This is a genomic window from Lysobacter sp. yr284 (assembly GCF_900107375.1).
Lineage (GTDB): Bacteria > Pseudomonadota > Gammaproteobacteria > Xanthomonadales > Xanthomonadaceae > Lysobacter.
The window spans coordinates 170821-228491 of sequence record NZ_FNPT01000006.1; the positions used below are offsets into that span (position 1 = coordinate 170821).

Annotated in this window: 43 protein-coding genes and 1 riboswitch (2 of these 44 only partly in view); of the genes, 22 read left to right on the top strand and 21 right to left on the bottom strand. The window is 71.2% G+C overall.

All coding sequences use genetic code 11. From position 1 onward, the window contains the following. Together BLV01_RS12270 and BLV01_RS12275 are read right to left on the bottom strand one after the other, a co-directional pair. A protein-coding gene (locus BLV01_RS12270; RefSeq protein ID WP_139178647.1) for a GNAT family N-acetyltransferase crosses the window boundary here: on the bottom strand, positions 1-725 show its 5' portion. The gene continues 355 nt to the left of window position 1, outside the view; only the first 725 of its 1080 coding nucleotides appear in the window; the start codon lies at positions 723-725; its stop codon lies beyond the left edge, outside the window. Positions 726-787: 62 nt separating this feature from the next. Next, positions 788-1534: a class I SAM-dependent methyltransferase gene (locus BLV01_RS12275; RefSeq protein ID WP_091799584.1), complete on the bottom strand. Its 747-nt coding sequence runs from the start codon at positions 1532-1534 to the stop codon at positions 788-790. 458 nt (positions 1535-1992) lie between these two features. Here BLV01_RS12275 and BLV01_RS12280 point away from each other — a divergent pair, with 458 nt between their 5' ends. Continuing rightward, positions 1993-2589 (top strand): hypothetical protein, encoded by a 597-nt coding sequence (locus tag BLV01_RS12280; RefSeq protein WP_091799587.1) that lies wholly within the window; start codon positions 1993-1995, stop codon positions 2587-2589. 62 nt (positions 2590-2651) lie between these two features. On the opposite strand, the gene BLV01_RS12285 is transcribed toward BLV01_RS12280, so the two are convergent. Further along, positions 2652-3392 (bottom strand): hypothetical protein, encoded by a 741-nt coding sequence (locus BLV01_RS12285; RefSeq protein ID WP_091799593.1) that lies wholly within the window; start codon positions 3390-3392, stop codon positions 2652-2654. Between the two features lie 365 nt (positions 3393-3757). Here BLV01_RS12285 and fabV point away from each other — a divergent pair, with 365 nt between their 5' ends. Further along, positions 3758-4966 carry an enoyl-ACP reductase FabV gene (fabV, locus tag BLV01_RS12290; RefSeq protein ID WP_091799596.1) on the top strand — a complete coding sequence of 403 codons (1209 nt, stop codon included), beginning with the start codon at positions 3758-3760 and terminating at the stop codon, positions 4964-4966. A gap of 267 nt (positions 4967-5233) precedes the next feature. Here the strand turns inward: fabV and BLV01_RS12295 are convergent, their stop codons facing one another. Beyond that, the gene (locus BLV01_RS12295) at positions 5234-6517 is read right to left on the bottom strand and encodes an acyltransferase family protein (RefSeq protein WP_091799599.1); all 1284 of its coding nucleotides are present in this window, start codon (positions 6515-6517) and stop codon (positions 5234-5236) included. A gap of 211 nt (positions 6518-6728) precedes the next feature. On the opposite strand from BLV01_RS12295, the gene BLV01_RS12300 reads away from it, so the two are divergent. Then, positions 6729-6998, top strand: a complete 270-nt coding sequence (locus BLV01_RS12300; RefSeq protein ID WP_091799602.1) for a hypothetical protein — start codon at positions 6729-6731, stop codon at positions 6996-6998. Positions 6999-7064: 66 nt separating this feature from the next. On the opposite strand, the gene BLV01_RS12305 is transcribed toward BLV01_RS12300, so the two are convergent. From BLV01_RS12305 to BLV01_RS26285, 9 genes are all read right to left on the bottom strand, one after another. Then, the gene (locus tag BLV01_RS12305) at positions 7065-9287 is read right to left on the bottom strand and encodes a carbohydrate binding family 9 domain-containing protein (RefSeq protein WP_139178648.1); all 2223 of its coding nucleotides are present in this window, start codon (positions 9285-9287) and stop codon (positions 7065-7067) included. After that, positions 9277-10890: a glycosyltransferase family 87 protein gene (locus BLV01_RS12310; protein WP_091799607.1), complete on the bottom strand. Its 1614-nt coding sequence runs from the start codon at positions 10888-10890 to the stop codon at positions 9277-9279. Before BLV01_RS12310 ends, BLV01_RS12305 begins: the two co-directional genes overlap by 11 nt. 85 nt (positions 10891-10975) lie before the next feature. Then, positions 10976-11752, bottom strand: a complete 777-nt coding sequence (locus BLV01_RS12315; RefSeq protein WP_091799610.1) for an HAD family hydrolase — start codon at positions 11750-11752, stop codon at positions 10976-10978. Next, entirely contained in the window at positions 11749-13827 is a 2079-nt protein-coding gene (locus BLV01_RS12320; protein WP_175485896.1) for a phosphoribulokinase/uridine kinase, read from the bottom strand. The genes BLV01_RS12315 and BLV01_RS12320 overlap by 4 nt, the downstream gene beginning before the upstream one ends. Then, positions 13824-14411, bottom strand: a complete 588-nt coding sequence (locus tag BLV01_RS12325) for a phosphatidylinositol-specific phospholipase C/glycerophosphodiester phosphodiesterase family protein (RefSeq protein WP_091799616.1) — start codon at positions 14409-14411, stop codon at positions 13824-13826. The genes BLV01_RS12320 and BLV01_RS12325 overlap by 4 nt, the downstream gene beginning before the upstream one ends. Then, positions 14408-15598, bottom strand: coding sequence for a glycosyltransferase (locus tag BLV01_RS12330; protein ID WP_217633498.1), 1191 nt, complete (start codon positions 15596-15598; stop codon positions 14408-14410). The genes BLV01_RS12325 and BLV01_RS12330 overlap by 4 nt, the downstream gene beginning before the upstream one ends. After that, a complete protein-coding gene (locus tag BLV01_RS12335) occupies positions 15595-17253 on the bottom strand; it encodes an NTP transferase domain-containing protein (RefSeq protein WP_091799619.1) in 1659 nt (552 codons plus the stop codon). Before BLV01_RS12335 ends, BLV01_RS12330 begins: the two co-directional genes overlap by 4 nt. 48 nt (positions 17254-17301) lie before the next feature. Next, positions 17302-18402, bottom strand: coding sequence for a class II aldolase/adducin family protein (locus BLV01_RS12340; protein WP_091799622.1), 1101 nt, complete (start codon positions 18400-18402; stop codon positions 17302-17304). Between the two features lie 267 nt (positions 18403-18669). Continuing rightward, complete coding sequence (locus BLV01_RS26285) at positions 18670-18855, bottom strand: hypothetical protein (protein ID WP_175485898.1); 186 nt, start codon at positions 18853-18855, stop codon at positions 18670-18672. Between BLV01_RS26285 and BLV01_RS12345 the strand changes: the two genes are divergently transcribed. The 10 genes from BLV01_RS12345 to BLV01_RS12390 all read left to right on the top strand — a co-directional run bounded on the left by BLV01_RS12345 (position 18808) and on the right by BLV01_RS12390 (position 37819). Next, positions 18808-22110, top strand: a complete 3303-nt coding sequence (locus tag BLV01_RS12345; RefSeq protein WP_305791398.1) for a non-ribosomal peptide synthetase — start codon at positions 18808-18810, stop codon at positions 22108-22110. The two genes, BLV01_RS26285 and BLV01_RS12345, sit on opposite strands and share 48 nt — an antisense overlap. Then, the gene (locus BLV01_RS12350; RefSeq protein WP_091799629.1) at positions 22107-25448 is read left to right on the top strand and encodes a non-ribosomal peptide synthetase; all 3342 of its coding nucleotides are present in this window, start codon (positions 22107-22109) and stop codon (positions 25446-25448) included. Before BLV01_RS12345 ends, BLV01_RS12350 begins: the two co-directional genes overlap by 4 nt. Before the next feature lie 207 nt (positions 25449-25655). After that, complete coding sequence (locus BLV01_RS12355; protein ID WP_175485902.1) at positions 25656-30188, top strand: non-ribosomal peptide synthetase; 4533 nt, start codon at positions 25656-25658, stop codon at positions 30186-30188. Continuing rightward, positions 30185-31552 (top strand): MFS transporter, encoded by a 1368-nt coding sequence (locus BLV01_RS12360; protein WP_091799635.1) that lies wholly within the window; start codon positions 30185-30187, stop codon positions 31550-31552. The genes BLV01_RS12355 and BLV01_RS12360 overlap by 4 nt, the downstream gene beginning before the upstream one ends. Positions 31553-31838: 286 nt before the next feature. Continuing rightward, positions 31839-32627, top strand: a complete 789-nt coding sequence (locus BLV01_RS12365; protein ID WP_091799638.1) for a DUF6875 domain-containing protein — start codon at positions 31839-31841, stop codon at positions 32625-32627. 9 nt (positions 32628-32636) lie between these two features. After that, entirely contained in the window at positions 32637-33986 is a 1350-nt protein-coding gene (locus BLV01_RS12370) for an FAD-dependent oxidoreductase (RefSeq protein WP_217633500.1), read from the top strand. A 77-nt stretch (positions 33987-34063) separates the two neighbouring features. Beyond that, complete coding sequence (locus BLV01_RS12375; protein WP_139178650.1) at positions 34064-34315, top strand: hypothetical protein; 252 nt, start codon at positions 34064-34066, stop codon at positions 34313-34315. A 130-nt stretch (positions 34316-34445) separates the two neighbouring features. After that, positions 34446-35339 (top strand): alpha/beta hydrolase, encoded by an 894-nt coding sequence (locus BLV01_RS12380; RefSeq protein ID WP_254782629.1) that lies wholly within the window; start codon positions 34446-34448, stop codon positions 35337-35339. An 88-nt stretch (positions 35340-35427) separates the two neighbouring features. Then, positions 35428-36204 (top strand): helix-turn-helix transcriptional regulator, encoded by a 777-nt coding sequence (locus tag BLV01_RS12385; protein WP_217633501.1) that lies wholly within the window; start codon positions 35428-35430, stop codon positions 36202-36204. A 106-nt stretch (positions 36205-36310) separates the two neighbouring features. Further along, positions 36311-37819 carry a S41 family peptidase gene (locus BLV01_RS12390; RefSeq protein WP_139178651.1) on the top strand — a complete coding sequence of 503 codons (1509 nt, stop codon included), beginning with the start codon at positions 36311-36313 and terminating at the stop codon, positions 37817-37819. A gap of 7 nt (positions 37820-37826) precedes the next feature. On the opposite strand, the gene BLV01_RS12395 is transcribed toward BLV01_RS12390, so the two are convergent. Then, on the bottom strand, positions 37827-39449 hold the full coding sequence (locus BLV01_RS12395; RefSeq protein ID WP_091800020.1) for an ABC-F family ATP-binding cassette domain-containing protein: 1623 nt from the start codon (positions 39447-39449) through the stop codon (positions 37827-37829). A gap of 282 nt (positions 39450-39731) precedes the next feature. On the opposite strand from BLV01_RS12395, the gene BLV01_RS12400 reads away from it, so the two are divergent. After that, a complete protein-coding gene (locus BLV01_RS12400) occupies positions 39732-40070 on the top strand; it encodes a hypothetical protein (protein WP_139178652.1) in 339 nt (112 codons plus the stop codon). 681 nt (positions 40071-40751) lie between these two features. On the opposite strand, the gene BLV01_RS12405 is transcribed toward BLV01_RS12400, so the two are convergent. After that, complete coding sequence (locus BLV01_RS12405) at positions 40752-43616, bottom strand: type 2 lanthipeptide synthetase LanM family protein (RefSeq protein ID WP_091799654.1); 2865 nt, start codon at positions 43614-43616, stop codon at positions 40752-40754. A gap of 154 nt (positions 43617-43770) precedes the next feature. After that, a complete protein-coding gene (locus BLV01_RS12410; protein WP_091799657.1) occupies positions 43771-43995 on the bottom strand; it encodes a DUF6229 family protein in 225 nt (74 codons plus the stop codon). A gap of 353 nt (positions 43996-44348) precedes the next feature. On the opposite strand from BLV01_RS12410, the gene BLV01_RS12415 reads away from it, so the two are divergent. The 4 genes from BLV01_RS12415 to BLV01_RS12430 all read left to right on the top strand — a co-directional run bounded on the left by BLV01_RS12415 (position 44349) and on the right by BLV01_RS12430 (position 48841). Beyond that, positions 44349-44762, top strand: coding sequence for a hypothetical protein (locus tag BLV01_RS12415; protein WP_091799659.1), 414 nt, complete (start codon positions 44349-44351; stop codon positions 44760-44762). A 178-nt stretch (positions 44763-44940) separates the two neighbouring features. Next, positions 44941-46611: an AMP-binding protein gene (locus BLV01_RS12420; protein ID WP_091799662.1), complete on the top strand. Its 1671-nt coding sequence runs from the start codon at positions 44941-44943 to the stop codon at positions 46609-46611. A 59-nt stretch (positions 46612-46670) separates the two neighbouring features. After that, positions 46671-47393, top strand: coding sequence for a GNAT family N-acetyltransferase (locus tag BLV01_RS12425; protein ID WP_139178653.1), 723 nt, complete (start codon positions 46671-46673; stop codon positions 47391-47393). Between the two features lie 53 nt (positions 47394-47446). After that, positions 47447-48841: an aspartate aminotransferase family protein gene (locus BLV01_RS12430; RefSeq protein ID WP_091799665.1), complete on the top strand. Its 1395-nt coding sequence runs from the start codon at positions 47447-47449 to the stop codon at positions 48839-48841. Positions 48842-48927: 86 nt separating this feature from the next. On the opposite strand, the gene BLV01_RS12435 is transcribed toward BLV01_RS12430, so the two are convergent. From BLV01_RS12435 to BLV01_RS12445, 3 genes are all read right to left on the bottom strand, one after another. Beyond that, entirely contained in the window at positions 48928-50214 is a 1287-nt protein-coding gene (locus tag BLV01_RS12435) for an iron-containing redox enzyme family protein (RefSeq protein ID WP_091799668.1), read from the bottom strand. Between the two features lie 367 nt (positions 50215-50581). Continuing rightward, positions 50582-51412, bottom strand: a complete 831-nt coding sequence (locus tag BLV01_RS12440; protein WP_091799671.1) for an alpha/beta fold hydrolase — start codon at positions 51410-51412, stop codon at positions 50582-50584. A gap of 103 nt (positions 51413-51515) precedes the next feature. Beyond that, on the bottom strand, positions 51516-52217 hold the full coding sequence (locus BLV01_RS12445; RefSeq protein WP_091799674.1) for a pirin family protein: 702 nt from the start codon (positions 52215-52217) through the stop codon (positions 51516-51518). 111 nt (positions 52218-52328) lie between these two features. On the opposite strand from BLV01_RS12445, the gene BLV01_RS12450 reads away from it, so the two are divergent. Together BLV01_RS12450 and BLV01_RS12455 are read left to right on the top strand one after the other, a co-directional pair. Then, the gene (locus tag BLV01_RS12450; RefSeq protein ID WP_091799678.1) at positions 52329-53249 is read left to right on the top strand and encodes a LysR family transcriptional regulator; all 921 of its coding nucleotides are present in this window, start codon (positions 52329-52331) and stop codon (positions 53247-53249) included. Between the two features lie 114 nt (positions 53250-53363). Next, positions 53364-53936, top strand: coding sequence for a hypothetical protein (locus BLV01_RS12455; protein WP_139178654.1), 573 nt, complete (start codon positions 53364-53366; stop codon positions 53934-53936). Positions 53937-54053: 117 nt separating this feature from the next. On the opposite strand, the gene BLV01_RS12460 is transcribed toward BLV01_RS12455, so the two are convergent. Beyond that, entirely contained in the window at positions 54054-54668 is a 615-nt protein-coding gene (locus BLV01_RS12460; RefSeq protein WP_175485906.1) for a response regulator, read from the bottom strand. 250 nt (positions 54669-54918) lie between these two features. On the opposite strand from BLV01_RS12460, the gene BLV01_RS12465 reads away from it, so the two are divergent. Further along, entirely contained in the window at positions 54919-55182 is a 264-nt protein-coding gene (locus BLV01_RS12465; RefSeq protein ID WP_091799683.1) for a hypothetical protein, read from the top strand. Positions 55183-55332: 150 nt separating this feature from the next. On the opposite strand, the gene BLV01_RS12470 is transcribed toward BLV01_RS12465, so the two are convergent. Then, positions 55333-56550 carry a M23 family metallopeptidase gene (locus BLV01_RS12470; protein WP_175485908.1) on the bottom strand — a complete coding sequence of 406 codons (1218 nt, stop codon included), beginning with the start codon at positions 56548-56550 and terminating at the stop codon, positions 55333-55335. Between the two features lie 378 nt (positions 56551-56928). Further along, a riboswitch (cobalamin riboswitch) is annotated at positions 56929-57149 on the top strand. Positions 57150-57320: 171 nt separating this feature from the next. Here BLV01_RS12470 and BLV01_RS12475 point away from each other — a divergent pair. Continuing rightward, on the top strand, positions 57321-57671 hold the 5' portion of the coding sequence (locus BLV01_RS12475; protein ID WP_091800026.1) for a CoA-acylating methylmalonate-semialdehyde dehydrogenase. Its footprint extends 1164 nt past the window's final position; only the first 351 of its 1515 coding nucleotides appear in the window; its start codon is at positions 57321-57323; the stop codon falls past the right edge of the window.

A 57671-nucleotide genomic window follows, 5' to 3' on the forward strand; every position in this document is an offset into this window, starting at 1 on the left:
ACGAAGCGCGCCAGCGGCGCGGCCGGGAAATAGTGCGGCGTGCCGCGGCGGGCGGTGGTGCGGAAGCACAGCTCGCAGACCTGCTCCAGCATTTCGTCGAACGGCGGCGCCAGCACCCGCGCGCTGGCGCCGCTGGCGGCGAACTTGCGCAGTTGGCGGCGCATCTCCGCGCGTCCGTCGCTCGGCAGCGCGCGCACGAAATGGTCGAAGTCGTCGAACCCGCCCAGTTGCGCGTCGTAGCGTTCGACCAGCGCATGCGTCTGCAAGCGGCCGGCGCGCGGCCGCGCCGCCTCGCCGAGGTTGAGCAGGCCGGCGTAGGCCGCGCCTTCGCGCGCGGCGGTGCGCAGCAGTGCGTCGATCAACGCTTCGCGCACGCCGCCGGCGGCTTCCAGGCACGGCACGGTGCTGTCCCAGCAATGCATCATGTGGCTGAACAAGCCCAACTCGCCGCCGCGGTCGCGGACCCCCGCCGCGCGCGCCAGCAGGCCCAGCGGGTCCACTGCGGCCAGGCGCTGCAAGTAGGCCGGCAGGCATCCGGCCAGCTCGTCGCCGGCGTATGCGCACAGGTACAGGGTCTTGTGCGTCGGCAGCAGCGGCGAGCGTTCGGCCGCGAGCAGGAAACGCCAGTCGTAGAACAGCGGCGCGCGGCTGGCGGCGTGCAGGGCTTCGTAGCTGCGTCGGTCGATCCGTTCCAGCGCATCGAACACTTCGATCCTCGGCTTCACGGCGGTCTCCTCGGATGCGTGCGGGCTTGCGCCGCCGGCGGCGCCTGGCGGCGATGCCGCGCTCAGCGGCGGCGGCACTCGACGATGGCGGCGTGCGGCCGGCGCACGTAGGCCTCCAGCTCCGGCGGCGCGTCCGCCGCCGCCTGCAGTTGCGGCGCATGCCAGCGCACCGAGTCGGCGCCGGCGCGGCGCAGCGCCGACTCGATCGCGCTGCGGCTCCAGTACCACGCGTGCACGCTGGCGTCGTAGCGTTGTTGGTAGAACAGGTCCAGGCGCAGGCGCGCGCCGTCGCGGTGCGGCTCGCGCGCATCGTCGGGGGTCATGCGGAAGCCGAAGGGCTCGTAATACGACGGCGCCGGGTCGTAGTCGGGATGGATCGGCAACGCGATCAGCCGCCCGCCCGGGCGCAGCGGCGCGAGCATCTGGAAACACATGCGCTCCAGGTCCGGCAGCGCCTGCGCATACGGCAGCACGTACACCGCCAGCACCAGGTCGAAGCCGCCGGCCTGTTCCGGCCCCAGCGCCGATACGAACTCCACCTCCAGGCGCTCGGCCGCGGCGCGGCGGCGGGCGCTGGCGAGCATGCCTTCGGCGAGGTCGTAGCCGACCACCCGGCGCGCCCCGGCGCGCTTGAGCATCCGCGCATAGGTGCCGGCGCCGCAGCCGAAGTCGAGCACGTCGGCGCCGGCGATGTCGCCGATGCGCGCGAGCACGCTCGGCGTCTCGATGTACTTGCGGAACGGCCAATCGCCGATGTCTTCGTACAGATCGGCCAGGGCTTCGAACTGGGCGGCGTTGTGCTGGGTCATCGGGCGGGTCCTCGGCGAAGGCGGGCGATGCGCGGGCGCGGCGGCGCCGAGCGCGGCGCGGCGATGCGCGCAGACGCGTTCGCCCCGGAAGTCGGTTGCGCGCGTGTCCCCTGCGCGCGGCGGTACTAGTACGTCCGAAGCCGCCCGCGCGAACGTGATGTCGAATGCACAAATGCGGCCGTTAACGCACGCTCACGCGTTCGCGCCGATCGCGTCACATCGGCGCGATGAGCCGCGGTGATGGGCGGTGAGGCGGGCGCGCGGATCGCCTGCACCGCGCGCAAAGCCAAGCGGCCGATGGGTAGGGCGAACGCATGAGCCGTTTGCGCCGCGGCTTGCGAGTCCCGGTACGAGCCGCTGCGCGCGCAGCGGCCGACCGGCCCGTGCGCGCACCGCGCGCCGTCCGCGGCCTCGGTGCCCGCGCCGGGAACCATCTACGTTTCGAAGGGATATCGATCATGAAGCTGAAACCATCCGCGACTCCCCTGCTGGCGACGCTGGCGTTGCTGGCCGCCTGGCTCCCCGCCGCGGCCGGCACGGTGACGGTGTCGCCGTCCGGCCCGACCTCGCTGTCGGGCGAAGCCACCGTGACCGTGCTGGGCCTGGACGGGCGGCTGGAACGGCAGGTGCGCTGCGCCCTGGACCTGCGCATCGCGCTCGCCGCGAGCGGCACATTCACGGTCGCCGCGATGCTGTTCTCGCCGCAGTGCTACGACCAGACCGGCACGCCGTTCGCGGTGGCCGCCGAGAACCTGTCGCAGTGGCGCGGCACCACTTCGGCCTACGACGCCCGTTCGGCGCAGTCGGGCGTAACCAATCCGCAGATCACCCTGATCGAGGACAGCGGCCTGGGGCCGCCGTACTACGCCGACTGCCGCGGCCCTTCGCTCAAGGGCCTGTACTGGGTCGGCGTGGCCGACGGCCCGCCGACGCCGGCCACGCGCCTGTACACGCCGGGGAACCAATCGATCGGCGCGACCTCGAACGGGCGCAAGTGCCACATCAGCCTGGACCTGCGTCCGTCGCCGTTCCGCAATTTCCGCTACGCCCCCTGAGCGCAGCGACGCGGATGGCGCCGCCGCCCGCCCGCAGCGCGCGGGCGGGCGGGCGGCGCGCGTCACGGCCCGAACAGTTCCAGCGGCCACAGCAGCCGCACGCCGTGGCCGGCCGGCAGCGCGCGGTCGCTGAGGATCGCGTTGCGCAGGCGCAGCGGCCGCCAGCCGCTGTCGGGCAGCGCGAACACGTGGCCGGCCTGCCCGTTCTGGACCGAGACCGCGACCTGGCGGCCGTCGAAGGCCAGGCGGAACTGCGTCAACCGGCGTCCGGGCGAGAGATCGACGACGGTCGCGGTCTGCGCCGGCGCGAGCGCGCTGAGCGGATCGGCCAGCGACCAGTCCGCCTGCGCGGGCGAATACCACTGCGCCAGGACCCGGGTCGGCGCGGGCGGGCCGGACTTCGGATCGGCTTCGCGCCACAGGCTCAGCGTCAGCACGCGGCGCTCGCCGGTCTTGTCGGAGCGGAACGACCACTCGATCAGGACTTCGCCGTCGGCGAACCCCAGCTCGCCGACCTGCACCGACAGGTCGACCGGCGCGGTCGCCGTCGCCACGGGGCGCTGCAGCTGCGCCCACGGCAGATCGTGCAGGCGCAGGCCGCCGGCGGGATCCAGCGGGCCGGGCCGGTCGCTGAACATGTCCACTTCGCAGCCGCCGCCGGCCGGTTCGTAGGGCTGCACGGTCAGCGGATTGGCGTTGTCGCAGAAGTCGTTGCCGTCCGCGGCGGACGCGGCGTTGCCGCCGAGCGCTGCGATGCACAGCAGCGCGAGGCGGAGCGGGGCATGGGATAACGGGTGACGCATGCGAACCTCCTTGTAGCGCCGGCACGGCGCCGGCGGTGGATCGGGGACATGGCGGCTGGCGCGGGGCGGCGCGGGCCGCGGCATACGCGGCCGGGACCGCCGAAGGTGGACCCGAAACCGTCGCCGGACAAGCGCGCCGCGCGGACGGCCGCGGCGGCGGCGTGGACCGTCGCGGGATACTCGCGATCCGCGCGCGCAACGGCTCATCGCCGCCGCGCCGCGCCCGGCCGGCGCCCGCCCGCGCGGCGGCTGCGCTGAACGGGGGCCGCCGGCGGCCCCGGCTGTACGTGCCCGTACGGCGGCAGGATTTCGGCATCGGCGCGGCAGCGCCTAAAATGCGTGGCCCCAGCCGACGAGATTCGACATTGATCATCCATCCCAAGGTCCGCGGTTTCATCTGCATCACCACCCACCCCGTGGGTTGCGAGCTCAACGTGCGCGACCAGATCGCCGCCACCCGCGCGCACGGCGTGCGCAAGGACGGCCCGAAGAAGGTGTTGGTGATCGGCGCCTCCAGCGGCTACGGCCTGGCCGCGCGCATTTCCGCGGCGTTCGGCTTCGGCGCCGACACCCTGGGCGTGTTCTTCGAAAAGCCCGCCAGCGAGAAGAAGCCCGGCACCGCCGGCTGGTACAACGCCGCCGCGTTCGACAAGTTCGCCAAGGCCGAGGGCCTGTACGCGCGCTCGATCAACGGCGACGCGTTCTCCGACGAGGTCCGCGCCCAGGCCATCGAGCTGATCAAGAACGAGATGGGCGGCCAGGTCGACCTGGTGATCTATTCGCTGGCCTCGCCGGTGCGCAAGCTGCCCTCGACCGGCGAAGTGAAGCGCTCCGCGCTCAAGCCGATCGGCGCGCCGTACACCTCCTCGGCGATCGACACCAACAAGGACCAGATCGTGCAGGCCACGATCGAGCCGGCGACCGAGCAGGAGATCGAGGACACCGTCACGGTCATGGGCGGGCAGGACTGGGAGCTGTGGATCGACGCGCTGGAGCGCGCCGATGCGCTGGCCCCGGGCGCGCGCACCGTCGCCTTCAGCTACATCGGCACCGAAATCACCTGGCCGATCTACTGGCACGGCGCGCTGGGCCGGGCCAAGGCCGACCTCGACGCGACCGCGCTGCGCCTGGACGAGCGCCTGCGCGCGCACGGCGGCGGCACGGCCAATGTCGCCGTGCTCAAGTCGGTGGTGACCCAGGCCAGCTCGGCGATCCCGGTGCTGCCGCTGTACATCTCGCTGGTGTTCAAGGTGATGAAGGAAAAGGGCCTGCACGAAGGCCCGATCGAGCAGCTCGACCGCATGTACCGCGAGCGCATGTACCGCGAGGACGGCCAGCCCGCGCAGACCGACGAGCAAGGCCGCCTGCGCCTGGACGACTGGGAACTGCGCGAGGACGTGCAGGCGCAATGCAGCGCGCTGTGGCCGCAGGTCAGCACCGAGAACCTGTTCGCGCTGAGCGACTACGCCGGCTACAAGCACGAGTTCCTCAAGCTGTTCGGCTTCGACCGCGACGATGTCGACTACGACGCGGACGTCGACCCGGACGTGAAGTTCGACTGCATCGAAATGTAAGACGAAGGGCCGGCGCAAGCCGGCCCTTTCGTTTGCGCCCCCGCGAAAGCCGCACCACTCCCCTTGTAGGAGCGACGCAAGTCGCGACCGCGCCACTGCGCTTGCATCGAAAGCCGGAAGCCGCGCAGCCGCGGCGCTCGCAGGCTCGCGGGCCGACCGACGGAAACATCGGTCGGGAACGTCTTCGGCTTGCCGGGGCGTTGCGGCGCGCGCGGTATCGCGGTCGCGGCTTGCGCCATGCCTGCAATCGGGGGATGCGGTCGCGCGTCAATCCCCGGTGGCCACCGCCGGCCCCGCCAGCGGCGCCGCGCGCCGCGCGCGCAGGCGTTCGCTCAGGCGCTTGCCGGCGCGGATGCCCGGCTCCTCGATGCAGCGATAGCTCAGCAGCGAGCCCGCGCACAGCGCCAGCGCGCAGGCGATGTTGACGATCCAGAACGGCAGCGTGCCGCTGAGCGCGTAGGCCTTGACCCCGGGGATCGCGAACACCGCCAGCAGCGCCAGCCCCTGCGCCAGGTAGATGCTGTAGCTCATCGCGCTGAGCCGGCGCGAGGCCGGCCACGACAACGCGCCGAACAGGTCGTTGCCCGAGCACAGCACGAACAGGAACGTTCCCAGCAGCGGGCAGAACGCCAGCAACGCCAGCATGCCGATCTCGCGCGTGCTCAGCATCGCCCAGAACGCCAGCGCGATCGCCAGCAGCGCCAGCGCGCCCCAGCGCCGCTCGTGCAGGCGCAGGCGTTCGCCGATGCGCTCGTGCAGCAGCGAGGCGACCAGCATGCCGGTGGCGAGCATCGCGATCAGTTCGGCCAGCACCGCCAGCAACAGCGCCGGCCGCGGTTTGACCCCAGGCGCGAAGCCGCCGTCCCAGGTGCCGGCGAGGATCGTCAGCAGGCAGGCCGCGACCACGCCGGCGCTGAACGCCAGGTGGCGTCCGCGGCGCACGAACACCGCCCACAGCGGCAGGGTGAAATAGAACAGCCACTCGAACAGCAGCGTCCAGGTGACCCCGGCCAGGATGGTGCCGGTGTCGGCGTAGCCGTTGATCGCCGGCGGCGGCGGCAGGATGCCCAGCGCCAGCCACGCGAGCGCCTGGCCGATCACCTGCAGCGGCGGCTGCCGCCACTGGAAACCGGTGCGGTAGGCGACGACGACGATCATCGTCGCCACCGCCGCCACGTACATCGGCCCGAGCCGGAACACGCGGCCGATATACAGCTCCTTCCAGCCCGGCCGGCCGCCGGCCTTGAGCAGCTTGTTCCAGAACAGGAAGCCGGTGAGCATGAAGAACAGCGCCACCGAGATCACCGCGGCGACGTTGTAGAAGCGCGCCGACGAAGGCTTCCACACACCGGTCAGCAGATAGTCGTAGTGCACGATGGCATGCACCGCGAACACGCCCAGGGCCAGGAAGCCGCGCAGGCCGTCGAGGGTATCGGTGCGCCGTCCGCTGCGGCCGGCGCCGTCGGCGCCGCGGAACGCAGGCAAGGACGCCAGCGCGAGGCAGGCCAGCATGATCGCGAAATACGGCCATACCGTGTGGATATCGACCATACGCTGAGCGCCGCGGGAGTGGGGTGGCAGCAGGCTAGCGGCGCGGCCGCGCGGCTTCTGCCGTGCGGATCACGCTTCCCGGGGGACGCCGGCGAGCAAACGTGGACTGGGTTGGTATTCCGATTTTTTGCGTGCCATCGCCACCGCATACAGCGCGCGGGCGCCGATCGCGGCATCCGCCGCCACCTTTCCGGGAACCGTGCCGCCCGTCATGACTCGCATCGACCGCCGCGATGGCGCCGCACCGATCCGCGAATTCGACACCGTGCGGCTGATCGCGCCGATCCTGCCTGCGCGCATCGACCGTAGCGTGGGACTGCGCGCGCCGCGGATCGGCGACCTCGGCGCGGTTGTGCACGTCTATGCGGCCGCACCGTCGCACGAACCGCTGTTCGCGGTGGAATGCGTGGACGCGCAGGGCCGCACGCTGTGGCTGGCCGACGCGCTGGCCTGCGAACTGGAGCGGATCGACCCGGCCTGAGCGGCACCGATACGACGAAGGCCGGCTTGCGCCGGCCTTCGTGGACGTTGCCTGGCCGCGCCGCGGTCAGAAGTTGAACAGATAGCTGAACTTCATGAAAAGCTGCTTGCCCGTGTGCATGTCCAGCCCGCGCGTGGGCACGACGATGTTCGGGTTCTCGTTGATGCGCAGGTTCTCCTGCTGGTCGGTGTAGCCCAGGTAGAACGCGGTGCCGGGGTTGGGCGAATAGCTCACCAGCAGGTCGGTGACCAGCTTCTTGCCGCGCGGGATCGCGAACAGGTTCTGGTTGGAGTCCAGCGCGCGGTAGTCGAAGATCACGTGCGCGGCCCAGAAGCGGCTGAACTGGTACTTGATCTTGGTGCGCGACTGGGTGGTGCTGAACACCCGCGAATCCGAATCCTGGCCGGCCAGCGAATGCTGGGTGCGCAGTTCGTCCCAGATGAAGGACTGGTCGATGCGCAGCTGCGCGAACGGGCTGATGGTGAGCTTGATGATCGCCAGGCGCTGGTCGCCGACGTACGGATCGAGCCCGGCGGCCGGCGAGTAATTGATCTTGTCGCGCACCGTGATCGTGGCTTCGGCGGTCAGCCACTTCCACCACTCGGTGCTGGCACCGAGGGAGAAGCCGCTCATGTAGAAGTCCTTGCCCGCGAAGGTCTCGTAGTTGCGGATCAGGTTGCCCTGGAACTTGGTCTGCAGCAGGCCGTTGACCACGAAGCCCGGCTCGACGCTCCAGTCCTGCACGTCGTTGCCCTGGTCCACGGTGTACTGGGCGGTCAGGGTCGGGCCCATGCTGATCAGCCACGGCGCTTCGGGGAACTGCTTGAGGTAGGACGACTTTTGGTAGAGCTGGCGGATGTCCACGCGCGGCAGGTAGGCCAGTTCGGCCTCGAAGTCCTTGCTGGCGTCGAAGTACTGGCCGTCGAAGTTGAAGTTGCGGCCGCCGCGGATCGCCTGCAGGAAGAACAGGCGGCCGTCGCGCTTGTAGCCGTCGACTTCCTCGGAGTTGCTGTGCGCGGCCTGGGCGTTGAGGCTCCAGCTGTCGTTGATCTTCATGCGCGAGTCGACGCTGAAGACGCGGTTGTACTGGTCGCCGACGCTGCGGTCGGACAGGAACACGCCCAGGTTGGACTGCTGGCCGATGTCGCGCTGGACGCGGGCGATGCCGATCTTGCCGGTCTTGCCGGCGTCGTCGCCGCCGACGGTGGCGCCGGCGTACTCGTCGTCCATCAGCAGGCCGCCGACGGCCCAGCGGCCGAGCCGGCCGGACACGCGCGCGCCGTACTGCGGATTGACGATGCGGCGCGAGTAGAACATCGATACCGGCGAGGTGAAGATGCCGCTGTTCTCCAGGAAGAACGGCCGCTTCTCCAGGATGTTCTGCTCGTAGCGCTCGTTGACGATGACCTGCGGCTCGTCGGTCTCGACCTCGCCGAAGTCGGGATTGACGGTCAGGTCGACCGCGATCGAATCCTTGATCACGAACTTGGCGTCCACGCCCAGCTCGCTGCGGCGGTGGCCGCGCATGTCCGGGCGGCCGGCCGAGTCGACGCCCAGGGTCTGCGCGTCGCGGTAGGTCATGTGCGGGATGACCTGGATGTTGCGGCCCGGGCGCAGGTCGTCGTCGATGCGCGCGGTGGCGAACTGGGCGACGAAGCCTTCCTTGCGCTCGGTGATGTACGGCCAGTACACGAACTCGTTGGTGCGCGGGATGATGCGGTTGACCGCGATGCCCCAGTCCTGCTTGGAGCCGCGTTCGAAGCGCAGGCTCTTGAACGGGATCTGCATCATGGTGACGTAGCCGTCGGCGGTGATCTTGCCGTCGGAGACCCACTGGGTGTCGAAGTTGAAGTCGTAGCCCGGGCCTTCGGTGTAGCGGCTGTCCATCTGCGCGCCGTAGGGGTTCACCGTGAACACGAACGCGCGCTGCTTGTCGTGGTAGGTGTCGAGCATCAGCTGCACGCCGTCATCGCCGAACACCGCGTCGCGGCGGGCGATGCGCGCGCGCACCTGCTTGGGATCGTCCTTGCACACGAACACCACGTACAGGTTGTGGTCGTCGTACGACAGGTAGGCGCGGGTCTCCAGAGTGGAGGGCACGCCGTCGCCGGGCTTGTTCTGGCGGAAGTCCTTGACCTCCGCGCCCGCATTGGCGGGGATCTTGCCGATGTAGTCCTCGAGCCGCGGCGCATGCTCGGTGCGCGGAATGTCGAGAACGTCTTGAGCGTGGGAGCAGAACGAAGCGCTCAACAGCCCCAGCATCGCCAACCACAGAGATTTACGCCGCATCGCTAACCACCTTCGTATTGAGAAAAAAGGATTCCTTTCCGGCGGCCGCGGCGGCTGCCGAATCGTCGTTGCTCCAGGAGCCCGCACCCGCGCCGGCCCCCGTGCGCAGCGCGCGCGGCTTGCGCAGCACCGCCCACACGCACAGCCCCAGCGCCACCGCCTGGATCGCGCTGGCCAGCAGGATCCGCGCGTGCAGCTGCGGCAGTTCCACGCCGCCGACCGGCATCACCGCCGTACACACCAACCAGCCCAGCGCCAGCAGGACCAGGTTGCGCGCCGACGGCAGCGCGGCCGCGGCGATCAGGCTCCACAGCCACATCGGCGCGATCAGGCCGCTGTGGTCGGGCAGGAACGGGCTGCGCATGGTCGCCAGGCCCAGCACCGCCACCCACACCGCGGCGCGTTCCAGCCGCGTCATCGAGGCGTTGCGCGCGGCCGCGACCAGGGTCAGCGCGATCGCCAACGCGGTCCACACCCACGACACCGCGCCCATCACCGCGCGCGACATGCCGTCCGCGCCCAGCGCCTTGGCCTTGAGCACTGCGCCGGGCACCGACTGGTTGAGCGCGCTGACCCACTCCAGCCCCGGGATTTCCAGGAACGCCCAGGCGTCGCCGCTGGCGATGCGCGGGGCCTGGTAATGCAGGAACGCCTCGAACGGCGCCTTGCCGAACCAGGCCAGCGCGATCGCGCTGTACAGCACCGAGAACGCGAAGGTCCAGATCGCCGCGCGCCAGCGCCTGGTCGCCAGCAGGTAGATGCCGAGCAGGCCCGGGAACAGCTTGAAGATCGCGAAGCCGAGCATGGCCCCGCCGGCGGCGTTGCGGCCGCGCTCGAACTGGATCATCGCCAGCACCGACAGCGAGATCGCGGCGAGCTGGAAGTTGCCGACCTGCAAGGTCACCACGATCGGGCTGGACACCATCACCAGCGGCATCAGCAGCCAGGCGCGGCGGCCCGCGCCCTGGCCGATGTAGGCCGCCAGCGCCCACAGCCCGGCCAGCACGATCGCCGCCTCCACGCCGAACCAGACTGCGCGCAGGCTGTAGAAATCGCCGCCGAGCAGCAGGCCGAGTTCGGGCAGCAGCACGAACTGCGGCAGGTACATGAACTCGTCCAGCTTGAAGTGATCGACCGAGCCGGTGTACAGCGCCACGTCGTAGAGGTTGGCCGCGCCCTCGCGCGCCAGCTCCGCCGCCTGCCAGTAGGCCGAGTAGCAGCTGTGGCCGATGTAGAACGGGTCGAACCAGAACGCGGAGAACTGCGATTGGCCGGCGTCGGCCATGTACAGGGCGACGCCGAGCAGGCGCGCGATGGCCAGCAGCGCGGCGAGCGCCAGCAGCGCGAACGCCAGGCCGTGGCCGCGCCGGCGGCCGTCCCACTGCGCCGGCAGGCGCCGCGCCAGCGGGTGCCACAACAGCGCCAGCGGCGCCGCCGCCAGTGCCAGCGACAGCGCGAACGGCAGCCCGCCGGCCAGCGCGCCGCGGCCGACGCCGGCGACGACGGTGGCCAGCATCGGCCAGATCAGGCCCAGCGCCAGCGCCGCGGCGAGCGCGCGCTCGGCCGAGAGTTTCGTGGACGGTGTTGCAGTATTCGCGTTCATCGCGGTGCGCGCTCCTTGCGCGGCACGATGCGCGCGGCGGTGTCCTGGTTCATTGCGTTCTCCCCCTGCCTTGTGGGCGCGCCGCTCAGCGCGCGTGCGCTCCGGCGAACTGGCTCACCCCGTCGACCTTCCCCGAGAAGAAGAACTGGTGCAGTTCGGTGAAGTCGTCGAATTCCACGTCGCAGCCCGCGTCGCGGCCTTCGTGGTTGCGGTCCACCCGCAGCAGCGTGCTGATCCCGAACGGACGCGCGCCGGCGATGTCGTTGACCGGGTGGTCGCCGATCATCCAGATCCGCGCCGGATCGATGCCGAGCTTGTCGATCGCCAGCCGGAACGGCGCTTCCTGCGGCTTGTCGGCGCCGGCCTCCTCGGACGTGACGACGTAGTCGAAGCAGTCGTCCAGGCCGAAGTAGATGATCTTGCGGAACTGTATCTGCGAGGTCAGGTCGGTGATGATCGCCGTGCCGATGCCGCTGCTGCGCAGCGCCTGCAGGAACTCGCGCACGCCCGGAAACAGCTCGCAGTGCGACAGGAACGTGCGCCAGTAGGTCTGCTCCAGGTCGAGCGTGATCACCAGCTGGGTCTTGCGCCCGAGGATCTCGATGCCGCGCTGGAAGTACAGCAGCCGGCTGTGCGAGCTGGCGGTCTTGCCGAGCTGGCGCTTGACGTCCTCGCGCGCGCGAGAGAACGCGCTGCTGACCTCGTCCGGGGCGACGCCGAGCAGCTTGGCGGCCTTGCGTTCGGCCGCCGCCAGCGCCTGGCTGTGCGGCCGGTCGTAGGCGTACAAGGTGTTGTCGGTGTCGAAAATGATCGCCTGCGGCGCGCGCAGGACCTTGTCGTTGTTGTGGATTCTCAGCGTCATCGGATGCGGCTCTTCAACGATTCTTCGATCTGGATCAGCACGAGCAACTGCATGATTCCGCTCATGCCCCCTTCCCACTGCGGGCGGATGTCGAGCATCTCCTCCAGCCCCGGCACCAGCGTGTGCGCGGCCATGGCGATGTCGTCGGCGTCGACCTCGCCCTCGATGCTCATTTCCACCTCGCTGCCGTCCTCGCTGGACTGCACGTCCAGGTGCAGGCCGCAAATGCCGATCAGGATCCGCGCCAGGCGTTCGTGCGAGGTGCCGTTGCGGATCAGCGCGACCAGCTTCAGCCGCACGTGTTCGAGCGCGTCGCCGGTTTCCAACTGGCGCGCGTTGACCGGCTCCAGCCGCAGCACCAGCCGCGCCAGGCTGCGCTGCGGATGGATGTGCAGGCGCGAGTCGGCCATGCGCTTCTCGATCGAGGCCAGCACGGTCGCCATCGGGTGGCCGCGCTGGTGCACGTCGCGCTCGATCTTCCAGGCCCGGCGCAGGCGTTCGTCGAGGTCGAGGAACACCGACACGTCGAAGCGCTCGCGCAGCCCGCGCATGTGCAGCGCGTGCAGGCCCGAGGCGATCACCACGTCGTTCTTGTCGATCCGGGTCGGCGCGGTGAAGCGGCCGGCGCCGTGGTCGTAGTGGCGGCACAGGATCGGCTTGCCGTCCATCAGCGCCAGCACGTCGTTGTTGAAGCGCTGCAGGTCGTTGGCGCGCGGATTGAGGTGGGTCAGGCCCTTCCACATCGGCGCGTAGCGGTCCCAGACGTGGTAGTCGTCGCCGGACACGTGCACCACCGAGTGCTCGCCGAAGATCCCGGCGAGCGCGCGGCTGAGGGTGTCCTTGCCCGAGCCCGAATCGCCGGCGATGCCCAGCGTCACCGGCTTCTGCGCGATGCGGTAGTAGTCGTTGCGCGCGACACGCTCGCGCAGCATCTGCACCAGCAGCACCAGCCCGGCGGCGACGATCAGGGTGTAGGCCAGCGAATGCAGGTGCGGGCTCAGCGCGCCGCCGACCGCGGCCAGGCGCGCGGCCGGGTCGAGCCCGGTCCACGGCAGCGCGGCGCCGCTGGAATAGACCAGGTGCATGGCGATCAGCAGGACCGAGAACACCGCGGTCAGCACCCGCGCGCCGCGATCGCTGTGCAGCTGGTGGGCGACCAGGAACGGCACCAGCCACAGGTACCAGCCCGGCGGCGCGGGCGTGGCCAGCACCACCAGGAAGAACGCCAGCCCGGTTGCGGCGACCAGCAGCTCGAAGCTGATCCGGCGCAGCCGCCACAGGCCGTAGATCGCCAGCAGGTACAGCAGCGGGGTCAGGTAGACGCGCAGGTCGTGGCCCAGCGGCAGGGCCAGGTCGAACAATCGCAGCGATTCGGGCGTGCCGAACACCATGCGCACGAACCCCGGCGAGGCCAGCCACGGCGCCAGCGACAGCAGCGCGGTGACGGCGAAGCCCTGCGCGAACGGCCGCAACAGCCCGCGCAGGCGCTTGTTGCGCCACAGGTAGATCGCCAGCACCGGCGCGGCCAGCAGCATGCTGAACTTGGCCGCGAACGCCAGCCCCAGGGCGACGCCGCCGCGCAGCACCCGGTACTCGCGCAGCGACAGCAGCGCCCACAGCAGCAGCGCCACCGGCACGATGTCGGTCTGGCCGTTCCAGTAGGTCACGTACAGCGCGATCGGCGACCACCAGTACAGCCACAGCAGCATGCGCGGGCGCTGCGGCCACAGCCGCAGCAGCAGGTACAAGGTGGCCAGATCGAAACCGAGCAGGCCCAGGCGGAAGCCGATGCCGGTCAGTTCCGGAATCCCCGCCAGGGTCGCCGCGAGCAGGCCCAGCGCGGTGCCGGGCAGGTGCGCCAGCAGCATCGCCGGGCCGTAGGGATAGGCCATCGGGTCGCCGCCGGCGGCGAGGAAGGCCGACCACGGGTCCAGCGCCGGATGGGCGATGGCGCTGGCGACGAACGGCACGAACCACTGCTGCTGGATTTGCGGTGCCAGCAGCACCGCCAGCGCCAGCTTCAACAGCAGGCCGAACCGGAACACCGGGTCGCGCCAGATCCGGTCCGCGTTCATCGCCACAGCTCCGGTTCCTTGGTGCATACCGCTTCGGCGGCGATGCCTTCGCGCGCCAGCAGCGCGCGCAGGGCCGGGATCTCGCTGCGGGCGTCGCGCCCTTGCAGTTCGGGCGAGACCAGGCACAGCTTGAACCCGGCGTCCTGCAGCCGCCGCGCCTGCGCGCCGTCGAGCGGGAAACGGGTGAAGCAGTCCACCCACACCCACTGGATGCGCCCGGCCAGGCTCAGCGCGGTATCGATGGATTCGAACTCCGACACCCGCACCGCGCAGCGCGATTCGCCGCGGTGGGCGGTGCGCACCAGGAACGGGAAGGACTGGTCGAGGAAGAAATAGTCCTCGATGCCGCGCTCGCGCATCAGCGCGATCAGGCGCTCCTCCAGGCCTTCTTCCTTGACGTTGAGGATCAAGGTGCGGTGGCGGAAACCGGCCAGCCAGTCCTCGAAGCGTTCGCCGTCGGCGAAGGCGTCGTGGTGGATGATCAGTTCCTCGCCGCGGCTGCGCAGGTCGAGCTCGATGCCCAGGTCCGCGGGCGTGGCCTGCAGTTCGGCCAGGGTGTTGCGGCGGTGGCGGATCACGATCATGCCCGGCGCTCCCGCAGTTCGCGGCGCAGGCGCAGGCTGAAATCGACGGTGCGCTTGATGAAGCGCAGCTTGGCCCGCCAGTTGACGTTCCAGTGCGAGTGGCCGTGCGCGCGTTCGCCGAAGCGTACCGGGAAGCGGCGCACGCGCAGGCCCTGGCGCAGCGCCTGGTGGTAGGCGTACAGGTCCAGGGCGAAATCCTGCGGCGGATCGCGCCAGGTGTCGAAGAAGGCGCGCGGGAACAGGGTCGGCTGGGCGTTGATGTCCCACATGCGCCGGCCCAGCAGCACGGTCTCGAACGCCGACATGCCGACGGTGAAGGCGACGTCGGCCAGCGGCCGGCCGTAGCGGCGGCCCTTGACGAACAACCGCTGCGGATCGGCGTCGGCGTCGAACCATTGCAGGCCGCGCAGCGCATCGAACGGGTCGGTCTGCATGTCGGCGTGGGTCCAGCCGATCACCTCGCCGCGCGCCGCGCGCAGGCCGGCGAGGATGCCGTGGCCGTAGCCCTGGTTGACCTCGACCCGCACGCTGCGGATGCGCGACTGGCCGGCGAGCAGCTGCGCCAGCACCGCCGGGCTGTCGTCGCTGGAACCGTTGTCGACCAGCACCGCCTCGACCCGCTCGTCGCGGAAGGTCTCGCGCAGGCGCGCCACCAGCAGCGGCAGGTTGGCGGCTTCGTTGTAGCAGGGGATCACCAGCGACAAAGTGGTGCGCGCGCCCGCGGCCTCGTGGCCGCCGGGCAGGGGCTTCGGCGCATCGGCGCGTGCGGGATCGGCGCCGAACACGAACAGCTTGAGGCCGACGAAGTTCATCGCCGCGGAGACTCCGGTGGCGGCGACGAACGCCAGCGCCAGCGCGATCTCGCCGCGGCCGAGCACGGCCAGCGCCAGCGCGTTGACCGCCACGTTGGCCGCCAGCGCGACCGCGTAGACGGCGAGGAAGCCGAGCAGCTCGCGCGGATGCCAGCGTGCGCCGACCCGGAAGGTGAAGGCGCGGTTGGCGAAATAGCCGAAGGCGGCGCCGGCGACGTAGCCGGCGGTCTTGGCCGGATGCACCTCCAGCGCCAGCCACAGCAGGCCGCGATAGACCGCGAAGTCGATCGCCACCGCGGTGAAGCCGACGAGCAGGAAACGCGCCAGTTCGCCGCGCAGGCGCGAGGTCGCGGCGGGCGCGGGCAGGGCGTTCACCACGTCGCCCGCTCCGGCTGGCGCATGCGGTAGCGCTGTTCCAGCGCCGCGCGCGCCGGCTCGGCCACGCGCGGATCGCGTTCGAGCCGGTACGGGTGCGCCGGCCACTTGTGGAAGCACGATTGCCAGTACTCGTAGGTGCGCAGGTCGTCCGGCGTGCCCCAGCACAGGTAGTGCGAAACCTCGAACACCTTGCAGCGCAGGCCCTGCGCCAGCGCATCGTTGATGCAGGTATCGACGTAGAACTCGCCGTTGACCCGGCCGTCGCGCGCGATCATCGCCTGCGCGGCGGCGACGAAGTCGGCGGCGCGGCGGAAGGTGAAGGTGCCGAGCACGATCGGGTCGTTGGCCGGATCGGCCAGCGGCTGCTTGACCGAGACCGCGCGCACCGCGCCGTCGGCCTCGTCGACCCAGCCGTAGTGCTGCGGGCGCCGCGCCGCGCCGGGATAGCCGCGCGCCGTCCACACCAGCACGTCGGCCGACTCGTCGGCCAGCGCCTGCGCCAGCGCGTCGGCGTCGAACACCGCGCCGTTGTCGCAGGCGCCGATGGTCAATGGCTGTTCCAGGTCGATCCCGTCCAGGCCGAGCAGGCAGGTGCGGGCCTGGCCGTCGGTGACTTGCTCCAGGTCGATCTGCGCGCTGCCGGGAAAGCGCGCGCGCAGGGCCTCGCCGATGCGCTCGCGCCCGGGAATGTCGCGGCGCTGCACGAACACGCGCTGCGCCGGCTGCGGCAGGTCGCGCGCGGCCTGCACCACCATCGCCTCGCCGGAGACCTCGATCAGCGGCTTGGGATCGGCGTAGCCTTCGGCGGCGAAGCGCGAGCCCAGCCCGGCCATCGGCACCATCACCGCGCCGCGCTGGCGCGGCGGCGGCTGCGCGCGCGCAGGATCGGCGATGCGGCGGAACGCGTCGGACCAGTAACGGTATTCTTCCAGGTCCTGCGGCGTGCCCCACTGCATGAAGTGATTGAGCTCGTACACCGCGATGCGGCGGCCGTCCTCCAGCAAGGGCTTGTAGGCCAGGCTGACGTAGCGCTCGCCGCCCAGTTCCAGGTCCGGCCGCGCCATGGTCCGCTCGAACGCGTCGCGCATCAGCGCGGCGGAGGCGAAGTAATAGCTGCCGCTGGAGGCGTATTCGCTGCGCGGCTGGTCGGTGTAGGGCTTCTTTTCCTGGATGTCGAGCACGCGGCCGCGCTCGCTGCGCACGTAGGCGTAGTTGGTCGAGCCCATCATGTGCGGGTGGAAGCCGGTGTAGCAGGGGATCGCGCCGTCGCAGCCGCTTTCGCTCATCGCGCGCTTGAAGTCGGCGTAGTCCCAGCTGCAGGTGAAGTCGCAGTAGTTCACCAGCGTCGGCGCGTGCGGGTCCAGGTAGTCGATCGCCTGCAGCACCGCGTTGACCGGGCCGAGCTTGTGCGGCGCGATCGCGACCACGCGCCCGCTCGGGCAGTACTGCGCGAGCAGGTCGGCCATGCGGTAGGACGGTTCTTCCAGGTGGTCGCGGTTGCACACGAACACGAACTCGGTTTCGCCCGGGAACATGTCGACCACGTGGGCGACGATGGGCTTGCCCTCGACTTCGATCAGCGGCTTGGGCACGCGGTAGCCGGCGCGCCGGAAGCGCTCTCCGAAACCCGACATGGGAACTACGATCTGCATGGATTCCTTCCGTGGATCAGTTCGCGATGTGTTGGACGCAGCGTTGGATCAGTTCGTTGTCCGCATCAGCGAACGGCGGTACTTCTCGGCTTCCCAGTCGATCAACTCGGCGACGTCGCCCTCGCCGAGTTCGGCCAGCGCGGCCTCGCCGTCGAGCCGCAGCGCCACCAGCGCAAGGCAATGCAGCATCGCCTGCGCGCCGGCGGACAAGTCCGGCGCGGTCAGCACGCCGGCGCCCGGCACCAGCGCGAAACACGGCGCCGCGCCGCATTCGGCGGCGGTGCGCGCGAGCGCCGCCGACAAACGTTCGCCTTCGTTCACCACCGCCGCGCGCGGCCCCAGGAACACCGCGTGATCCGGGTACAACACGCCGCCGGCGGCGACGCGCAGCGCCTGCGCATCGGTCGCCAGCGCATGCACCAACTCCAGCGGCGCCGGCGCCCAGTGCAGATCATTGGCCTGCGCCAGTCGCTGCGGCTGCGACGACGGCGCGTCGCGTTGGGGAAGACGCAAACGGCGCTCGACCTCGGCCAACAAGGCTTCGGCGCCGGCGCGGTCGGCGGCGCCGACCACCAGGCCGTGATTGCCGAGCACCAACACGTCGGGCGCTTGCGTATCCAGTATTCCGGCCACCGCCTGGGTCAGCCGATGGCCCGGCCGGCGATACGGCACCCACGCCCAATTCAGGCCGTTCAGCCGCTGCGCGAGTTGCGTTTGCGCATCGCGGCGTACCGCCCAGGCGATGGTGGCGACGCTGTGCACGTGCACCACCAGCGCGTGCGGCAGCAACGCATGCAGCGACGTTTCGATCGACGGACGCAGCGCCAGCCCTTGGCTCAACAGGTTCACGCGCGCTTCGCCGTCGTCGTGGCGCAACGCCTCGCGTACCTGCGCCAACGGCAGCGATACGAAAATGTCGCGCTCGTGCGCATGCGCAAGCCAGGTGCCGGACGCCTTCACCCACAGCGCGTCGTCGCGCTTGAGCGAAGTGTTGCCGCCACCGCCCTGCACCAGCGACGGGTCTGCGCCGATACGCGCAGACAGTGCGATTAGATCGTTTAAAAAGTCAGCATTGACCACATCACCCACCCCTGGGCAATGGTTGCCGACCGCACCTGCGGTGCCCCGTTCAACTGCCGATCCATGCATCGGGCCCCCCCGGGCCAAAAACTCCTGAAGCGCGCAAAAACCCCTATTCCTATCGGGAAATGGAAACGAAACCCTTCACCGTCCGTTCCCCGATCGCGTACCGCTCGTCGGCGTTGATTCGGCTCCCCAGCCGGGCACTGGCGTGCCGGCAACCGAATGTGGTCCGCTTTGCGCCCGAACCCCGTTATGTGCATAGGATATATACGGGGGGCGCGACTGACTGCACACCAAGGATGACAGCGACCACGGGTTGCGTGCAACAACATCTCAGGTTCTGCGAAGAGTTCGTGCCATTAAATCGCCGACAGGGTAGGTCGGCTGACGATGTTTCGTCACATGGAAGGTAAAGGGATGAGCGAGATCGATCATCGCATCGCTGGGTTGTCCCCGGCGAAGCGCGAGCTTTTGCGTCAGATCGCAGCGCGTCAGCGCGCTGCGCAGAATCGGATCCAAGCGCGGCCGCGCCCCGAGCGCATTCCGCTGACGTTCGGACAGCGCCGCTTGTGGTGGCTGGACCGCTTCACGCCCGGCATGACGGCGTACAACTCGCCGGCGGCGCTGTGGTTGCGCGGCGCGTTGGACGTGCAGGCGTTGCGCGAATCGGTGCAGGCGTTGGTCGATCGCCACGAGGCGCTGCGGACCGTCTACCGCACCCACGACGGCGAGCCGCATCAGCTGATCCTGGATCGGCTGCAGGCGCCGTGGCGCGAGTCGCGCGCGCAAGGCGGCGATGCCGATGCGCGCAACGCCGATGCGTTGCGCCAGGCGCGCGAGGACATCCGCGTGTCGTTCGACCTGAGCCGCGATGCGATGCTGCGCGCGCTGCTGATCGAGGCCGAGCCGCAGTCGCACCTGCTGGTGTTGACCTTCCACCACATCGCCATCGACGGCTGGTCGATCAGCAAGCTGCTCGACGAGCTGTACACGCTCTACAATGCGCGCGTGCGCGGCGGACAGGCGACGCTGGAAGAGCTGCCGCTGCAGATCGCCGACATCGCGGTGTGGCAGGACGAAACCCTCGGCGGCGAAGGCCTGCAGCCGCAGCTGGACTACTGGCGCGAGCAACTGACCGGCGCGGCGACCACGCTCGACCTGCCCGCCGATCGCGCGCGTCCGGCCGCGCAGAGCTTCCGCGGCGCGTTGTACCGCACCGAGATTCCGGCCGAGCTCAACCAGCGCATCGAGGCATTCGCGCGCGAGCGCAAGGCGACGCTGTCGATGGTGTTCCTGGCCGCGTACCAGGCGCTGTTGTCGCGCTACACCGGCCAGGACGACATCACCGTGGCGATGGGCGTGGCCGGGCGCAACCGGGTCGAGCTCGAATCGGTGGTCGGCTTCTTCGTCAACACCCTGGCGATGCGCACCCGCCTGGACGGCGAGCCGAGCTTCGCCGAACTGGTCGAGCGCGTGCGCGAAAGCGTGCTCGGCGCGATGGAGAATTCCGACGCGCCGCTGGACAAGGTGCTGGAAACCCTGCGCCTGCCGCGTTCGCCCAGCCATACGCCGCTGGCGCAGGTGATGTTCTTCTTCCAGAACTACCCGGCCCAGGACGTCGAACTGGAAGGCCTCACCGTCGATGCGCTGCAACTCGACGAGCTGCAGCCCGGCAACGCGCAGGGCGACCTGAGCCTGTTCGTGAGCCAGGACTCGCGCCGCGAGCTGGTGCTGGAGTACAGCACCGACCTGTTCGATGCGGTGCGCATCCAGCGCCTGGCCGCGCACTTGCTGGCCTTGCTCGACCACGCCGTGGCCGAACCCGATGCGCGCGTGTCGGCGCTGCGGCTGATGGGCGCGGACGAACTGGCCGAACTGGCGCAGTGGAACGACACCGCGCGCGAACTGCCCGCGCAGCGCACCCTGGCCACGCTGGTGCAGGCGCAGGTGGAGCGTTCGCCCGATGCGATCGCGCTGAGCTTCGGCGCGCGCCATATCGCCTATCGCGAACTCGATCGACGCGCCAACGCGCTCGCGCATCAGTTGCGCGCGGCCGGGGTGAAGGCGGGCGAGCTGGTCGGCCTGTACGTCGACCGCACGCCGGAGATGCTGATCGGTCTGCTCGCCATCCTCAAGGCCGGCGGCGGCTACGTGCCGCTGGACCCGACCTATCCGAGCGACCGCCTGGCCTACATGCTGGAGACCTCGGCCTCGCGCGTGCTGGTGACTCAGCGCGAACTCGCGGCGACGCCGCCGGCCGCGGTCGAATCGGTGGTGATCGCCGATGCCGACGCCGTACTCGACGCCAGCGCCGACGCGCCGCCGTCCGACGGCGCCGGCGAGGACGACCTGGCCTATGTGATCTTCACCTCCGGTTCGACCGGCAAGCCCAAGGGCGTGGAGATCCGCAACCGCTCGGCGGTGAACCTGCTGCGTTCGGTCGCGCGCGAGCCGGGCCTGGCCGCGGGCCAGAGCCTGTGCGCGATCAGCACGCTGTCGTTCGACATCGCCCTGTTCGAGCTGGTGTTGCCGCTGACCGTCGGCGCGCACATCGTGCTGGTCGACCGCGACACCGCGCGCGACGGCATCCGCCTGCGCCGATTGGTCGACGAGGCCAAGCTCGACGTCATGCAGGCCACCCCGGCGACCTGGCGCATGCTGCTGGAAGTGGGTTGGCGCGGCAACGACGCGATCAAGATCATCTCCACCGGCGAAGCGCTGCCGCGCGAGCTCGCCGACCGCCTGCTGCCGTGCTGCGGCGAGCTGTGGAACCTGTACGGGCCGACCGAGACCACGGTGTATTCGGCGCTGTGCCGGGTGTTGCCGGGCGAAGGCGCGATCCTGGTCGGCAAGCCGGTCGACAACACCCAGATCCACATCGTCGACCGCAACATGCAGCTGCTGCCGGCCGGCGTGCCGGGCGAACTGCTGATCGGCGGCGACGGCCTCGCCGCCGGCTATCGCGGCCGTCCGGACCTGACCGAAGAGAAGTTCATTCCCGATCCGTTCGCCGCTGCGCCGGGCAGCCGCCTGTACCGCACCGGCGACCTCGCGTTCTGGCGCTACGACGGCACCCTGGAAGTCATCGGCCGCATCGATCACCAGATCAAGCTGCGCGGCTTCCGCATCGAGCTGGGCGAGATCGAATCGGTGCTGGCGCAGTTCGCCGGCGTCACCCAGGCGGTGGTGCATTGCCGCGAGGACCGTCCCGGCGACAAGCGCCTGGTCGCCTACGTCACCGCCGACGGCGCCGCGCCGGCGGCGACCGCGCTGCGCGACCATCTGCGCGCGGCGCTGCCGGACTACATGGTGCCCAGCGCGTTCGTCGCGCTGGAACGCTTCCCGCTGACGCCCAACGGCAAGGTCGACCGGCGCGCGTTGCCGGCGCCGGAAGACGTGGCCGGCGGCGAGGACGGCGGCGACGAGGACATCGCGCCGCGCACGCCCGAAGAAGAGACCATGGTCGAGCTGTGGAAGCAGTTGCTCAACGTGCGCCGGGTCGGCGTGCGCGACAACTTCTTCGATCTCGGCGGCCACTCGCTGCTGGCCACGCGCCTGCTGGCGCGCATCGACCAGCACTTCGGCATCGAGCTGCCGCTGCGCGCGATGTTCGAGGCGCCGACCCTGGAACAGCTGGCCGCGCGCGTCGCGGTGGCGCGCGAGCAGATCGACGGCGCCGACCTGGAGGCGCTGCTGGCGAGCCTGGAAGACCTCAGCGACGAGGAAGCCGCGGCCCGCCTGGGCCAGGCCATGGGAGGCGGAGAGCAGTCATGAGCGAGTTGGACGCGCGTTTGGCCGGTTTGTCGCCGGAACGCCGGGCCCTGGTGCTGCGCCAACTGGCGCAGCGCAAGGCCGCCGCGGCGCGGCCCGGCGTGGTGCGGCGCGAGCGCCCCTCGCGCCTGCCGCTGTCGTTCGCGCAGCAGCGCCTGTGGATCCTCGATCAGTTCGACCCGGGTTCGGCGGTGTACAACGTGCCGCTGTCGCAGTGGATCGACGGTCCGCTGCGGCGCGAGCCGCTGCAGCGCGCGCTCGACGAAGTCGCGCGCCGCCACGAGAGCCTGCGCACGGTGACGCGCAGCGACGCCGAAGGTCCGTACCAGCAGATCCTGGCGCCGGCGCAGGTGCCGCTGGGCTACGCCGACCTCAGCGACCTGCCGGCCGCCGAGCGCGACGCGCAGGCGATCGAGCTGGCGCGCAAGGAAGCGGCGATCGGCTTCGACCTGACCCACGGCCCGATCCTGCGCGCGCTGCTGGTGCGCACCGGGCCGGAGCGCCACCTGTTGGTGATCAACGCCCACCACATCGCCATCGACGGCTGGTCGCTGGGCGTGATCCTGGAAGAGCTGCACGCGCTGTACCAGGCCTTCGAAGCGGGCCAGCCCTCGCCGTTGGCGGAGCCGCAACTGCAGTACGTCGACTACGCGCTGTGGCAGCGCGACGAGTTCGAGCACGGCACCCTGGCCAAGCAACTGGAGTACTGGAAAGAGCGCCTGTCCGGGCGTCTGCCGGTGCTGGAGCTGCCCGGCGACCGGCCGCGTCCGCCGCGCCAGAGCCCGCACGGCGCGGTGCTGCGCGCGGTGCTGCCCGAGGACGCGTACGAGCGCGTGCGGCAGATGGCGCGGCGCGAAGACGCCACCGCCTTCATGGTGCTGGTGGCGGCGTTCCAGACCCTGCTGATGCGCTACTCCGGGCAGACCGACCAGGTCCTCGGCGTCGGCGTGGCCAACCGCGGCCGGCCCGAGCTGGAGTCGATGGTCGGTTTCTTCGTCAACATGCTGGCGCTGCGCAACGACCTGTCCGGCGATCCGAGCTTCCGCGAACTGCTGGCGCAGGTGAAGGAATCCACCCTGGGCGCGTACTCGAACCAGGACCTGCCGATCGAGCGCCTGATCGAGGAGCTGGACCTGGACCGCGCGCAGAGCCACACGCCGCTGTTCCAGTCGATGCTGTTCTTCCAGAACTTCCCCGGCGAGTCGCGCACCGAATCGGGCCTGCGCCTGAACACGGTGGCGTTCGACACCGTCAACCAGGGCACCGCGCGCACCGATCTGTCGCTGTTCGCGGTGGAAGACCGCGGCCAGCTGGTGATGATGTTCGAGTACTCGACCGCGCTGTTCGACGAGGCCACCATCGCCGCGTTCGCCGGCCAGCTGCAGCGCCTGCTCGCGGCGGCGGCCGAAGACCCCGCGCGCACGCTCGGCGAACTGGACATCCTTTCGCCGCTGGAACGCCGGCAGCTGCTGCGCGACTGGAACGACACCGCGGCCGAGACGCCGGCGCTGCCGCTGCACGGGCTGTTCGAAGCCCAGGCCGCGCGCACGCCCGCGGCGATCGCGGTCGAATCCGGCGAGCAGCGCCTGAGCTACGCCGAACTCGATGCCCAGGCCGAAGCGGTGGCGCGCGCGCTGGCCGCGCACGGCGTCGGCGCCGGCGATCTGGTCGGCCTGTACCTGGAGCGTTCGCCGGCGATGCTGGCGGCGCTGTTGGGCACGCTCAAGGCCGGCGCGGCCTACGTGCCGATGGACCCGAGCTATCCCGCGCAGCGCCTGGGCTACATGCTCGAGGACGCGTCGATGCGGCTGGTGCTCGGCGATCGCGACCTGATCGCCCAGCTGCCCGCCGGGCAGGCGTCGCTGAGCCTCAAGGACGCGCTGGCCGATGCCGGCGGCGCGCGCGCGCCGATCGCAGTGGGCCCGCGCGATCCGGCCTATGTGATCTTCACCTCCGGCTCGACCGGCCGGCCCAAGGGCGTGCGCGTGCCGCACGGCGCAGCGGTCAACTTCCTCGCCTCGATGGCGCGCGAGCCCGGCCTGGGCGAAACCGATGCGCTGTGCGCGGTGACCACGCTGTCGTTCGACATCGCCCTGCTGGAACTGATGCTGCCGTTGAGCGTTGGCGCGCGCGTGGTGCTGGCCGACCGCGACACCGCCGGCGACGCGATGGCGCTGGCGCGCTTGATCGAGCGCTCGCGCAGCACCGTGGTGCAGGCCACGCCAGCGACCTGGCGCATGCTGCTCGACGCCGGCTGGCACGGCCGCGCCGACCTGCGCCTGCTGTGCGGCGGCGAAGCGCTGCCGCGCGAACTCGCCGACCGCCTGCTGGAACGCTGCGCCGAGCTGTGGAACATGTACGGCCCGACCGAGACCACGGTGTGGTCGACGCTGGAGCGCGTGCGCCGCGACGGCGCGATCTGCATCGGCAAGCCGATCGCCAACACCCGCGTCTACGTGGTCGACCGCGCGCTGCGGCCGTTGCCGGCCGGGGTTCCGGGCGAGTTGCTGATCGGCGGCGACGGCGTCGCCCTGGGCTATCTCGACCGGCCCGAACTGACCGCCGAGAAGTTCGTGCCCGATCCCTACGCGTCTTCGCCGGACGCGCGCCTGTACCGCACCGGCGACCTCGCGCGCTGGCGGCGCGACGGCCGGCTGGAGGTCATCGGTCGCATCGACCATCAGGTCAAGCTGCGCGGTTTCCGCATCGAGTTGGGCGAGATCGAGGCGGTGCTGGCGCAGTTGCCCGGCGTCGGCCAGGCGGTGGTGCATTGCCGCGAAGACCGTCCCGGCGACAAGCGCCTGGTCGCCTATGTCGTCGCCGACGGCGATGCGCCGGGCGCCGGCGCGATGCGCGAGCACCTGCGCGCGAGCCTGCCCGACTACATGGTGCCCAGCGCGTTCGTGACGCTGGAGCGCTTCCCGCTCACGCCCAACGGCAAGGTCGACCGCAACGCGTTGCCGGCGCCGGACAGCGGCGCCGACAGCGAGCGCTACGTCGCCCCGCGCAACGACGACGAGGCGCGGCTGGCGGAGATCTGGGCGCAGACGCTGGGGATCGAGCGGGTCGGCGTCGACGACGATTTCTTCGACCTCGGCGGCCATTCGCTGCTGGCCACCCAGTTGCTCAGCCGCATCAACCAGGCCTTCGCCTGCGATGCGCGGCTGCGCACGGTGTTCGAGGCGCCGACCGTGGCCGGCTTCGGCCAGTGGCTGCAGGCGCAGTACGCGCAGATGCTGCAGGACGACGACGGGCTGGCCGGGATGCTCGACAACCTGGAAGGCCTCAGCGACGAGGAAATCCAGGCGTTGCTGGCCGATCAGGTCGCGACGGGAACCTGATCGACACGCCGCGGCGGCGCGGGGGCGCCGGCCGCGGACGGGCGTTGCGTTCGCGCAACGCTTGGGGAAACACCGGTTTTTCCGGGAATTGCGTTAGTGCAGTGGATGTATCGGGCCGCCGTCGGGAGCGGCGGCCCGCGAGCGGTTCGCGGCGCTTGGCTGGGGCCAGCGCCTCCTGCAACGGTAGTCAAGGATGAAGCAGCACGCATGAGTTCGTCTTCGCCTCCTTCACAAGGCAACGGTGCGCACGACGCCACCGCCGAGCGCCTGGCGCGGTTGAGCCCGCAGCAGCGCGAGCTGTTGTTGCGGCAACTGGCCGCGCGCAAGAGCGCGGGTACGGCGGCGCAACCGATCCGGCCGCGCGCGCTCGATCCGGGCGCGCCGCTGCCGCTGTCGGCGGCGCAGCAGCGCATGTGGTTCTTCGAGCGCCTGCAGCCGGGCACCGGCGCGTACCACGTGTACGCGCACCTGCGCCTGCGCGGCGCGCTCGACGCCGGCGCCGTGCAGCGCGCGTTCGCCGCGGTGATCGCGCGGCACGAATCATTGCGCACCGGCTTCGCCGAAGTCGCCGGCGAGCCGCGCCAGAGCGTGGCCGCGCAGGTCGCGTTCGCGGTGCCGACGATCGACCTGAGCGACCTCGACCCGCAGCGCCGCGAAGCGGAACTGCAGCGCCGCGCCGACCAGGAAACCGTGCGTCCGTTCGACCTGGCCCGGCCGCCGCTGCTGCGCGCCACCCTGGTACGGCTGGACCGCGACAACCACGCGCTGCTGGTGGTGCTGCACCACATCGTCTCCGACGCCTGGTCGCTGGGCGTGCTGTTCGACGAATTCAACCGCTTCTACGCCGCCGAGACCGGCGCCACGGCCGAAGGCCGATTGGCGCCGCCGGCGCCGCCGGCGCTGCAGTTCGGCGACTGCGTGCTGTGGCAGCGCGAACCCGCGCACGAGCAGGCGCAGGCCCGCCAGTTGGCGTTCTGGCGCGATGCGCTGGCCGGCACCGGCGGCCTGCTCGACCTGCCCACCGACCGGCCGCGTTCGAGCGCGCCGCTGGGCCGCGGCGCGCGCTATGCGATGTACCTGCCGCCGGAACTGGTGCGCGCCGCCGGCGACTTCGCCAAGGGCGAGAACGCGACCTTGTTCATGCTGCTGCTGGCTGCGTTCCAGGCGGTGCTGGCGCGCAACAGCGGCCAGGACGACGTGGTCGTCGGCTCGCCGGTGGCCAACCGCGGCGAACCCGGCACCGCGCCGCTGATCGGCCTGTTCGTCAACACCCTGGCGCTGCGCGGCGACCTGTCCGGCGAACCGAGCCTGCGCGAACTGCTGCGCCGCACGCGCGGCCATGTGCTGGATGCGATGAGCCATGCCGACGCGCCGCTGGAGCGGGTGATCGACGAGCTCAAGATCGAGCGCGCGCCCGGACGCACGCCGCTGTTCCAGACCTTGTTCGTGCTGCAGAACGCGGTCGCCGAACCGCTGCGCCTGCACGGCCTGGACACCCGCGTGTTCGAGTCGCAGGAGATGGCGGCGCGCTTCGAGATCACCCTGACCCTGGGCGCGGCCAGCGACGGCGGCCTGGTCGGCAGCTTCGACTACGACCGCGACCTGTTCGACGCCGACACCATCGAGCGCCTGGAGCAGCAGCTGGAAACCCTGCTGCGCAACGCCCTGGCCGCGCCGGACCGGCCGCTGGCGCAGCTGTCGCTGCTGCCCGCGGCGCAGCGCGCGCAACTGCTCGCCCTGGGCGACGGCGGCGCGGCGTCGCCGTGCGCGCACAACGATCTGTATTCGCTGTTCGCCGCCCAGGCCGCGCGCACGCCCGACGCGCCGGCGCTGGTCGAGCCCGGCCGTTCGCTGAGCTACCGCGAGCTGCTGCATCGCGCCAACGGCCTGGGCCGGCGCCTGCGCGAACTCGGCGCGGGCCGCGAGAGCCGGGTGGCGGTGCTGACCGATCGCTCGATCGAGGCGCTGGTGGCGGTGCTCGGCGCGCTCGCCGCGGGCGCGGCGTACGTGCCGCTGGACCCGGCGCATCCCGACGACCGCCTGCAGTTCCTGCTCGAAGACACCGCGGCCAAGGCGCTGCTGGCGCCGCCGCAATGGCGCGCGCGTGCGCAGCAGCTCGGCACGCAGGTGCCGCTGCTCGCCAGCGACGAGGCCGACGCGTCGCCGCAGCGGCCCTGCGACGACATCGCCGCCGACGACGCGGCCTATGTCATCTACACCTCCGGTTCGACCGGCCAGCCCAAGGGCGTGACCGTCGAGCATCGCGGCGCGGTCAACCTGACCCTGGGCTTCATGGCCGGCCACGATTTCGCCGGGCAGCGCCTGCTGATGATTCCGCCGCTGGTGTTCGACGCTTCGGTCGGCGACGTGTTTCCGGCGCTGGCCAGCGGCTCGGCCCTGGTGCTGCATCCCAATCCGACCGAGCTCGGCCCGTTCGAGCTGGAAGCGTTCTGCGCGCAGCACGCAGTCAGTGCGATCGACGCGCCGGCCGCGCTGTGGCGGCGCTGGAGCGAGGGCTGGGCGGCGCGCACGCGCGATGCCGCGCTGCTGCCGCAGCTGCGGCTGATGATGATCGGCGGCGAGAGCGTCGGGGTCGAGCAGGTGCGCCGTTTCGCCGCGATCACCGACGGCCGGGTCGCGCTGAGCAACCATTACGGCCCGACCGAGACCTCGGTGTGCGCGGCGATGCTGAGCACCCGCGACGGCGGCGAGTTCGCTGCGCGCGAGCTGCCGATCGGCCGGCCGCTGCCGGGCGTGCGCCTGTACGTGGTCGACGCGCACGGCGAACTGGCGCCGCGCGGCGCCGCCGGCGAGCTGTGCATCGGCGGCGCCGGCGTGGCGCGCGGCTACCTCAACCGGCCCGAGCTGAGCGCCGAGGCGTTCCCGGCCGACCCGTTCGCGCCGGGCGGGCGGCTGTACCGCACCGGCGACCTGGCGCGCTGGAACGCCGACGGCACCTTGCAGTTCCTCGGCCGCCGCGACCATCAAGTCAAGCTGCGCGGTTTCCGCATCGAGCTGGGCGAGATCGAGAGCGCGCTGGAAGCGCATCCGCAGATCGAGGCCGCGGCGGTGCTGCTGCGCGAGGATCGGCCCGGCGACAAGCGCCTGGTCGCCTATCTGGTCGCCGACGAAAACAGCGGCCCGGCGCAGTGGCGCGAGCATCTCGCGCGCAGCCTGCCCGAGGCGCTGCTGCCGTCGGCCTATGTGCGGCTGCAGGCCATGCCGCTCAACCGCAACGGCAAGATCGACCGCAAGGCGCTGCCCGAACCGAGCGAGGAATTGCTGGAGCAGCGGCCCTTGGTCGAGCCTTCCAGCGACACCGAACGCGCGGTGCTGGCGGTCTGGCGCGAGGTGCTGGGCCGCGAGCGGATCAGCGCCGACGACGATTTCTTCGCCATCGGCGGCGATTCGCTGATGACCCTGCCGCTGGTGTTCAAGCTGCACGCCGCGCTCGGCGTGGAGGTGCCGCTGGCGACGGTGTTCGCCGCGCCGACCCTGGCCGCGCTGGCCCGGCGCATCGACGAACTGCGCGCCGGCGGCGGCGAGGACGAGTTCGACCTCGCCGCCAAGGTGCAGCTGGACGACGACATCCATCCGCGCAACGCCGCGCTGCCGGCGGCCTCGCGCGCGCATCCGCGTTCGGTGCTGATCACCGGCGCCACCGGTTTCCTCGGCGCCTATATGGTGCGCGAGCTGCTCGACGTCGGCGACGCCGAGATCCTGTGCCTGGTGCGCGCCGGCAGCGACGAGGACGGCCTCGCCCGCATCCGCAACAACCTGCGCGGCTACGACTTGTGGCGCGAAGGCGACCAGGCGCGCCTGCGCATCGTGCTGGGCGACCTCGCCCTGCCGCGGCTGGGCCTGGACGAAGCCGGCTTCGACGCGCTGGCGAAGCGCGCCGAGGCGATCTTCCACAACGGCGGCCAGGTCAATTTCCTCGCCCCGTACGAGCACCTGGAAGCGGCCAACGTCGGCGGCACCCGCGAAGTGCTGCGGCTGGCCACCCGGCACCGGGTCAAGCCGGTGCACCTGGTGTCGACCCTGGGCGTGTGCCTGACCGCGTCGAACCTGGACCGCATCGTGCGCGAGTCCGATCCGCCGCCGCGCGCCGACGAGCAATACGGCGGCTACAACCAGAGCAAGTGGGTCGGCGAACAGCTGGCGCTGCTGGCGCGCGAGCGCGGCCTGCCGGTGGCGATCTACCGCCCGGCGCGCATCACCGGCGACAGCCACACCGGCGCCAGCAACGCCGGCGACTACTTCAACGCCTGGATCCGCGGCTGCGTGCAGCTCGGCCGCGCGCCGCACCTGCCCGACGAAGCCTTCGACATGGCGCCGGTGGACTACGTCGGCCGCGCGATCGTGCGCATCGCCCTCGGCGCGGGCGAGGCCAACGGCACCTTCCACTTCTACAACCGGCGCCGCCTGCCGATTCCCGACGCGGTGCGGGCGATGCGCGAAGCCGGCCTGCAGGTCGAGGAGATCGACTACCCGCAGTGGCGGCGCGAACTGCTGGCGCAGGCCGCGGTCTCGCGCGAGAACGCGCTGGCGCCGTTCGCCGGCCTGTTCCCCGAGCATCCCAACCCGCGCGAGCCGCAGTTCGACTGCAGCGCCAGCACGCGCGCGGTCGAGCCGCTGGGACTGGTCTGCCCGCCGGCCGACACCGCGTTGATGCGGCTGTACCTGCGCTTCCTGCAGGCGCGCGGCGTGCTGCCGGCGCCGGTGGAGGCCGAAGCATGAGCCGCTGGTCGGGACTGCGCAATTTCCTGCTGATCTGGTTCGGCCAGCTGGTCTCCGGCGTGGGTTCGCGCCTGACCACCTTCGCGCTCGGCGTGTGGGTGCTGCAGACCACCGGTTCGACCACGCGCTTCGCCCTGGTGTTCGTGTCGATGGCGGTGCCGGCGCTGTTGATCTCGCCGTTCGCCGGCGCCCTGGTCGACCGCTGGGACCGCCGCCGCACCATGATCGTGTGCGAGGCGATCTCGGCCGCGACCATGCTGGCGTTGGCGGGATTGCTGGCGAGCGGACACCTGTCGATGTGGCATATCTACGTGGGCGTCGGCGCGGTCGCGCTGTCGAACGCGTTCCTGCAGCCGGCGTACGCGGCGAGCATCCCGCTGTTGGCCAGTCCCGACCAACTGACTCGGGTCAACGGCCTGGTCCAGACCGGTTTCGCCGTCGCCCAGGTCGGCGGGCCGCTGCTGGCCGGCGTGCTGGTCAGCACGATCTCGCTGCAGGGCGTGCTGGTGGTCGATGCCTTGACCTTCGTGGTCGGCCTGCTGGCGCTGTGCCTGGCCAAGGTGCCGCGGCTGGCGCGCGATCCGCAGGCGCCGCAGCAGGGCCTGTGGCAGGAAGCCTCGACCGGCTTCGCCTACGTGCGCGAGCGGCGCGGGCTGATGGGGCTGCTGATCGTGTTCGGCCTGAGCAACTTCATGTTCGGCATCGCCAGCATCGCGATCACGCCGCTGATCCTGTCGGTCGCCGATCCGGCGCTGCTGGGCGTGCAGATGGCCATCGGCGGCAGCGGCCTGCTGTTCGGCGGCGTGTTGATGAGCACCTGGGGCGGGCCGCGCCGGCGCGTGGTCGGCGTGCTCGGCTTCTCGATGCTGGCCGGGTTGTTCCTGGCCGCGCACGGCCTGCAGCCGTCGTTCCCGCTGTTGGTGGTGGCCGGTTTCGCGTTCTTCCTCAGCGTGCCGGTGATCAACGCCTGCAATGCGACGCTGTGGCAGAGCAAGGTGCCGGCGGAACTGCAGGGCCGCTGCTTCGCGATCCAGCGCGTGCTGGCCGAATCGGCGATGCCGCTGGCGTTCTGCCTGGCCGGCCCGCTGGCCGAGCACGTGTTCGAGCCGTTGATGGCGGCCGACGGCGCGCTGGCCGGCTCGCTCGGCCTGTTGATCGGGGTCGGGCCGGGGCGCGGGCTGGGGCTGATGTTCCTGGTGCTGGGCGCGGCGATGATGACCATCGCCGCGGTGGCGTGGTCGCGGCGTGCGATCCGCGAGGTCGAGAACGACCTGCCAGACGCATTGGCTGCGCCAGCGGTGGAGCATGCTGCTTCCCAGGCGCCCGCCGGCGCCGCCCAGGGAGAGGCCCGATGCGCAGTCTGATCCGCGGCCCGGCCGGGCGCGCCCGGCGCGAACCGCCGCCCCGCGCCGGCCTGGGCGCATCGGCGCGGGCGGGCGAGGGAAGGCGAAGACGACGGGAAGCGCCCCCGGATTGCGATCTATCCAGATCGGGCCAGGGAAAAACCTCACCACCGGGACGGTTGCCGATCAGGACGCTTTCGACCGGAAACACACGCAGCCTCGCCGCCACCGGCGAAGCGCACACGGACCGCCGCGCTGAGCGCTGCGTGGGTTCGAACCAAGCCAAGTATGCAGGGATGAAACGGCAATGATTCCAGACAACGATTCCACTCCGGTCATCGAAACCGACCGACTGATGATGCAGGCGCAGACCGTGGTCGAGACCCCGGTGGCCGCGGCCCGCGGCAAGCTGATGCAGGCCTCCACGGTCGAGCGCGACCAGCCGGCCGACGCGCCGCTGCCGCGCACGGTGGCGTGGATCCGCAACTTCCTCGCCCGTCCGCATCCGGACGTGGGCCGCCCCGGGCCGGTGTGCCCGTTCACCCCGACCGCGCTGGCGCTGGACACCATCTGGCTGGCCGAGATCCAGGACCGCGACGTCAGCCTGGACCGCATCGTCGAGCTGATCAGCGTGTACCGCGACCTGTTCGGCGAGATCGAGCCGCGCACCGGCCAGGTGGCGATCAACAAGACCGTGCTGATCGTGTTCCCGCACCTGGGCGACGATGCGGCCGCGTTCGTCGACGAAGTGCAGCAGCAGCTCAAGCCCAGCTTCGTCGACCTGGGGCTGATGCTCGGCGAGTTCCACGCCACCAACGAGAGCCCCGGCCTGCGCAATCCGGACTTCCGCCCGCTGCGCAGCCCGGTGCCGATGCTGGCGATCCGGCAGATGGTCGAGACCGACCTGCCGTTCCTGCGCCGCTCGCTCGACACCGCGCAGGTGCGCAGCCAGTTCCTGCGCTCGTACCTGCGCCGGCTCGGCGGCACGGTGCGGCGCAACTACTTCGACCAGGCGGTGAAGGCGCTGGTGGAGGCGGAGATCGAGCTGCAGGCGCAGTCCGCCGCCGCGGCCAAGCCCACCGTCGCCAGCGCCTGAGGTCCCGCGATGACCGAGCACAACAACGCGGCCGGCCGCGTGGCCATCGTCGGCGGCGGCCTGGCCGGCTCGCTGCTGGCGCTGTCGCTGGCGCGCCAGGGCATCGGCGTGGACGTGTACGAGCGCCGCAGCGATCCGCGCGTGGACCAGTCCGGCGGCGGGCGTTCGATCAACCTGGGCCTGTCCAAGCGCGGCATCCAGGCGCTGAGCGAAGTCGGCCTGCTCGACGAGGTGATGCCGCTGACCGTGGCGATGGCCGGGCGGGTGATCCACGCGCCCGACGGCAGCACCCGTTTCCAGCCCTACGGCAAGGACCGCGGCGAGGTCCTGCATTCGATCGACCGCAACGAACTCAACCGCCTGCTGCTCGACCACGCCCAACGCCATCCGCAGGTGCGCCTGCACTTCGAGCACCGGCTGGCGCGGATCGACAAGGACGCGCGCGAGCTGGAGTTCGAGCACGGCGGGCTGCCGGTGCGGGTGAAACCGGCCTGGACGGTCGGCGCCGACGGCGCGTTCTCGCGCGCGCGCCGCGAGATGCAGCGCGGCGAGCGCGCCGACTACCACCAGGAATACCTGGAGTGGGGCTACAAGGAACTGAGCCTGGCGGCGCTGCCCGACGGCGGCTCGCAGATCCGGCTGGAGGCGCTGCACGTGTGGCCGCGCGTGCATTGTTTCTTCGTCTCCCATCCCAACCGCGACGGCTCGCACACGCTGACCCTGTTCCTGCCGCACGAAGGGCCGGACAGCTTCGCCAGCACGCGCACGCCGGCGCAAATCCGCGCGCTGTTCGACAAGTATTTCCCCGACCTGGTGCCGCTGCTGCCGACCCTGGTGGACGACTGGGACCGCCATCCGACCGGTTCGCTGATCACCACGCGCACCGCGCCGTGGAGCCTGGACGAGTGGATCGTGCTGGTCGGCGATGCCTGCCACGCGGTGTATCCGTTCTACGGCCAGGGCATGAACTCCGCGTTCGAGGACTGCTCGGCGCTGATGGCCGCGCTGGCCCGCCATCCGGGCGACCGCCGCGCCGCGTTCGCCGACTACGAGCGCACCCGCCGGCCGCACACCGACACCTTGGCCGAGCTGTCCAAGGCCAACTTCGTCGAGCTCAAGCAGAAGGTGCAGTCGTTCTGGTTCCTGGCGCGCAAGCGCATCGACGTGGCGCTGAACCGGTTGTTGCCGCGCACCTGGCTGCCGCTGTACACGATGATCGCCCACACCACGATGCCCTACGGCGACGCGCTGCAACGCGCGCGCAAGCAGGACCGGATCCTGGTCGGCGCGGCTTCGGCGGCCGCGGTCGCGGCGGTGGCGGCGCTGGCGTTCGGCGCATGGGCGACGCATTTGATCTGATGGGATGGGGTTTGCGCGCGCCCGCATGCGGGCGCGCGGATTCTGCGGCGCGGGGGCGCCAGGGGAGCGGGACCGGCATGGACGAGGCAGGGGACGTACGCGGCGCCGCAGCGCCGGGGTTGGACAACGGCGATCTGAGCCGCGAAGAGCGCAGCGTGCTGCTGCGGGTGTTCGGCATCGATGCGCGAGTTGCGCCGTTGAGCGCGGTGGCGGTCGAGTTCATCCGCACCCGGCGGCGGATCCGGCTCAACCAGGAGCGCGGCCAGCGCGGGCGCACCGATTCCGCCGACGCTGCCCACGCACGCGCGGACCGCGAGTCCGTCGACTGAGGCGTCGGGCCGCGCCGGCCCGGCACCGAAACGACAAGATCGGCCGCGCCGGCGTTCGCCGCCGGTCGCGCGCGTCCTGCTACGATCGCGCCGACGCGCGGCCCGGTCGCTCGCGCGACGGAGCCGAACCTTGAAGATCCACCGTCGCGGCGTGCGCGCCGCGCTGCTGTCGCTTGCCGTGGCCTGCGCCTTCGCCGTCGCGCCGGCCTGCGCGCAGCAATCCGCGCCGGCCGCGCCGACCGCGGCGGACGCGGCGGACGCGGCCAAGGTGTACGGCAGCTTCACCCTGGACTCGAAGATCCTCGGCGAGACCCGCCGGATCAATATCTACGCGCCGCCGGGTTACGCCGAGCGGGGCCGCGACCGGCACCCGGTGCTGTACATGCCCGACGGCGGCCTGCAGGAAGACTTCCCGCATGTCGCCGACGCGGTCGATCGCGCCATCGCCGCCGGCGCGATCGCGCCGATGTTCGTGGTCGGGATCGAGAACACCCAGCGCAAGCGCGACATGACCGGGCCGACCGAGGTCGCCGAAGAACTCAAACTGGCGCCGACGCTGGGCGGCTCGGCGCAGTTCCGCGCGTTCATCCGCGACGAGCTGATCCCGCAGGTCGAGCGCCGCCTGCGCACCCAGTCGCGCCGCGGCATCGTCGGCGAGTCGTTGGCCGGGCTGTTCGTGGCCGAGACCTTCCTGCGCGAGCCGCGCCTGTTCGACGTCTACATCGCGATCAGCCCGAGCCTGTGGTGGAACCGCGACGCGTTGCTGACCCAGGCGCCGGCGTTGCTGCGCGACCGCCGCAAGGCGTTGCCGGCGCGGACCTTGCGGCTGTACTCGGCCGACGAGGACAACATCGCCCCGCAGACCCAGCGATTGGCCGACCTGCTGCGCGCGCAGGCGCCCGCCGGCCTGGCCTGGGAGTACCGGCCGCGGCCGGACCTGAGCCACGGCACCATCTACCGCGCGGTCGAGGACGAGGCGATCCGCGCCGCCTTCGCCGTGCCGTCGCCGGCCCCGCGCAAGTAAGCGAAGCGCAGCGCAGCGCGGCGCCGCCCGCCGCGCTGTCGCCGCCGCCGGCAAACCCATGGCGCCGGCGGCGTACTATGCTCGGCCTATGCGAGCCGCCAGCGCACCCCAGCCGACCTGGATGCAGTCGATCCGCTGCAAGGCCTATGCGCCGGCCACGGCCATGCCCGCGCATCGCCACGACGAACCCTCGCTGTGCCTGGTGGTGTCGGGCCGCTATGAGGAAACCCAGCGCGGTCGCGCGGTCGCGCACGGCCCCGGGCACCTGCTGTACTGCGCCGCCGGCGAGCCGCATTCGCAGCGTTTCGCCGGCGAGGGCGCGCGCAAGCTGCTGCTGCGTCCGGCGCCGGCGGCGCTGGAGTTCCTGGCCGCGCGCGGCGCGCTCGAGCCGGGCCGCCACGTCGCCGCGCCGCGGCTGGCGGCGCTGGCGCGCGAGATGGCGGCGGAACTGGACGCGCGCGACGACTGCGCGGCGATGGTGGTCGAGGGCCTGGTGCTGGAGCTGCTGGGCCTGTTCGGCCGCAGCGGCGAGGAACGCGGGCGCGCGGCCTGGCTGCAGCGCGTGCGCGACTACCTGCACGAACACCAGGCCGGGGAACTGGCGCTGGACGGCGTGGCGCGCGAAGTCGGCCGCCATCCCACCCATGTGGCGCGCGAGTTCAAGCGCGCCTTCGGCGTGTCGGTCGGCGGTTACCTGCGCGAGATCCGGGTGCAGCGCGCCGAGCGCCTGCTCGACGGCGAGCGCGCGTCGCTGGCGCAGATCGCGATCGCCTGCGGCTTCTGCGACCAGGCCCACATGAGCCGGGTGTTCCGCGCCTTGCGCGGGACCACGCCGGCGGCGCGCCGGCGCGCGCGCCGCGACTAGCGCTTGCGCAAACGCTAGCGCCGTACCCGACGCTAGCGGCGTCCAAGAACCGGCCCGCGGCGGCGCCGATACTGGCCGCCATTGTCCATTGCCGCCGGAACCGCCGATGCGCGCCAGTCGCTTGTCCCTTCTCGCCGCCGCGCTGATCGCCGCGGCCTCGCCCTGCACCGCCGCCGGTTTCGATCCCGCGCCGTGGCGGCAGGACTACGCCCAGCTCAAGCGGACGCTGGAACGCGAATACGCCAACCTGGCCTGGTTCGCCTCGCCGCAGGGCGGGGTCGATCTGCCCGCGCTCGACCGCGCCACCGCGCGCGCGCTCGACGGCGCCGAGAACGACGCCCAGGCCGAGCGCGCACTGCGCGATTTCGTCGCCGGTTTCGGCGACGGCCATTTCTCGTTCGTGCCGACCCTGCAGCCGGCCGCGGCCGAACCGGTCGCGGCGCCGCCGCCCGCGGACGCGCGCCGCCTCGACGCGGTGGCCGGTTGCGCCGCGCTGGGCTACGACGGCGGCGACGCGCGGGTGCCGTTCTCGCTGCCGTTCGAATCGCTGCCGGGCTTTCGTCTGTTGGAGGACGGCGTCGCCGGGCCGTTCCGGGTCGGGCTGATGGACACGGCGCAGGGAGCGCGCGTCGGCGTGGTGCGGCTCAAGGAATTCAGCCGCGAGAGCTATCCCTCGCTGTGCCTGGCGGCGTGGAACCATCCCGAGGTGGCCGGCGCCGGCGACGCGCAGGCATGGCGCTCGCGGCTGCCCGCGCAGATCGACGACGCTTGGTACGCCGCGCTGGAGGCGCAGCTCAAGCGATTGGCGGCGCAGGGCGCGCAGGCGCTGATCGTCGATGTCGGCCGCAACGGCGGCGGCGACGACAGCGGCGACATCGCCACCCGTTTGTTCACCCGCAAGCCGCTGCGTTCCTCGCCGCTGCTGGTGTCGCAGTCGCCCGCCGCGGCCGCTTACCTCGACGAGCAACTCGAGAACCTGGCCCAGGCGCGCGGCTTCGCCCCGGATGCGCAGGCGATCCAGGCGCTGGACCGGCAGACCGAGCGCTTTCGCGCCGCCCGTGCCCGCGCGCGCGAGGGCCGCTGCGAGCTGTCCTGGGTGTGGCGCGAGCGCCGCGACTGGAACGGCACGCACTGCCGGCGGCTGGTCGAGGCCGGTTCCGCCGGCGGCCCGCTGGACAGCTTGCCCGCCGGCGCCTACGGCAACGCGCGCGTGGCCAAGCGCCTGCATTGGCCGATCCAGATGGACGACCATTGGGGCGCGTGGGACGGCCCGCTGTACGTGCTGACCGATGCGCGCACGTTCTCGGCCGCGGAGATGTTCGCCGCGACCCTGCGCAACAACGGCGTCGCGCGCATGCTCGGCCAGCGCACCGGCGGCGATGGGTGCGGCTTCATGGTCTCGGCCGAGCCATTGACCCTGGCGCATTCGCGCCTGCGCCTGCGCATGCCCAACTGCGTGCGCCTGCGCAGCGACGGCAGCGACGAGGTCGCCGGGATCGCCCCGGACCTGCCGCTGCCGCCGCGCGAGGGCGAGAACGCGCGCGCCCGCGCGCAGCGCGCGATCGAGGCGGTGGTCGCGGACTGGCCGGCGCAATTCGGCGGCGCCGGCCGATAACCGCCGATCACGGCGCCTCGCGCAGGCGCCCGCCGACCAGTTCCAGCCGCCGCGTCGGCGCCAGCGCCGCGACGAAGGCCGGGTCGTGGCTGACCGCGACCAGCGCGCCGCGATAGGCGCGCAGCGCGCGTTCGAGTTCGCCCAGCGCATCCAGGTCGAGGTGGTTGCTGGGTTCGTCCAGCAACAACAGCTGCGGCGCGGGTTCGGCGTGCAGCACACAGGCCAGCACCGCGCGCAGGCGTTCGCCGCCGGACAACGCCGCCAGCGGCAGTTGCGCGCGCGCGCCGCGCAGCAGCCAGCGCGCGAGCAGGTTGGCGCGGGCGGCGTCGTCGAGCCGCGGCGCGGATGCGCGCAGATGCTCGGCCACGCTGCGCGCCGGATCCAGCAAGTCCAGCCCCTGCGGCAGGTAGGCGATGCGGCCTTCGCCGTAGTGCAGCTCGCCCGCGTCGGCCGCGCGCACGCCGCCGAGCAGGCGCAGCAGGGTCGACTTGCCGGCGCCGTTGGCGCCGCCGACGACGATGCGCTCGGGGCCGCGGATGTCCAGGTCCAGGCCCGGCGGCGCGAACGCGTCGACGCCGTCGTGGCGCGCCTGCAGTCCGCGTGCGCGCAGCAGCAGGCGCCCGCCGGGCACCTGTGTGTCCGGCAGGTCCAGGTCGAGTTCGGGCGTGTCGATCAAGGCCTGTGCGGCCTCGCGGGCGCGGGCGCGCGCGGCGTCGCTGCGCGCGGCGTGCACCGCCTCGGCCTTGGCCGCCGACACCTGCGCGGCGCGCGCGCGATTGCCGGCGACGATCCGCGGCAGGCCCGCATCCGGCGCCGCGCGCTGCGCCCGCCCGGCGCGGCGCTGCGCGCGCTCGTGCGACTGCTGGCGTTCGCGCTGCTCGCGCCTGGCGTGTTGCCGCAACTGGCGCAGGTCCTGTTCGGCCGCGGCGCGTTCGGTTTGCGCCGCCTGGCGATAGAACGCGTAGCCGCCGCCATGCACGCGCAGCGCATCCGGCGCCAGTTCGCCGATGCGGTCCATGCGTTCGAGCAGGGCGCGGTCGTGGCTGGCCGCGACCAGGCAACCCGGCCAGTCCTCGATCAGGCGATACAGGCGCTCGCGCGCGGCGCGGTCGAGGTGGTTGCTGGGTTCGTCCAGCAACAACACATCGGGCCGCTGCAGCAGGCGCGCGGCCAACTGCAGCGCGGTCAGTTCGCCGCCGCTGAGGCGATCGAGCCGGCGCTGCAGCGGCAGCCCGTCCAGGCCCATGCGCGCCAGCGCGGCGGCGCTGCGCTCGGCCAGGTCCCAATCTTCGCCGACCGTCTCGAACAGCGCCGGATCGCAGGCGCCCGCGGCGATCGCGTCGAGCGCGCGCAGCCGCGCCGATACGCCCAGCGCATCGGCGACGCGGGCGGCGCCCGGCAGCGTCGCCTGCTGCGGCAGATAGGCCAGCGCGCCGCGCACATCGATCCGGCCCGAAGCCGGTTGCAGTTCGCCGGCGATCAGGCGCAGCAGGGTGCTCTTGCCGGCGCCGTTGGGCGCGACCAGGCCGGTGCGTCCGGGGCCCAGCAACAGCGAGAGATCGGTGAACACCGGACTGCCGTCCGGCCAGGAAAAACACAAAGCGGTGGTGCGAACGAAACGTTCGGCCATGATCGGCGCTCCTTCGGGGCCGCGGCGCATTGCGCGCCTGCGCGGCGATCGACCCGGGCCCGCGGCCGCGTGGTGCGGCAGCGTGGGGCCCGAGCGGGGTCTCAGCGAGGGGGCGTATCGATCACATGTCCTGGGCGGGTCTCCGTCGTGCGGTGCGGATGATAGCGCAGCGGCGTAGCTGCGCGGCGCGGCATGCGCAACCGGCGCGCGGGTGGGTATTCTCCGCGATCCTGCGGCGACGCCGGCCGTCGCGGCGCAAGACGGCAAGGAGCGGGGGATGTAGTGGAACGCAATCGTAGCGGTCGTGCGCGAACTGCGGCTGAAGCTGTGGCTCAAGCCGCGCGGTTGGCCGCCGCCGGAGTGGCTCCCTTCCTGATCGTGCCGGTGCCCGGCTACATCGGGTCCTCCGGCTGTGGGCCGCTGCCGTTCCGCGAATTGGAGTGGATCGAGATCGATCCGGTGCGGGTTAGCGAGCACTGGTGGCGGCTACCGCGGGCGGTGGACAACCTCGCCAGAGAGCTGCTGTCGCGCCTGGCCGCGCTGGGCGTGCAGGCGCAGCGCGACGAGGGGGCCAAGGTGCGGGTGACGGCGAGCGGGCCGGCCGTGCGGCCTGCGCCGTGACGGAGCTGCAGACCGTCCAGTGATCCAAGGTTTCAATCCGGTATTACTGCTTTCGCCAGAATCTATATTGCCGTTGCCGTTGCCGTTCGCTCGGACGCAACCCCACGCAAAGCACACGTTCCGCAGCCCCGGAGGGCGCGCGCATGGATGCGCGCGCGCGCCATGGGGCAGGATGCCCCTTATGGCGCGGCCCCGCGCAAGGTGCAGGACCTAGTGGCTCTTGATTCGAAAAATTTAATGCACTTTCTTTGGTTACTTTCTTTGTTGCTTTGGACAAAGAAAGTGACCCGGCCGCTTGCGGACGGAAACTCTTGATCGAAGCTGGTCGTCAAGCGTACGCACACATTAAAGGTCGAGCCCACCGCGGCACGTCCCTGTAGGAGCGGAGCAAGCCGCGACCTCGCCATTACGGTGATTTCGAAAGTTCCGTCGTGGTTGCGTTGTCGCGGTCGCGGCTTGCGCCGCTCCTACAGTCGGATACGCAACTGCGCGGCCGTCGTTCCGGCGAAAGCCCGAAAGTCGCCGCCGCGTCCGCCGCAATCGCCGCACCGACCAACGCCGAGCGAGATCGACTCGCCCATGGTTCGACACGCACCGCCACGTAGCCACCGATCGGAAAGCATCGGGCCTGAAGGCCCTCCCACAGCCCCAGCTCTGGACCAAACCCCATAACCCCGACAACTACGACGCCGCCCGCCGCTCCAGCAGCAACGGCGAAGCCAGCGTCGAACGCGGATCCAGACGGTTGAGCCCGTGGATCGCGCCCGCCAGCCCGGTCATCAACCCCGGGGTGAACGCCGCGCGGGTCAGCCCGCCGACCATGCCGTGGTGTTCCTCGATCGCCGAGACGATCTGCGCCGCGCTCTCGTCGGGATCGCCGCCGCAGCCGTGCGGATCGAGCGCGGCGGCGCGCGCGAACAATTCGTGCAGCGACATGTCGCCGTGGCAGAGCGTGTGGCTGGACCCCCACTGCCCGCGCGCGGAGGCGACCGCGCGGCGCATCGTACGCAGGTGGCGGGCTTCGCCGGTGCGCGCGTACAGGTCGCAGGCGCACAGGCCGATGCCGACGCTGCCGTGGCACCAGGTCGGGAAATGGCGGCTGCCGTCGCTCTCTCGCGCGTCGCGCCAGTCGCCCGCGGCCTCTTCGTAGTATGACTCCTGGAACCCGAACGCGGCGTCGGCCAGCGCGCTCCAGCGCGCGCGCTGGGCGGCATCGCCGGCGCCGGCCAGGACCAGCCGCGACAGCGCCCAGGCCACGCCGGTGGCGCCGTGGGAAAATCCGTTCGACGGAACCGCGCTTTCGATCCCGGCCCAGCGCGCGCCGGCCTCGTCGACGATCGCGGTCGCTTCCAGACGCTGCGCCGCGCGCACCGCCAGCGCGCGCCAGCGCGGGTCGCCGCTGGCCTCGGCCAGCGCCAGCAGCGGCACGATCGCGCCGGCCGAGCCGTCGATCACGTCGAGGTAGTGGTCGTCCTCGAAGCCGCGCGCCTCCAGCGCGCGCGCACAGGCCAGCGCGTCGTCGAGCAGTTCGGGGCGCTGCAGCAGATCGTGCAGGCTCAGCCAGGTCCACACCTGCGAAGCGTGGCCGGTGAACGCGCCGACGGTGTCCGGCGTTTCCAGCGCCTGCATCGTGCGCAGGGTGCGCACGGCGCCTTCCAGCGCCGCCTCCAAGCCTTCGACCGGATCGGCGCGGCCGTGGCCGACTTCGTGCAGGTAGCCGGCCAGGGTCACCGCGATCCCGCCTAGGCCGAAGTACAGGTCCGGACGCACCGGCTGCACCAGCCAGCCGTGGCGGCTGATTTCCGGGGTGATCCAGACGGTCGAGCCGTCGTCGCCGCGCACCGCCAGGCGCAGCAGCCGCGCCATCGCCTCGGCGGCGAGCGCGCGCCGGCGCGCGTCGAGGTCGCGCGCGTGCGGCGCCTGCGCGGCGTAGCGGCGGCCGCCGCGTTCTTCTTCGCGATAACGCATGCGCAGATTGAGGTCGGTGGCGACCAGGGCGCTGCGGATGGTCAGCTCTTCCAGGTCCAGGCGCATCGCCCGCCAGTCGTCCAGCGCCGCGTCGATGCGCGCGGCCTGCAGCGGCGCGACGAAGATCGGCACGTCGCCGTGGCGCAGCGCGTCGATCTCGGCCTGGATGTCGGCGTGCAGTTGCGGATCCTCGCCCTGGCTGCTGGCGACCGCGCCGTCGCCGCCGGCCAGCATCGCCGAGTTGCGCGCGAACAGGTCGCGCGCGCGTTCGACCGCCTCGTCTTCCTTGTGCAGCGAGGCCGGGTGCCAGAGCATGCGGCCGATCTCGACGTAGGCGCGGGTGGGGCGGCGGATCTCGCGCACGCGGCAGCCGGCGAAGCGCGCCAGCTGCGGCGCCAGCGCGCCGGATTCGTCGAGCCGGTGCAGGCGCGCGGTGAGTTCGAGGAAGCCGTCGCTGATGCAGTCCCAGTAGCGCGACACGTCCGGATTCGGGCTGGGATGGTTCTGCGCGATGCCCATCTCGACCTCGACCAGGGCCAGCCGCGCGCGCGGCGTGCCTTCCTCGGAGATGATCGGCGTGCGCACCTTGGGCTGCTGGTCCGGCAGCGAGCCGGCGGCGGAAATGTCCACCCCCTCCATGCCCAGCGCCTGGGTGCGGAACGGGACGATGCCGGTGCGCAGCACTGAATTGCGGATCAGCGCCTGGGCGAAGTCGTAGGCCTGGCCGTAGCCGCTGGCCTGCAGCGGCGGCACGATCTCGAACAGGCTTTCCACGTCGATCACCACCGGTACCGGGCCGGCCGCGATCAGGTTCTCCAGGTGGATGTCGGTGCCGCCGAGCAGGCGCAGCGCCGCCAGCCAATGGCCCAGGCCGCGGTAGAAACGGGCCAGTTCCGCGTCGCCGTCGCAGTAGCGATGGGCGACGAACGCGGCCCAGCCGTAGTCGCCGCGGTCGAGCACGGCCGGCACCCGCACGCGTTGCGGGTCGTCGGGAAACAACTCGGCCAGGAAGCCGTCGAGCGCGGCGTCGATGCGCAGCGAGCGCGGCTTGTACATGACGTTGCCGGCGTCGAACTGCAGCCGCGCCACGGTCTGGCCGCCTTCGTGCAGGTCGCCCTGGCCGAGCGCGAGCGCGCGCAAGCGTCCGGCCGGCGCGCCGAGCAGCGGCGCCAGCGCGTCGCGGTCGGCGACGAAGCGTTGCATCAGCCGCTGCAGCGCGGCCGATTGCAGTTCCAGCGCGCGCAGCAGGCGCGGGCGCAGCGGCGGATAGCGGCGGTCCAGATGCGGATCGAACTGCGGCTGCAGCGCCAGTTCGACGAAGCGGGCGAAACCTTCGTCGTCGTCGGCGGCGTCTAGCTGGCCGGCGCGGCGCGCTGCGTGCAGTTCCAGCAGCAGCACGCGGTTGAGCTTGAGCCGGGCGTTGCCGCGCAGCGCCTCGTCGGCGGCGGCTTGGGCCAGGGCGGTTTCTTCGGGGTCCAGCGGCAGCGCCGCCAGGCAGTCGGCGAAGGCCGCGCGCGAGGCGGCGACGTAGCGGTCGACGATGCGGCCGAAGGCGTCGGGCGGAGCGGTGTCGCTCATCGGGCGGGTTCGATCCTTCGAGGCGGCCGGCGCACGCGTGCGCGCGGCCGCGGGAGACAGTGCGCGAACGCGGGTTGCGCGCGCGGACGGCGCCACCGCGTTATCGGCGCGCAGCCGCGGCCGAAGCCGGGCTGCGCGTCGCCCGCATGCGGGATCAGCAGCAGAGGCAGCCGCCGGCGTAGCTGCAGCTGGTGCCGCCGAGCGTGCCGCAAGCGCCCAGGGTGGCGCGCATGCCGGTGCCGGTCATCGCGGCTTCCGCCGCGGCCTGGCCTTCGATGAAGAGCGAGCCGGCCGGATTGTCCTGGCCGTCGACACTGTCGGAACCGTTCAACCAGCCAGAGACGACGTCGTCATTCTGTTGCATGGTGCTGTCCTCCATTTCGGGTTCTGTGGATGAAGCGCGAGTCCCTTCCGGCCGCTGCGTGCCTGCAGCGGTCCGATCCGGGTATGGCGTTTGCGGCGCCTGCGGGCTTGGACGATGCGCGAGCCCGGTCGGGCCTGCGCAGATCGGCGCCCCCCGACGCCGCCTGCATACGCTGCGCGCGCGCACGGACCGCCGTCAACTGGCGCGCGCGCCAAACCATCGCCTGAATGCGATGGCCGTCGCAGGCTCTCCACGCACGCTCGTGCATGCCGCTTTGCAGCATCGCGCTAAGCTGGCGCGCGGCGATGCGTGGCCGGATCGCGGGCCGGTTCGCGTTGCGCTCGCAACCCTGCGCGGTGGATACAGGCATGGCGGTTTACGCGATCAAGACCGAAGTCGGCGACACCGCTGCGCGCGCGTTCGCGTTCGCGGCGCAGAAAACCATGTACGACGGCAAGCGCATCGCCGCCGGCGACACGGTCTATCTGTTCGCCAGCGAGAACGCCGGCGGGGCCGGCCTGTTCGCGCGCGGCACCGTGGTCGCGGCCGAGGCGCTGCCGCCGCGGCCGGGCGTGGCCCGGCAGACGCCGCGGGTCAGCGTGCGCATCCGCCGCACCGCGACCGCGCGGCGGCCGCTCGGCCGGGCCGAGCTCAAGCCGCATGCGCAGTGGGACGACGGCCGGCCGCAGACCGAACTCAACTTCAAGTTCTATCGCCAGGCCACCGACAAGATCGTCGGCCTGTCGGATGCGGCGGCGGCGTTCCTCGACGCGCAGTTCTGAGCGCGCGGTGCCGCGTCGTGCTGGCGCGCCGCTCCATACCGCAAGCGCGGTCAAAGAATGGACGGTGCCGGCGCGGGCTTGCGGCCCGGCTGGGCAAGGCGGTCGGGCCGCCTGCGGGCTGCCGGTGGGGCGCGCCGGCTTGCTATCGTGGCCGCTCGCATCCGGAGCGCGCATTCCCATGGATCCAACCCCTTCTTGGTTCGCCAGCTACCCGTCCGACGTGCCCGCGCAGATCGATCCCGACGCGCTGGGCACCATCGCCGACGTGTTGCGCAAGACCGTGGCCGAGTTCGGCGCGCGGCCGGCGTACAGCAACTTCGGCAAGACCCTGAGCTTCGCCGAGCTCGACGCGCTCAGCCGCCGCTTCGCCGCCTACCTGGCCCACGATCTCGCGCTCAAGAAGGGCGACCGGGTCGCGATCATGCTGCCCAACTGCCTGCAGTACCCGGTGGCGCTGTTCGGCGCGCTGCGCGCGGGCCTGGTGGTGGTCAACGTCAACCCGATGTACACCGCGCGCGAGCTGGCCCACCAGATCCACGACAGCGGCGCCAAGGCGCTGGTCGTGGTCGACAACTTCGGCGCCACGGTCGAGGCCGCGGGCGTGGCGAAGCAGCTGACCGGGGTGATCACCACCGGGCTCGGCGACTTGCTCGATTCGCCCAAGCGCGCGCTGTTCAACTTCGCGCTGAAGTACGTCAAGCGGATGGTGCCGGACTACCGCATCGAAGGCGCGGTGCGCTTTCGCGACGCGCTCGCCGCCGGCGCGCGCCACGACTGGCGCGACAGCCACGTCGAGCCGCAGGACCTCGCGTTCCTGCAGTACACCGGCGGCACCACCGGCATCTCCAAGGGCGCGATGCTGACCCACCGCAACATGGTCGCCAACCTGCAGCAGGTCTCGGCCTGGTTCGGCGACAAGATCCGCCCAGGCCAGGAAACCATCGTCACCGCGCTGCCGCTGTACCACGTGTTCGCGCTGACCTGTAACTGCCTGGTGTTCCTCAAGGCCGGCGGCCACAGCCTGCTGATCACCAATCCGCGCGACATGCCCGGCTTCGTCAAGGAACTGCAGAAAACTCCGTTCACCGCGATCACCGGCGTCAACACCTTGTTCAGCGGCCTGCTCAACACGCCGGGCTTCGAGCGCGTGGACTTCTCTCAATTGCGCATGTGCTTCGGCGGCGGTACCGCGGTGCAGCGCGCGGTGGCCGAGCGCTGGAAGCAGGTCACCGGCAAGCCGCTGGTGGAAGGCTACGGCCTGACCGAGAGCTCGCCGGTGGCGGTGGTCAATCCCATCGTCGAGGACATGCAGTTCAACGGCGCGATCGGCGTGCCGATTCCCTCGACCCTGGCCTGCGTGATGAACGAGGCCGGCGAGCGGCTGCCGGTCGGCGAACCGGGCGAGCTGTGCCTGCAGGGGCCGCAGGTGATGAAGGGCTATTGGCGCCAGCCGGAGGAGACCGCGCGCACCGTCGACCGCGACGGCTGGCTGCACACCGGCGACATCGCCCGCATCGACGAACGCGGCTTCATTTTCCTGGTCGACCGCAAGAAGGACATGATCCTGGTGTCGGGCTTCAACGTGTATCCCAACGAAGTCGAGGACGTGATGGCGGCGATGCCCGGCATCCGCGAAGCCGCGGCGGTGGGCGTGCCGAGCGAGAAGTCGGGCGAGGCGGTCAAGCTGGTGGTGGTGCGCTCGGACCCGGCATTGACGGCCGAGCAGATCAAGACGTACGCGCGGGCGAATCTGACCGGGTACAAGGTGCCGCACGTGATCGAGTTCCGCAATGAGTTGCCCAAGAGCAATGTGGGCAAGATCCTGCGGCGGGAGTTGCGCGGGGGCTGAGGCGCGCGGCGGGCGCGGCGTGCACAATGGCGGCCGGTCGCCGACACCGGTATGCGCGCATGTCCATGTTCTCCGCCCTCGTCGAAACCCATTGGCGGCAGGCCTTCGCCGGCGATGCGACGCGTTGGCGCGAGCCGGCGCTGACGGTCACGATCGACATCCGGGCGCATGCCCGGTTCCGCGCGATCTTGTTGGAGACCGGGACCGGTGCGCGCGCGATGCTGGACCCCGCGCTCGCCGACGCGCTGGCCGCGGCGGTTGGCGCGTCGCTGGACCCGGTCGGGTTGCGGCAGGCGCTGGCGCAGGCGGGTGCGCCGTTGTACGGCGCCGATCGTTTGTTCTATTTCCCGTTGCGCGACCAGGCCGGAGTGCTCGCCGAACCGCCCGCGGCCCACGTGCGCGCGCTGGGTCCGGACGATGCCGCGGCGTTCGCGGGGTTCGAATCCGAGGCCAGCGAACAGGACCGCGACGACGCCTACGTCGCGCTCGATCACGACGCTGCGTTCGGCGCCTTCGCCGACGGCCGGCTGGTATGCGCGGCGAGCATGTACCGCTGGGACGAATCCCGGCTGATGGACCTGGGCGTACTGACCCTGGCCGCCCATCGCGGCCGCGGCCACGCCCGCGCGGTGGTGCGGGCGATCGCGCGCCATGCATTGGCGCAGGGCTGGGAGCCGCAGTACCGCTGCCAGCTCGACAATGCGGCGTCCGTGGCATTGGCCGCGGCGGCGGGGCTGTCGGGATACGGACGCTGGGACGTGGCGCCGTCGTCGCCGCAATGACGGGCGCCGACGATGCGATGATGCGGATCCGTCGGCAAACAGGAGAGACGCGAATGAACCGCATCGACGAAACGGGCCATTCGCCCGCGTCGAATCGGGCCGGCGCCACCGACGCGCGCTCCGCGGCCTGGCGCGACGATCGCCGCCACGTGCTGCATTCGTGGTCGGCGCAGGCGCAGATCGATCCGGTGGTGGTCGCCGGCGCGCAGGGTTCGTGGTTCTGGGACGAACACGGGACGCGTTGGCTGGATCTTTCCAGCCAGCTGGTCAACGTCAACCTCGGCCACCAGCATCCGGTCCTGGTCGAGGCGATCCGCGAGCAGGCCGCCAGGCTGTGCACGATCGCGCCGTACCACGCCAATGCGGCCACCGCGCAAGCCGCGCGGATGATCGCCGAGGTCGCGCCGGGCGACCTGGATCGGGTGTTCTTCACCAACGGCGGCGCCGAGGCGGTCGAGAACGCGGTGCGCCTCGCCCGCCAGCACACCGGCCGGCACAAACTGCTGTCGATGTACCGCAGCTACCACGGCGCCACCGCCGGCGCGATCGCGCTGACCGGCGATCCGCGCCGCTGGAACGCCGAGCCCGGCCTGCCCGGGGTGGTGAGGTTCTGGGGGCCGTACGCGTACCGCTCCAGTTTCTACGCGCGCGACGAAGCGCAGGAGGGCGAGCGCGCGCTGGCGCATCTGCAGCAGACCCTGGAGCTGGAAGGGCCGCACACGGTGGCGGCGATCCTGCTCGAGTCGGTGGTCGGCGGCAACGGCATCCTGGTGCCGCCGGACGGCTACCTGCAAGGCGTGCGCGCGCTGTGCGACCGCTACGGCATCGTGATGATCGCCGACGAGGTGATGTCGGGCTTCGGCCGATGCGGCGAGTGGTTCGCGATCGACCGCTGGGGCGTGGTGCCGGACCTGATCACCTTCGCCAAGGGCGTGAACTGCGGCTACGTGCCGCTGGGCGGGGTGATCGTCAGCGAACGCATCGCGCAGGACTACCAGCAGCGGCCGTTCCCCGGCGGGCTGACGTATTCGGGCCATCCGCTGGCCTGCGCGGCGGCGGTGGCCTGCATCGGCGTGTACCGCAACGAGGGCTTGATCGAGCGCGCGCGCCGCATCGGCGATGAGGTCATCGGCCCGGCGTTGGCGGCGATGCGCGAGCGTCATGCCAGCGTCGGCGAGGTGCGCGGCCTGGGCGCGTTCTGGGCGATCGAACTGGTGCGCGACCGCGCGACGCGCGCGCCGCTGGTGCCGTTCAATGCCGCCGGCGCGGCCAATGCGCCGATGGCCGAACTGGTGGCCGCGTGCAAGCGCGGCGGGGTGTGGCCGTTCGCCGCCGGCAACCGGCTGCACATCGTGCCGCCGTTGAACATCGATGAGGCGGATTTGCGCCATGGGCTGGCGGCGATCGACGACGCGTTGGCGGTCGCCGATCGCTACATGGAGGACTGATCGCGCCGGCGTCGCGCGGCGTCGTTGCAGCGAGGCCGGCGAGGCGAGGCCCGCGACCGGCGCGGCGCGCCGGCCGCGGGCGCGGCTCACGCCGCCGCGGCTTTCCTCACCAGTCCGTCGAGGCTGTCGGTGTCGCGCGTGTGCGGCGAGAAGATCGTCGCGAACACTTCGGCGTGGTTGCGGAAGGCCTTGAATTCCAGGGCGTTGCCGCTGGGGTCGGCGAGGAACATGGTCGCGTGTTCGCCGGGCAGTTCGCGCATGCGCACGTGCGGCGGGTCGATGAAGCCGTAGCCGCGGCCTTTGATCCGCTCGGCCAGCGCGCTCCAGTCGCGCCAGTTCAGGTTCATGCCGAAGTGCGGCACTTTCACCGTTTCGCCGTAGAAGGCCGAGCCGAACGCGGTCTCGCCGGTCGGTTCCTGCGGCGCCTGGTGGATCACCAGGTGGTGGCCGTAGAAATCCAGGTCGATCAGGTTGCGGGTCGAACGGCCTTGTTTGGCGCCGAGCACGTCGCAGTAGAACGCGCGCGCCTGCTGCAGGTCGTGCACGCCGATGGCGAGATGGAACTGGGCGATGGACGCTTCGCCGGCGCGGGCCGGATCGGCCTCGCCGCGCGCGTGCGCCTGCGGGTCCGGCGCGGTGGCCGCGGCATGGATATGGCCCCAGAACGACTGCCACGCCGCCATGCTGTCGCGATAGCCGCGTTCCAGGTCGGCCACGGCGCCCGCGTCCATGCCGCCGATCTGCTCGCCGATCAGCGCGCGCAGCTTTTCGCGGTGGGCGATGTCGTGTTCGCCGACGTGCAGGTCCCAGAAGATCCAGTCGATGCGGTCGTAGTGTTCGCGGATGTAGGGATTGCGCACCAGGTGCTCGTGCAGCCGGGCCAGGTAGACTTGGCAGACGCATTCGCCGCCCATGCCGCGCAGGCCGACGCCGTAGGCCGCGCTCGCGCCCGGCGCGACCAGGGCGGCGCGCGCCGCGTCGAGCAGGGCGAGGTTGGCGGCCAGCGGCTGGCGATCGTGCGGCGCGTGCTCGATGCGCAGGCTGGCGAGGAAATCGTCGTAGAGCTGCGGGTGCGCCTGCGCCGCGTCGCCGCTGCCGAGTTCGTCGTACAGGATGTCGGCGAGGAAGCTGCGCATGCGCCCGGGCGGCAGCCGCGCGACCAACAAGGCGATGTCGGCGATGTAGTAATCGGTGAAGCTGCGGTACTGCGCCAGCAGCGAGAACAAGCGCGGCGGGCTGGCGGTTTCCACGAACGCGAACAAGGCGCCGGCGTGGTCGACGGTCTGCCGTTGCAGTTCGTCGGCCAGGGTCCAGAACGTATGCAGGTCGTGGCGCGGGGTCGGGGGCGCCTGGGGCGCGGAAGCGGTCTTCATGGCGATGGTCCGTCCTATCGTCGAGGTGGACTGAAGGACGTCGGCGGCGAGCGCCGACGGCGGTTGCCGCGATGGCGCTCGGTGCTCTTGCGTGCTGCGGCGGGCACGCGGTGCTGCCGCGGTCAATCGATCACGGACCCGCGCGCGCGCCGGTTGCGGCGGTCACGAAAGGGCAGATTGCCGACAATTTCGTGCGAAACGCATATGCGGTTGTGTGGACGAGCGCGGAGTTTTCGCGGGTAGGGCGCGAGGCGCGCCGCAGCCTCGCGGCGTCGTCGGGTGTGCGGCGCCGCGGCCGCGGCTCGCGCCGCTGCTGCACGGGGACGGGCGAAGCCCCTGCGGCGGGCGCCGCAAGGGCTTGGGGCGATCAGGACTTCAGGAAGTCGAGCAGGTCCTGGTTGAGCTTGTCCTTGTGGGTGTCGGTCAGGCCGTGCGGCGCGCCCGGATACACGATCAGCTTGCTGTTCTCGATCCGCTTGGCCGAGGCGCGGCCGGCGGCGTCGATGGGGACGATCTGGTCGTCGTCGCCGTGCACGATCAGGGTCGGCACGTCGAACTTGGCCAGGTCGTCGCGGAAGTCGGTGGCCGAGAACGCGGCGATGGAGTCGTAGGTGCTCTTGTGGCCGCCCCACATGCCCTGCATCCAGAACGAGTCGATCATGCCCTGCGAGGGCTTGGCGCCTTCGCGGTTGAAGCCGAAGAACGGGCCGCTGGCGATGTCCTTGTACAGCTGCGAGCGGTCCTTGATCGAGCCCTCGCGCAGCCCGTCGAACACCTCGATCGGCAGGCCGCCCGGATTGTCGGCGGTCTTGAGCATCAGCGGCGGCACCGCCGAGATCAGGCCCGCCTTCTTGACCCGCGCGGTGCCGTGGCGGCCGATGTAGCGCGCCACTTCGCCGCCGCCGGTGGAAAAGCCGAACAGCGCGGCGCCGCGGATGTCGAGGTGTTCGAGCAACTGCGCCAGGTCGTCGGCGTAGTGGTCCATGTCGTTGCCGTCCCACGGCTGGCTGGAACGGCCGTGGCCGCGGCGGTCGTGGGCGACGACGCGGTAGCCGTGCGCGGCCAGGAAGAACATCTGCGATTCCCAGCTGTCCGAGCTCAGCGGCCAGCCGTGGCTGAAGACGACGGGTTCGCCGTCGCGCGGGCCCCAGTCCTTGTAGTAGAGCTGCACGTCGTCGCGGGTGGTGAAGGTGGCCATGGGGGCTCCGGAGGAATGGGGGGAAACAGGGGTGAGGCGCGCGGGACACGCGCCGCTGCGGACAGCGGCGCGGGTGGCGCGCACGAGCATGCGTCGGCGCGGGTTACGCGGCGGTGTCGACCAGCACGACTTCGGCGTCTTCCAGCGCGGTCACGCGGATGCGCGCCTCGCCGCGGATGGCGGCGCCGTCGCGGGCGTTCGCCGTCGTCCCGTTGACCTCGATCCGGCCCTTGGCCGGAACCAGGTAGCCGTAGCGCTCGCCGTCGAAGTCGTACTCGGCCGATTCGCCGGCGGCCAGGGTCAGGCCGAGCACGCGGGCGTTGGCGCGGATCGGCAGCGCGTCCTCGTCGCCGGCGATGCCGCTGGCCAGGACCACGAAGCGGCCGCTGCGGTCGTCCTTGGGGAAGGGCTTGGCGCCCCAGGTCGGCGCGCCGCCGCGGGCGTCGGGGATGATCCAGATCTGGAAGATGCGGGTGGTGCCCGGCTCCAGGTTGTACTCGGCGTGCTGGATGCCGCTGCCCGCGCTCATGACCTGCACGTCGCCGGCTTCGGTGCGGCCGCGGTTGCCGAGGTTGTCCTGGTGGGTGATCGCGCCGTCGCGGACGTAGGTGATGATCTCCATGTCGGCGTGCGAGTGCGGCGGGAAGCCGGTGTTGGCGGCGATGGTGTCGTCGTTCCAGACCCGCAGCGCGCCCCAGCCCATGCGCGCGGCCTCGTGGTAGCCGGCGAAGGAGAAGTGGTGCTTGGCGTCGAGCCAGCCGTGGTTTTCGCCGCCGAGGCTGGAATAGGGGCGCAGTTCGATCATGTCGGCGTTTCCTTGTGTGTGCGTTCGATGGGGAAACGATAGGCCTGCGCGATCGGGTTTAGAATAGAAACGATAGAAAACCATCGTTTCCAAAAGTGGTGTAATGGCCGCATGATCCGACTCCCCGACCTGGAAGCCTGGGCGATCTTCGCCAAGGTCGCCGAACTGGGCTCCTTCGCCCGCGCGGCGGACGAACTGAGCCTGTCGCAGGCGACCGTGTCCAAGGCCGTCTCGCGCCTGGAAACCCGGCTCAAGACCACCTTGCTGCACCGGACTTCGCGGCGCATCTCGCTGACCGAGAGCGGCCGCGGCGCGCTGGAACGCGCCGCGCGCATCCTGGCCGAGGGCGAGGCGGTGGAGGCCGAGGTCACCGCCCAGGCGCGCAGTCCGCGCGGGCGGGTGCGGCTGGCCGCGCCGATGTCGTTCGGCGTCGCCCACCTGGCGCCGTTGCTGCCGGCGTTCATGGCGCGCTATCCGGAGATCGCGCTGGACATCGACTTCGACGACGGCGTCACCGATCTGGTCGGCGGCGGCTACGACCTGGCCCTGCGCATCTCGTCGCTGGCCGATTCGAGCCTGCTGGCGCGGCGGCTGTGCGGCGTGCGCATCGTGCTGGTGGCGGCGCCGGCGTACCTGTACGCGCGCGGCCGGCCCAGCCACCCGCGCGAGCTTGCCGGGCACAGCGCGCTGGCCTACGCGTATTCGCGCTTCGGCAACGCCTGGCGTTTCCACCACGCGCGCCACGGCGACTTCTCGCTGAGCGTGCCGGCGCCGCTGCGGGTCAACAACGCCGAGGCGCTCAATCCCGCGCTGCTGGCGGGGCTGGGGCTGGCCTTGCAGCCCGAGTTCCTGGTCTGGCGCGAACTGCGCAGCGGCGCGCTGGAAGTGGTGATGCCGGAGTGGGCGCCGCCGCCGATCGCGCTGCACGTGGTGACCCCGCCGGGCCGCGAGCGGCCGGCGCGGGTGCAGGCCTTGATCGAGTACCTGGCGCAGCAGTTCGAACACGCGCCTTGGGCCGATCCGCAAGGGTGAGCGGGTGTGAGCGGCCGGGCGGCGGTTCGCGTTTCGCGTGCGGGCTGCGTCCGTACTCAGACGGAACCGGCCGTTGCGGCCGGGCCGTGCCCACTCAACGCTAAGGAGATGGCGATGTCCGCATTGAAGCGAATCACTGCGATGGCGTTTGTCTTGCTCGCGCTCCAGGCCGCGGCGCCGGCGCGGGCCGCCAGCCTGCAGGTCTGGAACGGCTGGAGTTGGTCCGATTCCGGGACCGTCGATTTCTACGGCCCGGTCGAGTTTTCCTACGTCGGCTCGGGTCAGCGCTGCGACATGCGGATGTCGTTGTCGATCGTAAACGGATCCGCGACCGTCACTTCGGCCTCATTCACCGGTAACGGCAACTGCGATTCGCTCACCGCCCACGCGCTGCCCTGGCGTTTCTCGGCGATTTGGCAATACTCCGGCTCGGTGCCGCCGGTCGTTGCTGCGCCGGTCATGACGCCGCCGTTGTATTCCGTCGACATCGCCGGACTGCGCATCGCGTTCAGCGGCCCGTTCGGCGTCACCTGCCCCAATCCCAGCGGTACCGCGACGATGACGGCGTATCTGGACCACGCGTACCCCGCCAACGGCTTAGTGTTCAGCGCGACGCTGGGGCCTTGCCGGCTGCAGACGCGATCCAGCATGGCGTTGCGGTCCAGCACGCCGGTGAAGGCGATCTGACAGAGCTATAGCGGCAGCGGCGGCCACGGGGCCGCCGCCGTCGCCGCACCTGCGGCGCAACTGCGCCCGTCGCGCGCCGCAAATTCGGCGAGGCGGGCTGGCGCGCGCATCCTGTCGTCACCCCCCACGCGCGACCAACCCATGGTCGATCGCCAACCGCATCAACGCTCCCTCCCCGCGCACGTCCAGCTTGCCCAGCGCGCGCGAGCGCAGCGTGCGCACGGTCGATTCGGCCACGCGCAGGGCCAGCGCGATCTCGTGGTTGCGCCGGCCCTCGACCATCAGCCGGGTCACTTCCAGCTCGCGCGGGCTGAGCCGGTCGAACGGCGAGGATTCGAACAGGATGCGGCCGCCGAGCGAGTCGTCGATGAAGCGCCGCCCGGCCGCGACTTCGCGCAGCGCGCGCACCACCACCGCGGCGTCGCGGCTCTTGGACACGTAGCCCAGCGCGCCGGCGGCGAGCAGACGGCGCGGCATCGGCCCATCGCCGATCACCGACACGATCAGGATGCGCAGCGCCGGATCGTGCAGCAGCAGCCGCTGCACCAGGCCCAGGCCGTCGTCGTCGGGAAGGTTGAAGCCGCACAAGGCCACGTCCGCGGCGGCCTGGCCCAGGCGCTGGACCGCCTCGTGCGGATCGCCGGCTTCGCCGACCACGTCGATGTCGCTGTGCGCGCCGAGGATCCAGCGCAATCCGTGACGGACCAATGGCTGGTCATCGACGATGAACACCCGGATCATTTCCTTATCGCTCCGTAGATGATGCGAGCGAATGTCCAGGCCGTTTCCTAGGTCCGCAACTCGCCCGCGGGCAAAGTGCGGTACGCCGACGCGAACGTCGGCGGATGCCTACGTTACGTAACCGGATGTCTACGCCTGTGTAGACGCATGCCGACGATGAATCGGGGTTTTCCTACATTCATCACGTTTGCCCTTTGTTAGCGTGGCGCCACCCCGCATCGCCGGACCGCATGGAGTGCCGATGTCCACGCTGGTGACGATCTACGAAGTCGTATCCCATGCGCAGCGGTTCTGGCGCCTGCGCATCAACGGTTCGCAGGAGATCGCGTTTCCCAACCGCGACATCGCCCGCGCCGCGGCGCGGGTGCGCGCGCGCCGGCAGAACCAGGACACCGGCGGCCATACCGAGGTGTGGGTGGAGCGCCTGGACGGGCGCATGGACCGCGAAGCGGTGTTCCTCGGCGGCACGGCCGGCGCGATGTGCGCGGAGTGGCGGCGGCAGTGACGCCGCGGGATCGGCGACCCGGCGAGAGCGGCCGCGGCCGAGGCGGCGCCGCGCTCGTTCATGCGATTTAGCTTGCGCGGCCGGCGCTTCGCTGCGGCCGCTGCGGCCCGGCGCCGCCGCTGACGGCGCCGGGCCTGGAATGCCCAGGGATCAGGGCGACAAGGTGAAGGTCTTGCTGTAGGTCGTGCCGTTGTAAGCGACCTCGAAGCGCCAGATGCCCGCCGGGCCGGTCGGCGCGAAACTGCTCCAGGTCCAGTTCCACCACGACGAGGCGTAATGCGGCGCCGGGCCGTTGTGCGTCCAGGAAGCGAACACCGTGCCGTTCGGCCGCAGGATCCGGTACTGGCTCTGCTGGCCGTTGAGCTGGTCGCGATAGAACGCACTGAACGAGGCCTGCTGGCCGTAGCGCAGCGCGGTGTTCTCGTTCGGGCTTTCCGCGTTCGGGCAGGACGCGAAGGCCGGCTGCACGTTGCCGACGATCAGCTTGTTGATCGCCGAGTCGTAGTACGGACGCTGCGCGGCCCAGGCCGAGGCCAGGTTCAGGCCGTTGCACGAGCCGGCGTAAGGATCGATGAGGTTGGCGTTGGCGTCGTAGACCTCGAAGTGCAGGTGCGGCTCGGTGGAACTGCCGGAGCTGCCGACGAGGCCGAGGTATTCGCCTTGCGCCACGCTCGCGCCGACGCCCTTGGCGGTGACCGAACCGTTCTTCATGTGGCCGTACCAGGCGACCGAGCCGTCGGCGTGCTGGACGTAGACCGCGTTCCAGTTGTTGTTGTTGACCGAACAGCTGCGGTCGAAATTGCCGTCGTAGCGGCCGACGATGGTGCCCGCCGCCGCCGCGATCACCTTCACCTGATTGTTGTCCATCTTGTACCAGGAGAACGGCCACAGGTAATAGTCGGTGCCGCGATGGCCGTCGTAGCTGCGCGCGCCGCAGCTGTAGTCGAGGACCTGGCCGCCGCCGGCCTGGTCGACGTAGTTCGAGATCGCGTGATAGCCCGGATCGGCCAGGCCGTTGTTGAGCGCCATCGGCCAGGCGAAACCGCCCAGCGAACGCGCCGAGGCGGATCGCGGCGCGGCGGCGAGCTTGAGCTTGCGCGCGTTGGCGCGGATTTCGTTCCAGGCGCGCTGGCGGAACTGCGGCGACAGATGCTCGCCGTGTTCGGCCACCGCATAAGCGCCGCCGGCGCTGCTGTCGGGCGATGCGCCGCGCACATCGCGCGGTGCGGCGTCGTCGGCCGCCGACGCCGCGGGCGACGAAGCGGCGACCGCCAGGGCCAGGCACAGCGCCGGCGCGCCGCGCAAACGACGGGCGCTGGAATCGTTCGAGGTGAGGTGGTGTTTGGGCATGCGGTTCTTCCTGAGCATGTGGTTCTCCTTGAGCAGGCCGCGACGCGGCGTGGTTCGCGCTGTGGGCCGGCGGCGCGCGCACGAGCGCGACGTCCCTGCATTGCCAGCAATCGGGCCGCCTGAGGCCCTTATACGCGCCTTTGCGCGCAGCCGGGCGCGGCGTCGATCCCGCCGATCGGACGGGCCGCGACGACCGTGCGATGTGTAATTCAGCTGGATGAAAAGGCACTCGCCGAACGCGCGGTCCATCGCGCAGCGGATGCGCGTTCGCCGTGTCGTCGCGCAGCGCGCAGCGATGGTGGCGAGGCGCCGGCCGGCCGGCGCCGACGATGCGGACGAAGGCGACGGCCGGCGACCATACCGCGGCGCAGCTTGTGGCTGTCGCCGCCGAACCACTACACTGCGCGCGCCACAGGTGTCCTGCCGCCCGCTCCAGCGAGCGCGCAGGGTGAAACGGGAAGCCGGTGCGGACGCGAGTCCCATTCCGGCACTGCCCCCGCAACGGTAGGCGAGACGACGCCGGCATCGGCCACTGCGCGAACGCGCGGGAAGGCGCCGGCGGGACGCATCCGCGTCGCTCGCGAGTCCGGAGACCGGCCTGTGGCGGACGCCGATGCGTCGGCTGCGGCATTGCCGCGGCCCGCGATGCGGCGTTCTCCTCGGGCGTTGCGGCGGGCGACCTGACGAGCGGATGCGGTGCGGCGCGCGTGCGCCCGCCTTTCGCCCGGTCTTCGTTCGCGCAGCGCCTGCCTTCGCGGGTGTGCGATCCGGAGACCAACATGAACGACATGCACGCAGTCGCGACCGACGTCGCGACGGTCAAGCTGCTGATCGACGGCGAGTTCGTCGAATCCTCCACTGCGCACTGGCGCGAGGTGGTCAATCCCGCCACCCAGGCCGTGCTCGCGCGCGTGCCGATGGCGACGCCGGCGGAGATCGACGCCGCCGTCGCCGCCGCGCAGCGCGCGTTCAAGACCTGGCGCAAGACGCCGATCGGCGCGCGCGCGCGGATCTTCCTCAAGTACCAGCAGCTGATCCGCGAGCACATGGGCGAGCTGGCGGCGATCCTCACCGCCGAACAAGGCAAGACCCTGCCCGATGCGGAAGGCGATGTGTTCCGCGGCCTGGAAGTGGTCGAG

Excerpts from the sequence above, each read along its gene's own strand:
- BLV01_RS12275 (WP_091799584.1), bottom strand. The coding sequence starts at position 1,534 with ATGACCCAGCACAACGCCGCCCAGTTCGAAGCCCTGGCCGATCTGTAC.
- BLV01_RS12280 (WP_091799587.1), top strand. The coding sequence starts at position 1,993 with ATGAAGCTGAAACCATCCGCGACTCCCCTGCTGGCGACGCTGGCGTTG.
- BLV01_RS12285 (WP_091799593.1), bottom strand. The coding sequence starts at position 3,392 with ATGCGTCACCCGTTATCCCATGCCCCGCTCCGCCTCGCGCTGCTGTGC.
- BLV01_RS12295 (WP_091799599.1), bottom strand. The coding sequence starts at position 6,517 with ATGGTCGATATCCACACGGTATGGCCGTATTTCGCGATCATGCTGGCC.
- BLV01_RS12300 (WP_091799602.1), top strand. The coding sequence starts at position 6,729 with ATGACTCGCATCGACCGCCGCGATGGCGCCGCACCGATCCGCGAATTC.
- BLV01_RS12305 (WP_139178648.1), bottom strand. The coding sequence starts at position 9,287 with ATGCGGCGTAAATCTCTGTGGTTGGCGATGCTGGGGCTGTTGAGCGCT.
- BLV01_RS12310 (WP_091799607.1), bottom strand. The coding sequence starts at position 10,890 with ATGAACGCGAATACTGCAACACCGTCCACGAAACTCTCGGCCGAGCGC.
- BLV01_RS12315 (WP_091799610.1), bottom strand. The coding sequence starts at position 11,752 with ATGACGCTGAGAATCCACAACAACGACAAGGTCCTGCGCGCGCCGCAG.
- BLV01_RS12320 (WP_175485896.1), bottom strand. The coding sequence starts at position 13,827 with ATGAACGCGGACCGGATCTGGCGCGACCCGGTGTTCCGGTTCGGCCTG.
- BLV01_RS12325 (WP_091799616.1), bottom strand. The coding sequence starts at position 14,411 with ATGATCGTGATCCGCCACCGCCGCAACACCCTGGCCGAACTGCAGGCC.
- BLV01_RS12335 (WP_091799619.1), bottom strand. The coding sequence starts at position 17,253 with ATGCAGATCGTAGTTCCCATGTCGGGTTTCGGAGAGCGCTTCCGGCGC.
- BLV01_RS12340 (WP_091799622.1), bottom strand. The coding sequence starts at position 18,402 with ATGCATGGATCGGCAGTTGAACGGGGCACCGCAGGTGCGGTCGGCAAC.
- BLV01_RS12350 (WP_091799629.1), top strand. The coding sequence starts at position 22,107 with ATGAGCGAGTTGGACGCGCGTTTGGCCGGTTTGTCGCCGGAACGCCGG.
- BLV01_RS12355 (WP_175485902.1), top strand. The coding sequence starts at position 25,656 with ATGAGTTCGTCTTCGCCTCCTTCACAAGGCAACGGTGCGCACGACGCC.
- BLV01_RS12360 (WP_091799635.1), top strand. The coding sequence starts at position 30,185 with ATGAGCCGCTGGTCGGGACTGCGCAATTTCCTGCTGATCTGGTTCGGC.
- BLV01_RS12365 (WP_091799638.1), top strand. The coding sequence starts at position 31,839 with ATGATTCCAGACAACGATTCCACTCCGGTCATCGAAACCGACCGACTG.
- BLV01_RS12370 (WP_217633500.1), top strand. The coding sequence starts at position 32,637 with ATGACCGAGCACAACAACGCGGCCGGCCGCGTGGCCATCGTCGGCGGC.
- BLV01_RS12375 (WP_139178650.1), top strand. The coding sequence starts at position 34,064 with ATGGACGAGGCAGGGGACGTACGCGGCGCCGCAGCGCCGGGGTTGGAC.
- BLV01_RS12385 (WP_217633501.1), top strand. The coding sequence starts at position 35,428 with ATGCGAGCCGCCAGCGCACCCCAGCCGACCTGGATGCAGTCGATCCGC.
- BLV01_RS12390 (WP_139178651.1), top strand. The coding sequence starts at position 36,311 with ATGCGCGCCAGTCGCTTGTCCCTTCTCGCCGCCGCGCTGATCGCCGCG.
- BLV01_RS12395 (WP_091800020.1), bottom strand. The coding sequence starts at position 39,449 with ATGGCCGAACGTTTCGTTCGCACCACCGCTTTGTGTTTTTCCTGGCCG.
- BLV01_RS12405 (WP_091799654.1), bottom strand. The coding sequence starts at position 43,616 with ATGAGCGACACCGCTCCGCCCGACGCCTTCGGCCGCATCGTCGACCGC.
- BLV01_RS12410 (WP_091799657.1), bottom strand. The coding sequence starts at position 43,995 with ATGGAGGACAGCACCATGCAACAGAATGACGACGTCGTCTCTGGCTGG.
- BLV01_RS12415 (WP_091799659.1), top strand. The coding sequence starts at position 44,349 with ATGGCGGTTTACGCGATCAAGACCGAAGTCGGCGACACCGCTGCGCGC.
- BLV01_RS12420 (WP_091799662.1), top strand. The coding sequence starts at position 44,941 with ATGGATCCAACCCCTTCTTGGTTCGCCAGCTACCCGTCCGACGTGCCC.
- BLV01_RS12425 (WP_139178653.1), top strand. The coding sequence starts at position 46,671 with ATGTCCATGTTCTCCGCCCTCGTCGAAACCCATTGGCGGCAGGCCTTC.
- BLV01_RS12430 (WP_091799665.1), top strand. The coding sequence starts at position 47,447 with ATGAACCGCATCGACGAAACGGGCCATTCGCCCGCGTCGAATCGGGCC.
- BLV01_RS12435 (WP_091799668.1), bottom strand. The coding sequence starts at position 50,214 with ATGAAGACCGCTTCCGCGCCCCAGGCGCCCCCGACCCCGCGCCACGAC.
- BLV01_RS12440 (WP_091799671.1), bottom strand. The coding sequence starts at position 51,412 with ATGGCCACCTTCACCACCCGCGACGACGTGCAGCTCTACTACAAGGAC.
- BLV01_RS12445 (WP_091799674.1), bottom strand. The coding sequence starts at position 52,217 with ATGATCGAACTGCGCCCCTATTCCAGCCTCGGCGGCGAAAACCACGGC.
- BLV01_RS12450 (WP_091799678.1), top strand. The coding sequence starts at position 52,329 with ATGATCCGACTCCCCGACCTGGAAGCCTGGGCGATCTTCGCCAAGGTC.
- BLV01_RS12455 (WP_139178654.1), top strand. The coding sequence starts at position 53,364 with ATGTCCGCATTGAAGCGAATCACTGCGATGGCGTTTGTCTTGCTCGCG.
- BLV01_RS12465 (WP_091799683.1), top strand. The coding sequence starts at position 54,919 with ATGTCCACGCTGGTGACGATCTACGAAGTCGTATCCCATGCGCAGCGG.
- BLV01_RS12470 (WP_175485908.1), bottom strand. The coding sequence starts at position 56,550 with ATGCTCAGGAAGAACCGCATGCCCAAACACCACCTCACCTCGAACGAT.